The organism is Streptomyces sp. NBC_01549 (assembly GCF_026339955.1).
Classification (GTDB): domain Bacteria; phylum Actinomycetota; class Actinomycetes; order Streptomycetales; family Streptomycetaceae; genus Streptomyces.
This window is the reverse complement of the sequence record NZ_JAPEPW010000005.1, coordinates 57320-113691: the sequence shown is the minus strand read 5'-3', so window position 1 is coordinate 113691 and position 56372 is coordinate 57320. Positions and strand designations below refer to the sequence as shown.

The following is a 56372-nucleotide window of genomic DNA, read 5'->3' as shown; positions in this document are numbered from 1 at the left end:
GGTAGCCCGGTGATCCCCGGCGAGCTGCACGTTCCCGACGAGTCGTCCCCGCACTCGCGGGGGGTGCTCGCTGCACGAGATGCTCCTCGATCGCATTGGGGCGTCGTCCCCGCACCCGCCGGGGGCAACCCCTCGGGGGTGGCTCACCCCGAGGCCTGGGACCTCGTCGTCCCCGCACAGGGGTAGCTCGGGCAGACCGTTGTTCAGCAGGGCCGCACTGGCATCGTCCCCGCGCCTAGGGGGTAGCTCGCTCGAAAAGGCCATGAACAGCCTCGCGAAGGTGTCGTCCCCGCGCCTGCGGGGGTAGCTCACCGAAGTTCGGGCGGCCCGAACGCGACGCGAAGTCGTCCCTACGCCTGCGGGGTTGTCCCGTGGAGCACCCGCAGCGCAGACCGGTAAGGCGCTCATCTCCGCCGTCACGGGGGTCGTTCCGTTGGTCCCTTCTGCGCAGTCAAAACGGCTTCGTTCCCGCCTGCCGGTGCGTCCACGCCAGGGCCATGGAAGCGACTCCGGCTTTCTTAATGAGACTCCTTGGATTCGACCAGAGCTGCTCCTCTTCCTCAGCCGCTCCGGTTTTGGGCTATTGGGCGAGGGTGGGGAGTATGCATGTCTAAGAGGCTGCCGTGACGTCTCCGGTCGCCGCCTCGGGCAGAGAAGTAGACGAGTTGGGGGATCTCGTGGATGTGACCACGCTTGCCGTCGCGCTCATCAGCGTCGGAGGAACGCTGGGTGGGACTCTGGGTGGGGCAGTGCTCAGTCAGCGCGCCAGCCGGGCCGAGGCGTTGGAGCAGAACCAGCGCGCCGAACGTGAACGGGAGCAGGAGCGCAAAGAGTATGCGCTGCAAGCCAAGCGCGATCTCTATGCCCATCTGAACACCGCGGCTCGTGCTTACCGGGTCGCCGCTCGAGACGCCGTCCTGGCCGCCGAACGCGGTGAAAGCGTCAACCCGGCAGACCTCGACGCAGCCAAGGACGCCTGGGCCGACCAGTACTCCCAGGCGCAGATGGCACTGGTGAAGGATGTCCTGGAAGTAGCCTCCAGCCTCAACAGGGCGCTCGGAATCGGCTACTCAGTCGTCAAGCAGTTGCCGAGCAGCCCCGACTTCGACGAGGCGTACCAGCGGGCGAACACATGGTTCAGCGGTCCGCTGTCCGACGGCGTGTACCTGCTGCGGGTCACGCTGCGACACGACCTCGGCGTCGAGGCCGGCCCTCACTTCGAGCAGACCCGTATGCATATGCTCACCGCACTTGATAGCGCGCGCAACAACCTCGCGCGCCTACTCGACAGAGAGCGATTCCAGGCCGCCGGACCAGCTGCCCGGACGTAGTAGACAGGCAGCGCAGATGGGAGCAGGTTTGGGGGTCCCACTGAGTACGGAAGGGGTAATTTAACAAAGGGCCTGATCATTCTGTCGTCCCCGCACCTGCTGGGGTAGTTCGGTCCTCGGCCTGCCCCCTCGACTTGTCCAGGGGCCGTCCCCGCACCCGCGGGGGTAGGTCGGACCAGAACGTCGGGAGCTTCTTCGCGGCGGTGTCGTCCCCGCGCTCGCGGGGGTAGTCCGGTCTTGACCTTGTCAATCTTCATCTCGAAGAGGTCGTCCCTGCTTCCGCAGGGGTATTTCGGAGGTACCCCATGGCCGTGACCGCGACCGAGACGCTGTCCCTGCGCCTGAGGGGCCTCGACTCGACTGCTCGTCCTCTACCACCCGCCCTCCCGACGCCCTTGCCTAGAGTTGAGCCGCGTGACGGACTTCTGGCAACTCCCCTGAAAGCGGCCCCCGTAATCGCCAAGCAGGTGAAGGGAAACGGGCACCCTTGCTAGCATCACCGCACGTCAAGAAGTGTCGTCCCCGCGCCCGCGGGGGTAGCTCCCTGGCGATGAACTCGGCGGTGACCTTGGCGTGGTCGTCCCCGCGCCCGCGGGGGTAGCTCGGACTGCAACGCCCAGGCGACCCCGTTCGTATCGTCGTCCCCGCGCCCGCGGGGGTAGCTCCAGGTTCGCGGCGGTCTCGGAGTCGACCTGGATGTCGTCCCCGCGCCCGCGGGGGTAGCTCGACCTACTACACGGTCAACGCCCACGCCCGAAAGTCGTCCCCGCGCCCGCGGGGGTAGCTCCGAGACCCCAATGAAGATCTTCGGCAGAGAACCGTCGTCCCCGCGCCCGCGGGGGTAGCTCCCGGGTCAAGGTCGACACCGTGGATCCCGTGACGTAGTCCCCGAACCCGCGGGGGTAGCTCGAGGAAACGCACCTGGTCGGGGCCGTTTTGCTCGTCGTCCTCGCACCCGCGGGGGTAGCTCGTTGGTGTTCGTGAAGTCGACCGCGGCCGTGGTGTGTCGTCCCCGCGCTTGCGGGGGTAGCTCGGCGAGGATCGACGCGTCCACGCTGACCGGGAAGTCGGCCCCGCGCCTGCGGGGGTTGTCCGGCCCAGCCGGTCTGGTTGATGTCCCACCGGTAATCGTCCCCGCCTGCGCGGGGGTAGCTCCTCTCGCCAGGGGATCGGCCGTTCCCCGCCGCCGTCGTCCCCGTGCCCGCGGGGGTAGCTCCACAGACGACGCGGTACACAACACCCCCGAGCAGTCGTCCCCGCGCCCGCGAGGGGAGTTCGTACAAGAACGGGAATCTCATCTGGGTCGGCGAGTCGCCCCCGCGCCTGCGGGGGTAGCTCGCTTCTTGACCCGGACACCGAGGACACCCTCCAGGCGTGCCCGTACCCGCGGGGGCAGCTCGGAGCAGCACATGGCACACACGATCCCGCTCGCGTCGTCCCCGCGCGCGGGGGTTGCTCGGCGCGGACCCCGAGCCATACCGCGAAGAGGTTGTGGTCCCCGCGTCCGCGGGGGTAGCTCTAGACCTGGGGGTGGCATGCGCCGCACCTTCGCGTCGTCCCCGCGCCCGCGGGGGTGGTTCGGTGTAGCAGCCTGCCACCAGCCCCGGCTGTGGACGGCCGGTTCTGCTGGGCACGGCAACAGCCAGGCCAGCGGCCGGAATCAAGGCCCCGGCGCCCCTCAGCCCACCCGCCAGGGCGCCCGGCCAGCTACCACCCGCACACGCAGAACCTGCAGCTGTCCGAGCTTGCGCTCCAGCACGTACTGAGCTGTGCGTCCGCGGGCCTCGTCTGCTGCCGCCCGGGCCGCCTCGTGCCCGCCGGGACGGCGGCGCAGAACCGTGTCGTACACCGCCTCGGCCTCAGCCTCGGCTTCCTCACACGTTCGCAGTCGCTGGTAAGCGCTCGCCCGGCGATCGTCCCGGATCCCCTCAGCCACTTCCCGGGCCGCAAAACCCACTAGCGCCTCATCACCACCGGACCGGGCCAAGTCGGCGACCAGCGCCCGGGTGTCGGCCTCGCAGCGCTCTGTGAGCGCTGCAACCTGCTCCGGGTCACACAGATCCGCCCGGACCACGACCACCAGATCGACCGCTTCCCGCACCAGAACGTCGACACGGCGCCGGAACGTGCAGTCCGGGCACAGACCGGCCGAATCCGGCAGCCCACAGCCCGAACACACAGCCGACCGCCGCGCCCGCTCAGCAGCGTCCTCTGCCTTGCGGCGCCGTGCCACAGCGGCCCGCCGCGTCTCCACCTCGGCAGCGGCGCGGCTGTGCCGCGCCCTCGCCCGGCCGGCCTCGAGCGCGGTGTGTTCCCGCAGCCGCTCCTCGTACACAGCCCGCAGCCCAGCGGCACCGGCACCGGCCAGATCAGCCTCAACTTCGGCTCGCAGCCGAGACCGCACAGCACGCCGGTCCGCCGTCACGGCTCCACAGTTCAGGCAGTCACCGCGGGTGTCGAGCCGGATCCCGTCATCACAACGCTCATCCGTGCAGGCCTGCCGCTGGACCAGGCCGCGACCAATGAGCCAACCCATTGGCTCGCGCACGAGGGCCTCACCACCGGTTTCCTCCAGCCGGTCGGCAAGACGGTCGGCCAGCAGCTGCGATGCGACCCGCTCGTCGACGATCCCAGACAGCGCCTCCAGCGCTTGAAGGGCTGCTCGGCGGGCGACGGCCTGCTGGCCGCGGCTGAGCTGAGACCACAACCACGACACCGGCGCCAACGCCACCCGCAGCCGCAAATCGGGCAGGTCAGCGACTCCCCGCCCCTGCTGCTGCCTGCCACTGTTCACGACGGTCAGACGAGCCCGGCTAGCAGCAGCGACCTCAGCCTGTACTCCCACCTCAGCAGCCGGGGACTTCTTCGGCTGTTCCCCGCGAAGCGGGCCACCCTCGCCACTGCTGGCGGGCAACTGGTCACCGGCAACGGAGTCCGGGGCCTGGTCCTCGCCCGTACACGCGCGCTCCGGCCGACGACGGTTCCCCCCACGGCCTTCGCCGGAAAACCCACCAGCAACAGCAACTCCACCGCTTTCACTAGCCACAGAAGTGTGATCAGTGTGAAGGGCTATCGGAACGTCGGGCTCTGCCATCTCCGCCCCGACCTCCTCCTGCACCTCACTGACCTGGGCATCCGCGGCCGCGCCAGGAGCGTCAATACGCCCTGCCGCAACATCGGGCTCTGAAAGATAGGGATCCACAGCCGTCGCGCGATCCTCCTCGCCGTTGGCAACACCGCCACGACCGTGCGCAGCGGTCACCGCTGGCACCGTCAACCGCGAGCGATGCGCCAGACCTGACGCCGTCCGCAGACGGATCCGCCGGACCAGACCCCGCTCCTCCAGCCGCTCCAGCACCCGCTCCCCCGCCGACGCCCGGCAACCCAGCAGCCGTGCCACCGTCGCGGCCGCACGACCGCGCTTGGTGTCGACCAGGCCGCCGCACTGCCGCACCCGGCCCGTCTTCGTCGCCTCCAGCACCAGCAGTAGCAGTGCCAGCCGGTCGGTCGCGGCCCCGCGCCCCGTACGCGACCCGAGCAGTCCGGCCGGCGTCACCGACCCGTCCCGGTGCACCCAGCCCGGCGCCATGACGGCCTCCAGCAGCCGCAGCAGCGTCGCGAACTCCTTCTTCTCCAAGGCGAGGGGGTGCCCGGTCCTGCCTCGCGCCCCCCACAACGGCAGCACCTTGCATTCCAGGCCGCGGTCTTCCCCGGCCTCACCCTGCACCGTGACGATCTCCACGACGCCCGAGCGGCGCAGCCCTGGCACGACCACAGAGGCCACATAGGACGACGACATCCCCAGCCACCGGCCCAGCTCGCCTGACCGGATTTCCACCCGGCCCGTCGTCGATGGCGTCCGTGCCGTCAGCACGACCGTTGCCAGCCGTACCGCGTCGATTGCACCGTCCAAGCCTGGGGCCTCCAGCAGCGCGCGCACCGCACTACCTAGCCGGGCACGGGCATCACGGCCCAACGCCAATGAACGACCTGGAGCACGCACGGGCACCGGACCGGCCTGTTCCGGCATCGATCGCAGTGCACCGCGCCGCGGCTTCGGCGCCCGAGTTCCTGCTATGGCGGCTGCCATCACGGCGCTCACCGTGTTACCCGAACGCGCGACACGAGAACGACTGCTCGTGCGCTTGTGAGCAGTCGCTGATGGTGGGGGTGACCGGGGAACAGAGAAGAGTGTGACCGGATAGACGGCACATTCTCCGCCATTCGGGCATGTGTGGGCTGACAAAGGGCAGCACGATGCTGCAACATGAGTCGTGCCTCTTTCTTGAAGGGAAGAGGGCATGACGAAGCGCCTTTATGGCGCTTCGTGGTTCGGGGAGAACCGAAGATCGAACTGTTCGGCCGGCTGCTAACCGGACGGACAGATCCTTCGGGCGGGCCTGCTAAGCCCACCCGGTGGCAGATGGGACGCCATTAGCCAAGGTGACTGCTAATCACTTGGGTGGCCGGGCGTCCCGGCGGCTCGAAGACCCGTTCAACGGGCGCCGCCGCAAGCGACTACGACATCTCGCCCCCCTCGGGGGCAGAGGTGCACCCGAAGCCGGACCGGCGCGGGAAGACAAAGAAGACACCCAGCCGGAGCGACGTATGAGCCATCGCTGCCACGGCGGGTGCCTGGGTGTGTGCCTGTCGGAGGGTACGGGTACCCTGCATCATGTCGAGACCATCCCTAGATTGGTCTGCGGCCGTGCCCCGGAGTGCAGCCTCGCGGGGCTTAACCATGTCCATTTTGATCTTATCCGCAGACACAGTACTCCCCTCACGGCACGCAACGACACCCCGCCCCACCACGTGTCGGCCTTGCATAATTGCCTCTTGACGCACCGCCAGCTCGGTCGCCGTCCGCCCCTCTGCGCACGCCCAGGAGATCACACCTGCATGATGAGCAGCATGCACGCACCGCCTATCGACGCCCTGGACCTGGACGTGGAGTCCTTCGCCACACCGCTGCAGCAGCGGCGCTTCGCCGCAGCCATGCAGAGGCTCGCCGCCAGCCGCGTTCCAGGAACTCCGGTGCGTGTGTACGTGAGCGCCGCCCCCAGAACCATGAACAACCCCAAGTGGGAAAACTGGCTGGCGCAAATCACGCACGAGTTGCCCGATGGTGCCGAAGTCCTGCACTACCGCGGCGTCTTCAACGGTGACCGGCCCTACGACTGGGACACATTCGCCCAGGAAATCGACGGTCTGGTAGTAGTGGGGAAGCAAAAACGTGCGGGAAGCAGGGTCTACCGCTTCGGCCCGGTGGCCCGACTCGAACTCCGCTCGCTCATCGCCCGACAACCTGTACTGCTCTACGCTCACAGCCAGGGCCTCATCCCGGTCGTCGACTGCCAGAGCCAGGTTCTTACGCCAGAGGGGACGCCGCGGCTGAAGCTCATTGCGCCCAAGCGGTGGAAGCAGGAGAGCTCGACGCTCCAGGCCGCGTTGCACGCGCTTACGCCGGACAGCCCGGATCATGAGTCGTCCAGCGAAGCGCCAGGCCACCTCGCTCATCCCTTCGCTGCACCTCCCCGGTGAGATCTTCTAGTGGCTGTCGGCAACATTCGCTTGGGGCTTCCCGCCTGACGGGACGACGGGGCGCCTGGTGTCATCCGAGGCAGCGCTCGGGATCGCCCTCTCTACGCTGTGCACGCGTTGTGTTGCCACTAAGGCCCCTCGTCAAGAGAGATCGGTCGAGGGCTGGCTTGTCCGGCCCGCCAGAGCTTCCAGTTGTGCCCAGGAAGGTTGTATCCCGCTAAAGCAGAAGGAAGAGGTCCTTCGTAGCCAAGGCAGAGGCAGGCGTCGCCACCCCCGCCTTGGACCCAGAATTCCTCACCGCAGGGATGCGGAAGTATAGGCGTATGAGTGCCGATCTGATGTCCACACCAGCAGCGAGGGAAGCTCGCCCGCTCATCGGGGCGCTCCTCGAAGTACGGCACATCGTCGCGGGTTCGGGGCCACTCTTTGATTCGGCGACTGAGAGGGTCCAGCTGGAACTGACGCTCGGGAGGCAGGTCAGGAAGAGCCGGATGTACTTGGAGATAACTGACCATCCGGGTGGCGTTCTGATCCGGCCTCTGCGGGCGAGTTCGTTCGATGAGTGATACGGCTGCTTCAGTCGCCACGATCGGGTCGGTGTCCCCGAAATCGAACCATTCGCCGTGGGTCCGGGAGCCCTGGAAGTGGCGATGAAGCGCCGACTCTAACTCGGCACCGCCGCTATAGGTACACAGGACGGTAAGAGGAAGCGGCGACATTCGCTGGAGCTCGGCAAGCCGCTTACCCAGATTCCGGCTTCTGCCGATCTTTACTCGGGTAGAGCCGACAGCCCCGATCACGTACACCTTCTGGGTCATCTCCGGAGGGCCCTTCCGCGATCACGCGTTGCTGGTGTGCCACATGCCTGGCCGAAGGATGTCTTCCCAGACCTCCAGTGGCCCGTCGTCGTCGGAGTAGACGGAGCGCAAGACCAGTACCGGTACCGGCACGTCGGACGGCACCTCGATGCCGAACTCCGCGAGTTCGTTGTCGGACGCGAGGCGCGCGGTGCTCTGTTCGGGACCGGCAGTGATGATCTTCCCCGTGCGCTCGGCATACAAGTCGTGCCGGAACTTTTCCATCGGACCCTCGTGGAGCAACTCGGGGAGAGAGGTCAGCGCCCGCATGTGGATGAAGTTCAGGGCAAGCACAGTGGGCTTGTCGTCGCGTACGAAGGTCCGGCTTCTAACCACGATCTCGTCGTACAGGTCGATACCGAGGAGACTCGCGACCTGCGGGTCTGCGCACGAGCGAAGTACGGAGCGCGAGTTCACGTAGGTCTCCCGGAAGGCGAGAGGTCTGCCGGTGCGTCGCAGACGATCGAGGCGGGCGGCGCCGGTCAGGATGCTCGAGGGCATGCTGTCGGGCCCCAAGACAGTCGTGCCGCTCCCTTGAGTCGTGCGGACGAATCCTTCCGCTTCCAGCGCCTGATAGGCGCGATGGACGGTCGCTGTCGCCCCCTTTCCCTGCTTGACCAGGGCTTGCACAGAGGGAAGCCGGCTATCGGGTGCGTACACGCCTTCGACGATCTGAGCCGCGATCTCGTCTGCGAGTTGACGCCACTTTGGTGGTCGCTTGGGAGCTTGGGGAGGCACGGCGGCGGCTCCTTCCTGATCGGACTCTGTTCAGTCAACGGCATTCTAGAAGGGTTGACAAGTCTTCTAGAAGACTTCATCGTCTTACCTGTCACCACCCCAGCAGGGACGGGCCGCCGGATGGCTCTCATATGGCCTGCCCGAGTGCACCTGGTCGTCGTGTCCCGCCTCCGAGGCGGACTCCACCGAGAGGAGCAGTACCCGATGAACGTCATCCGCCGCCCTACCGTCGGTCTCGCCACTGAGTTCTTCGACAAGGAGACGCTCGCCCTCTTGCACGCGATGGAGGTGGAACTCCCGGAGTTTGCTGGCTTGGACCTGGACGTTGCGTTCGGGACCCCGCTCGAGATGTACGCCGCTGGTCCGCTCCTGCACGAGCAACTGGACGGCCTGGACATTCACGCCGCGATTGAGGCGATCGAGGCTCGTGAGAACCGGATGCTTGCCGCGCGTGACATTGCCGCCGGCCCGGTTGCCACGGAGCTACTACGCGAGCGCTTGGTCGATGTGGTTCTCCCCTACGCCGCACAGCTCGCCCTCGCCGACACCGAGGTGTCGGCTTCCGAGGACATCGGGGTCAACACCCCGCTAGCCGCCTGATCTCCGCCGATCGCACCTCAAGCCGAGAGGAACGACCACGATGCAGAACGACTTCACTCCGGGTGGTCTCCGTGCCAAGCGTGACGACGTCACCACCTGGTCCACCGCCGACATCGAGGGCTTCGAGTACACGTTGGAGGCCGCGAGCCCGGCCTACCAGGAGGCCGTGGCGACCGGCCGGTTCGTTCTCGGCCGTCACGCGGCCGGCGGCGAGGTGGTCGTCGAGATTGGTACCGCCGAGGACCTGGCCCGGCACAACAAGGCTGGCACGCTCCATGCGCTTACCGGCGGCACCTCGCGCAGCGGCAAGACCAGCTACGCCGCGGTCCTGGAGCAGCTGCAGGGCACGGCCGGCTGATTCCGCGTCCCTTCGATCAGGACCGCCCCTGGGTGATTGCGGTCCTGGTGGTGGGGAGCCGGAGACGGCCTCCCAGTTCGCACGATCGCAGTAGTCGCCACCTTCGGTGGTACCCGGAGTTTGCGAGAGGCAGCTTCAACTCCTCTCCGAGGCACCTTCAACTCCTTCGGGCCCGTGGCTGCTGTGTGCATGTCGCAGCGCAGATGCGCTGTCCGTCCGTCGGGGCGCCGGTTCGCCGTGCGGCCTGACGGGCGGAGAGAGCACCCGCGACGCACCCCCTCGTCACTCCGTACCTGAGGAGTCCCATGTCTGTTACGTCTGAGACGCCTGTCGCCCGCAAGCGGGTCAAAAGGATCCGTACCCGGCGCGTCAACGACCAGCCCGCTCTCAAGATTTCGACGCTGCACCCCAACGACATCGACTTGATGCCCGGCACAGAGAGCCTGATCTGCCCGGACTGCGGCACCTGGTGCCCTATCACCAACTTCGGGTGCAGGCGTCCCAGGCTCGTTCCTCATCACACCGAGCCGGCTGGCAGCCCGAATGCGCAGCGCTGCGAGGACGGCAGTCTCCGACTGGTTGAGGTGGATCTGACTCTGGGCGAGTGGCAGCACCGGTTAGGCGAGGCGATTACGGCCAACGCGTCCCGGCGCCGCACCCCGGTGCGGCGTAAGCCCACGACGCCGCCGGTTCCGGCGACCACGCAGGTGGTGCCCACGCCGATCAGCGCGGACATGGTGCGCCGGGCTTTTCGAGCACACCAGGCCGAGTGCAAGGCCTGCCAGGGCACGGCCGCCGACCGCGACGGCAACGTCCTGGCCTGCCCTGACGGTCTTCGGCTGGCCGGCACCTACCTCCGTTTGCTGCGGCAGGAGCCGGAACGCCGCGCTCTGCGGGCGTTCTTCGAGCAGGAGCGGGAGCGGTTCGATCGCGACTACGAGAAGCGGTCCGCGCGTGGACGGGCTGCCGACTGGGCGGCGCAGCAGAAGGCCACCACCGGCTCGGGGCAGCTCGCCAAGCGCTCCGGTACGGCGGTTGAAGAGCAGAACAACCAGGCCAGGCGGCGGCAGCCGGGCACGGTGTCCGAATTTCGCGGCGCCGGCCTCCCGCTGAAGAAGCCCGCCGCCTGACTCGCACCCCGCGACGAACGACCACGGCCGCCGCCCTCCCGACAAGGAGGGCGGCGGCCGTGGCTGCTCGTACGGCAGCCGCCTCTTGGGGCCCGATGCCCACCAGTTCGTCCAGCACTTGCCTCAGCCACCGCCTGCGAAGGAGAGCACTATGCCGCTCGGCGACAGCTTCACGATCAGCCCGGAGGAGCTGAAGGAGATCTTCGCCCGCCTTCAGCCGTACCTCCCGAAGTACCTGAAGAAGATCGACGCCCGGTCCTACGGGCTCCGCTTCGAGTTCGAGCCGTTCACGGGGCGGGAGGAGGAGCCGTCCAAGCCCTCCACTCACAACGACCCGAAGCTCAGTTACGTCAGGGAGCCGGAGAACGAGGCCGAACACCTGCTGCGGGAGAAGGCCGGCGAGGTCCTGTTCAACCTGTACGACGCGGCGCGGGAAGAGTGGAAGGACGCCGTGTATGTCGCGGACCTGAAGGCGGCGGTCAAGGACGCGCCCGCTCTCTGGAGGACGTACCAGCACGAACTCAAGGCGCTGGGTGCGGCGTTCGACTACCTGCGCACCCCGGAGGCCGCCACGGAGTGGCCGTCCGCGATCTCCCGGCTGGTCGACGCGCAGGACCGCACCAAAGCCTCCGCCGTCGCCTTCGACAGGCGGGCGGAGGAGATCGCCGAGGTCCACGGCAAGCACCTTTACGCCGACCTGGGCCGCGACGCCGCCCTGAAGGCCGCTGGCTACCCGGAGGCGAAGGACTGGAACATCGCGGAGGCTGACCACTACGGCCGCAACCACTACAGCAGCTGGGACACCAACCTGCCGCTGGAGGAGCAGACCCGCCGCCTCATCGAGCAGCAGGACGCCCACGTCGCCAAGGTGGGCCGCCTGTCCGGCGCGGCCGCCAGCAACTGACCCGCAGCGAGTGATCACGGTCGCCCCCACCTGCCCGATCCGGGTGGGGGCGGCCGTGGCTGCTCGTACGACAGCCGACCGAAAAAGCGAACGCCCCCGGTGGCCGCCGGGGGCGTTTCGAACGGACCTATCTGGAGGCCCTGTTGCTCACCATCAGCATGCCACACCAGCCCACCGCGCCCGCTCCCGCGGGGGACCTGAAGAATCTCGAAGGCCTGCGCAGGGTTGTCGAGGACCAGATCGGCCCCCGCGCCAAGGGCACGATCTACCAGAACATCGACGGCGCCTTCGAGGTGCTCGCGGTGATCCGCGACCCGCAGCAGGCCCGTGAACTGCTGAAGCGCCGCTGCGCCCAGTGGGCGGTGATCGTCCGCGACGTGCTGCGCGCGGATGGTGAGCCGTTCCCGGTCGGCAGCGTCTGGACGGATTCGGACCACCTGGTCCTCCGTGAGGCCGGCGCGGACGGAGGCGCGAAGTAATGGACTGGCGCCACAACTCAGTCTGCCGCGAAGAGGACCCCGAGCTCTTCTTCCCGATCGGCGACACCGGTCCGGCCCTCCTGCAGATCGACGAAGCCAAGGCCGTCTGCCGCCGCTGCCCCGTGATGGAGCACTGCCTCCAGTGGGCGCTGGAGTCCGGGCAGGTCCACGGCGTGTGGGGCGGCCTGAGCGAGGCTGAGCGGCGCTCGATGAAGCGGCGCGCCGCCCGTAAGAGCGCCCGCAACGCCCTCTGATCCGTTACGCCCATCACCACGAACGACCACGGTCGCCCCCACCTGCCCGATCCGGGTGGGGGCGGCCGTGGCTGCTCGTACGACAGCCGAGAAGGCGACAGCCCCAGGGGCGCAATCCCTGGGGCCGTCAAAGGACCTGATAGGAGGCCCTGTGATGACCATGATGGCATCCGTTGCGCCGTTAGTCGGCGGAATCATCGAGGACTGGGAGCGCGAGGACGACGACCTCGGCCCCGAGCCCGACGAGAGCGAGCACCAGTTCCTCCGCGTGCTCCTGCCGTACACGCCCCACGCCGCGGGCACCGTACCTGCCCGCCTCGCGCCGCACGGCAACGGACAGTTGCAGTGCGCCGTCTGCAGCGGCTGGTTCGGCGTCACGCTCTGGACGTGCTCGGCATGCCAGAAGCTCGGGTACCGCCTGACGGACAGCGACTGGAGGGCCGGGGCGCGGCGACGGAACGCGGTGATGACGCAGCCGCAGCTGCCGATGCGGCCGACCCCGCACGAGCGGGACGGCCAGGGCCAAGAGCCCCCGGAGCCGGTCCGCCCGCACCCGCCCGCGCCGCACTAGCGCGGCTCGCCCCGATGACCAGCAAAGACGACCTGTACCAGCGGTACATGGCCGCCGACCGGGCGCGCCGCGAACACACCGTCACCTGCACTCCCGAGACCGTGTGCGAGACGGGGGCCCGGCTGAACGAGACGTTCAGCCGACTCCAGGACGCCTATCTCGCCAGGCAGCGCACGAAGCAACGCTGATCCTGTCTGCCGGGCGTGGCAGTGGACCTCGCGTCTGCCGCTCGGCTTCCTTCACGGTCGGCGGCTCGAATGACGAGCCGCCGACCATGCCCTACGGCCTGGGAGGTCGCCGACCTTGCGGGCGGCCGCGACACGGTTCACGAAGTGACCTGACACGCCGACCTTTGGGCTGCTGCCGGCCGCCCGCCCCCGAGTTGCCTGTCGCCCCCCCCGCGCATTCGGCGGGGACGGCGGGGAGCGCTGGGACTTCCCCCGATCCCTTGCTCCACGGCCGGCCTCCACTCCACTGGGAGGCCGGCCGCCATACTGCCCGGTCCGGCGCGCCCCCGCGCCCCGGGCCCGGCACATCGTTCCTCCCCACCCTTCCCTCTGCATTGAAGGAGCTGATGATGACCAGCCCAAGCCCCCCGCAGGCCGACGAGCGTGCCGCCCCTCTGGAGAAGCCCCCGGCGATCCCCAGCCCGCACGAGTCCTCGCCAGCCGCGCCCCACCGCGATGACGCAGACCCGCGCACCATGAGGGCGCTCGCGGTTGTTGCCGGGACCGGCGGCGCGATCCTGGCGGCGATCGGTTTCACCGGTTCGTATAACACGCTGCGGCACCTGGCCGAGTCCAAGGGCTTCGGCCAGTTCTCGTACGCGTTCCCGATCGGCATCGACGCCGGAATCCTGGTCCTGCTTGCTATGGACCTGTACCTGACCCGCAAGAGGGCCTCGCTGCCGCTGCTGCGGTGGATGGCTCACGGGCTGACCGCCGCGACGGTCGCGTTCAACGCGGCCGCCCCTGAGGGCCCGCTGGCCGCAGATCCGCTTGCCGCTTCGATGCACGGCATCATCCCGATCTTGTTCATCGTCGCGGTGGAAGCGGCCCGCCACTACATCGGCCGGATGGCCGACCTGGTTGCCGGAGTACACACCGGCAACCCGCCACTGAGCCGGTGGCTGCTGGCCCCGGTCCCCACGTGGCTCATCTGGCGGCGGCTGAAGATGTGGAGCCTCTCGTCGTATCAGATCGTGGTGACTCGGCAGAAGGAGATCACGATCTACCGGCAGATGCTCAAGAAGAGGTACGGCCGGCTCAGGTGGCGGTTCAAGGCGCCGGCGGATGAGCTTCTTCCGATCAAGATGGCCCGTTTCGGGCTGAGCGTGGACGAGGCGCTGGAGATTCCGGCTCGCGAAGCCGAGGCCGCGCGGCGCCGGGCCGAGGAGGCCGAGCTTCGGGAACGCGAAGGCGAGGCGGCCCGGGTCCTTCGGGAGGCAGAGGCGGAGCTTCGGCGAGTCGAAACGGAGTCTCGGATCGAGGCGGCGAAGATCGCCGCACAGGCCGAGAAGGCTGCTGCCGAGGGCCGATTGAAGGCCGCTCAGGCGGAGGCCGAGAATGCCGCCCAGAACGAGGTTCGCAAGTCCGAAGAGCGTCTTCGGGTGCAACAGGCCGAGGCGGAAGCCGAGGTTCAGCGGTTGCGGGACCAGACCGAGGCCAACCGTAATCGGGCCCAGCGCCAGCAGGCCGAAGAGCAGGTGCAGTGGGAGGCCCGTCAGCGGCAGCTGCTGCAGGAGACCGAGGCGGTCGAGTCCGCTGAGGCGGCCGAGGCCCGTGCACGCAAGACGCGCGCCGAGCAGCAGACCATGGAGGCCGAAAGGGCCACAGCGAAGGCTGACCGTGAGGCTGCCGACGAGCGGCTGCGGGTCGCCGAAATCGCCCAGCAGGCAGCCGAAGCCGAGCGGAACACCGCCGAAGCGGAATCGGCGCGTGCCGCTGCCGATCGCCGTAGGGCGGAAGACGAGCGCGAGGCCGCCGAAGCCCGCCGCCAGGCCGCCGAAGCCGAGCGGGCCGCTGCCGAGGCGGAGGCCGAAGCCCGGCTCACGCTCACCGAAAGGGATGCCCGCAGGGTCGCCCGAATGATCGTCAAGGCGGGCAACCCGAAGGCCGTGACCCTCCCCATGATCCAGGACGAGCTGGGTGTCTCCCAGACCACGGCCCACGAACGCAAGGCGCGGGCGCTGGAGTACCTCGCGCAGCAGCAGGAGGACAAGGGCAGCGAGCAGGCCGCCTGACCTGCGCCACGATCCGCTTCGACGGTTCCACCGGCCCCCGAGACACCGGAAATGCCTCGGGGACGCGGTGAAGGCGCCGAAGCGCCGGTTCCCACCCTTCACCCATCCGGGCCCGCATCACAAGAACGGGCCCTGGCCTGCGTATTCACCGACCGCGAGGAGCTCACCGTGAACACCCTGCTGTACGTGCTCAGCACGATGACCCTGGGCGTGGTCGTCCTGGGTATCCCGGCGGGCTGGGCCTTCCTGGCCCATGCCCGTACCGAGTACGACCACGGGCCGGGCTGCTGGTGGTGCCATCCGCACCTTCCGCACCGGCGAAACACCCGCTGACCAGCACGAACCTGCTTCGTCGGTTCCACCGGCCCCCGAGCTGCTGCTGACAACTCGGGGACACGGTGAAGGCGCCGAAGCGCGCCGGCACCAACCCTGCCTCAAGTCACCCCGGAAGGAGGCACATCCGCAGGTGAACGACACCACCACAGCCGCCCCGTGGAACAACCCGCCGCAACGGCAGAAGACGCTGCGGCGCAAGCGGGCCGAGAAGCAGGCGCGGCGTGCGGAGCACTGGGGCCGGCGCCTGGAAGAGGCCCGCCAGGAGGGTCCGGACATGGTCGCCGCGGTCACCTTCGACCGCCTGAGGGGCGTCCTCGACAAGCTGCCCGCGGACGCCCGTGACCGCGCGTACGAGGCTGTCGTGCAGGCACTCGAGCACCTCCGCGAGACGCACGCACAGTGACCGCCCCGCTGTGACGGCAGCTGTGACAAGGCCTGTGACAGCGGGCTGTTACAGCCGGAACAGACCCCACCCGTACGGCTGCGCGCACCCGTGCGCACAGGCGCGCGAGGGCGCGCGCGAGAGTACGACGCTCCGTAACACCTCGTCAAACCCCAACCCGAGTCCCGGAAGGACAAGACTTCCATGATCGAAGCCGCTGTGAGCACCGCCGCTGGCGGGGCCTGCGCCGGGTCCGCCGCTGTCCTGTACTACGCGGAGAAGCTGCCCGGACTGAAAAAGGTCACGAACAAGCTCCACACCGACCGGGCGCAGGCGATTCTGATCGCCACCGCGTCCACGGCGATGGTCGCCACCCCCGCGGGACGCTGGTGGAACGAGTCGGTCAACTCCATCAACACCTGGGCAGAGAGCCGGGTCGGCGAGTGGACCGGCCTGATCATCACCGGCGTGCCCGCACTGTTCGTGACCATCGTCTTCGTCAACGACCTGGTCACGCGCAAGGTGGAGATGCGCACCCGCATCCTGGGCGCGATCCTGCCGGTACTCGCCTCCACCATGCCCGGCCCCGTCGGCGCGGGCATCCAGTCCGTTCTGGCCTGGGTCGTCACGACGGTGGGCACGCTGGTCGCCGGCGCCTTCGGCATGGCCTGAGCAGGGGGAGCTGAGTCGTGTTCGAACTGCTCGTGCTGCTCGCCGTCGCCTACGCCGGAGCCCGCGGCGTGGAGAAGGTGACCGGCGCTGACGACCGCCGCTACGACACTGCTGAGTCCCGCAAGACCGTCGAAAGGGTTGCGAGTAGCGGCCCGAAGGACGGCACCACCACGGTGGTGAAAGGGCCGGGTACGACCGAGCCGGGCGGCACCACCACGGTGGTGAAGGCGCCCGGCCCGACCGAGCCAGGCGGCACGTTCAGTGCCGCGGCCCCGCGCAGCGCGAAGGCCGGCGGCAAGGTCGCCTATCCGTTCGCGGTCATCACGGAGACCGGCTCCACGATGTGGAAGGCCACCGTGGAGGGCTACCGCGAGCAGTGGCCACAGATCCGCGAAGAGCACCGCCGCAAGATGGAGGTGAAGGCCACAGAACGCCGGCGGAAGAAGGAAGAGGCGGAGGCGAAGAAGAAGGCGGAGGAGGCGAAGGCCAAGGCCGGGCCTCCGCCGCCGTACCCGCCGATGCCGGCCGAGCCGCCGAAGTCCGACGCCCCGGACGCGAAGTCCGACGCCCCGGACGCGAAGACCGAGCCGGAGAAGCCGAAAGCATCCGGCACGGACCCGAAAGTCGCCGAACCACAGGCCGAGGAACCGCAGAGTTGGCCTTGGGGTGACAGCGACGGAAGCGACTGGCTCACGTCAGCGGACGAGACGGAGGCGCGGCCGAAGACCGAGGCCGAACTCGAACGCGAGCGCGCCGAGCGCGAGAGGTGGCGGGCCGACCGGGCCGAGGCCGCACGCGCGAAGGCGCAGAAGGAAGCCGAAGCGGCCCGCGACCGCGCAGCGCGGGACAAGGTGCTCGCCGCGCAGAAAGCCGAACGCGAGGCGAAAGAGCGGGAGGCCGCGGCAGAGAGGCGGGCCCGCGACGCCGAAGCCAAGGCCTCCGAGCCGAAGCCTTCCGCTGCTGACCCCGAAACGGATTCCCCCGCGGGGCGCCGCCACCTGAGCGTGGTGCCCGACGCCGAACAGAACGGAGATCTCATGTCCTCACCTGCCTCGGTCATCCCCGAGATCCGCACCCTGGACGGGCTGATGAACGCGCTCACCCTCACGAAGGCGATGTGCGAGATGCGCTCAGAGGAGGCCATCGCGATCGCCGCCGACGACAAGGCCCTCTCCGACCGGCTCGACCAGATCGAGGCGGAGATGGCTGAGATGGAGGTCGACGACAAGACTCGCCTGGAGGTCGACACGCTGCGCGAGGACATCCACACCCAGTCGGCGGCCGCCGCCCGGTACGGAGCCGCCGCCAAGGACGCCGGCGACTTCGCCGTGGCGGCCGCGGCCGCCGCCTACAAGTCCCACGGGGGCATCGCCGAAGCGGTCCAGTCCTCCCCGATCGAGCGGGCCGCCCAGGCCGGCTACTACGACCGGTGACCGAGCCACGGCGGGTCGAACCGTACGTGTGGACATGGGAGGAAGACGGCGTCTCTCGCCAGGTCAACGTCCACTACACGCGGATCGGTACGACCGTCATCTACGACCCCCGCCACCCCGGCGACCAACTGCCGTGGTTCGACGCGGACTACGAGCGCGAGAGCGACCGCGGCCGCTGGGAGGACAGCGACATCGTCACTCTCGGCCCCCCCGACGCCCCCGGCTACGGGCTGATCGAACCGGATGACGACATCGACGCCGGAGAGGACTTCAGCGGCGTCATTGACGAGGTCGTCTCCGACTCCAGCCCCGAACAGGAAGGAACTCGCCCTATGGCGATCACGAAAATCCCGGACGTCGTCAACCACCGCGCCCTGCTCAACGCTCTGAACACCATCCGCGCGGAGGTGGAGTCCCGCCAGGAGGACGTCGACAACCTCGCCAACTGGTCCGCAGAGATGGCCGAGCGGATGCGCGGCATCGGCGAGGAGCTGAAGGCGCTCAAGCTCGACACCTACACCATCGGCAACGTGAACATGCTCGGTGACCTGATCGACGGGTCGAAGAAGGCCGCCGACGTGTACAAGAACGCGACCGACAAGTCCGTCACCCAGGCCGAGACCGCCGCGCGAACCGCGCACCGCAACCACGGCCGCATCCAGGACGCCGTCGACGACGCCGACGTCCCGATGGCGCAGAACACCTTCTACGACGCCGAATAGGCGCCGACGAGCCGCACCACACCAGGCCTTCCGGGCCCGCCAATCTGGCGGGCCCGGCCCCTGTGTTGCCCAGACGCCCCCGACCCGCGCCTTTGCCGGCGCGGTTCGGAGGCGGTGGGGAGCACTGGGCCCCCGACCCCGTCCTCCCACGCCCCGAGCATGAAGGGATCCCCGCCGTGCGCGCCCCGAAGAACCCCAGCCGCGAGTATCTGAAAGGTGCGGTCGACCTCGCCACCTTCGTCGCCGCGCAGACCGACCCGAACGTTGCCAAGGCGGCACTCGGAAAGAAGAAGTCCCGCACCTTGCAGGAGTGGGCGATCGACAACCGCGGCCGCCTCACCCTCGCCTCCATGGCCGCCAACATGGGCCCGGCCGGCGAAGTGCTGTCCGCCACCCCTGATGGCTGGAAGACCGCCCTCACCCTCGGATTTGCCGGGGCCGCGGCCGCCGGCGCCTGGGGCTGGGTGCCCGGCCTCATCAAGTGGAAGGGCGTGTGGCGGCCCGCCCGCATCCTGCCCTCCGACACCGACCGCTACATCGGCCTGTCCATGCCGGTCACCGGCTTCGGCCTGCTCACCACCATGGCGAGCGTGGGCGGACCCGAGTGGGGCGACAACCCCTGGTGGGGCGTCTCCCTCGCGTGGTCGCTCGGCTACGGCGCCTGGACTTGGCGCCGCTGGGGCCGCCCCCCGACGGCGAAGAGCCCCAAACTCACCCAGCAAATGCTGGACTGGATGGACTACGCCGCCGTTCCCGACGGCCCGTACCCCAAGAGCAAGCTCGTCTCGCCGATCGGCCTGCCCAAGGGCGGCTGGTCGGCCGAGGTCCTCGTGCCACGCGGCAAGAAGTTCGAGATGCGGCTGGTAGAGACCGCCTCGGCCCTCGACATCGACGACCTCGACCTGATCGCGATGGAGCCGCTCGGCCCCCGCCGCGGCCGCATCAGCGTGTTCACCGAGAACCCGCTGAAGAAGGGCACCCTCTTCGGCCCCCAGCACGTCCTGGACCCGGAGACCGGACTCGCCCCGATCGGCATCTACTACGACGGTGAAGAAGCCCACTACCGGTTCTTCCTGCCAGGCTCCGGCGCCGTGCACTCCTTCGTCACCGGCACCACCGGCTCCGGCAAGTCCCGCCTGCTCGACGGACTGCTCGGCATCGAACGGCGCAGCCCGCTGGTGTGCTCGATCGTCATCGACCCGCAGGCCGGTCTCTCGCTGCCGGACTGGCCCGACGGCGTCTGCGTGTTCGCCCCCGGCAACGCGTTCGGCATCGTCGTCCTGCGCGCCGTCCACGCTCTGATGAAGGAGCGCGGCCAGCGCTACAACCGCATGAAGTGGGTCGACGAGCAGGGCCGAACCCGCGTCGGCCGCGCCTTCTTCGTGCCCGGCGACCCCGACCCGCTGGTCTCCATCACCCTCGACGAGGCGCACGACCTGCTCAACGACCCCGAGTTCGGCGAGGAAGCCGTAAAGATCATCGGGGATCTCGCGAAGGAAGCCCGGAAGGTCGGCATCAAGTTCCGCCTCGCCAACCAGTCGCCCAACGCGAGCGAGCTGGGCGGCGAAACCCTGATCCGCGACCTGCTGCAAGGCGGCAACAACGCCGTCCTGCGCTCCGGTTCGTCCGCGACCGGCAAGCGGGCCGCTGGCACCGCGCTGGCCGGCGTCGACCCGGGCGCCATCCCGAAGGAGTTCAACGACGGCACCGGCACCGGCGGCCTCGGCTACCTCGCCGGACCCGACAACAGGGCCGCGATGTGGCGCGCCCCGTACGTCGAGGACCCCTTCGGCCTGGCCCACGAGGGCGAGACCACCGGCATCGAGCAGGCCAGCATCGACGCCCTGCCGATCATCCGGCACATCCTCGAGGAGCACGCCCTGATGCTCGCCCTGCGCAACGCCGGCCAGCAGTACACCTACGACCCCGAGCGGTTCACCGGCACGGCTCCGTCCCCGGCGAAGAAGCCCGCCAGGACGCCGGTGCCCGCCGTGGCCATGGAGAAGGTGCCGGACGCCGTGGAGCCCGACGGCCCGACGATGTCCGACACCACCCGGCAGATCGTCGCCTTCCTCCACAAGCACGGCAAGCCCGCAGCCCCGGCGATCATCTCCAAGTCGCTGGGCGTGCCCGGCCCCCGGGTGCGCACCGCGCTGAACCGAATGAAGGACGACCCGAAGGTGCCCGTCACCAACCTCGGTCACGGCGCCTGGGTCCACACCGACCACGCCGACTACATGGCCGCCGCCTGACCCCTCTCGCGAAGGAGATAGCTCATGTCCAGCACCGACCTCACCCCGGTGACGATCCTGACCGCGGCCACCGACCTGGTCCGCCAACGGGCCGCCCACCTCGGTAGCGAGCCCGCCCCGGCCGGGCCGGTCACCGTCGTCCTGGACGATGCCGCCGACCTCCTCACCGACCCGGCCGACCGCGACCTGCTGACCGAACTCGCGACCAGCGGCCGCGCCGTCGGCATCCGCGTCCAGCTCCGCTCCCGGCTGCACCGCCAGTACGCCACGCTCGCGGAGCTCAACGACGCCGCAAACCGCGGCGAGTGGTAGCCACCACCCGCCCGCTGTCACCGAGGCCGGCCCTCTCTCCGAGGCGCGGGCCTCGGCCATACCCGGCTCCCCTGGAGCGCCCGGTAACCGGATCCCCGCCTGAGAGGGGCGGAGTCTTCAGCCTGTGCGGCTGAGGGCCCGTGTGTTACCAGACCGAGCCAACTGCATTGGAGGTGACCCAAGTTGGCTACGTTCCGCGTAGGACAGAAGACCGACCGAGCTGTTCTTCCTCAGCAGCTTGCTCTCGAATTCGAGCCAGTAGACAACCCCGGGATCAGGGACGAAACGGGGTTCGAAGACCACCAGCTGGTGGTATCCGGCGCGGAACATGGTCGAGGGGAGATCCTCGACGGTTCACCTGCCGCCGAGGGCGTCACCGCCGTGCCCTCCGGGGCCGGTGCGAAGCCGCTTGAGCGGCCCCCCGCCGTGTTCGTCCTCGACCAGCACGGCCGCCCCTTGCAACCCACCACGCCCGCGAGGGCCAGGAGGCTGCTGAAGTCCGGCCGGGCGGTCGTCGCCCGGCTCACCCCGTTCGTCATCCGCTTGAAGGACCGCATTGCCGCGTCTTCGGAGGTGAACGGTGTCGAGCTGGGCATCGACCCCGGCTCCAAGCACACCGGTATAGCCGTGTTCACCGCTGTTGCGGGCGAGCGCCGGGGCCGGTACTCAGTGCAGCTCGAGACCGAGGATCCGCCATCCGCAAGAAGCTGGAACTGCGGGCCGCCTACCGGCGAGGGCGCCGCACGCGGAACCTGCGCTACCGTGCCCCCCGCTTCCTCAATCGCAGCCGCTCAGAGAACTGGCTGGCGCCGTCTCTTCGGCACCGAGTTGAGACCACCGTGTCGTGGGCGGACCGGCTGTCGCGTTGGGCTCCGGTGCATGCAGTGCATGTGGAGCGGGTAGCGTTCGACACCCACGCCATCGCCGTCGGCCGCCCCCTGGAAGCCACCGAGTATCAGCGTGGCACCTTGCACAGTACGGAGGCGCGCGAATACCTGCTCGCCAAGTTCGGCCGAGCGTGTGTGTACTGCGGCGTGACCAGGGTGCCGCTGAACATCGACCACGTCCACCCCCGCTCCAAGGGCGGCTCCGACCGCATCTCCAACCTCGTTATCGCTTGCATCCCGTGTAACCAGGCCAAGGGCAACCTGCCGGTGGAGGAGTTCGCCACCCCAGCTGTAGCCGCGCGGGTGAAGGCCGCGGCGAAGGCGCCACTCCGCGACGCTGCCGCCGTGAACGCCACCCGATGGGCCCTGTGGCGTGCCCTCGACCGACGCTTGCCCACGCACGTGGGCAGCGGCGGCCGGACGAAATGGAACCGTGCCCGCTGCGCACTCCCGAAGTCTCACACCCTCGACGCGCTCGCAGTCGGCCATCTCGACACGATCACCGAGACCGTCACCATGGTGCTGGTCGTCGGGTGCGCCGGGCGAGGCAGTTACAGCCGCACCCGCACCGACAAGCACGGCTTCCCTCGCCTGCGCCTGCCCCGGCACAAGCAGTTCTTCGGCTTCGCCACCGGCGACCTCGTCCGCGTTGCCATCCCAACAGGCAAGTACGCGGGGACCCGCACCGGCCGCGTCGCCGTCCGCTCTTCAGGCAGCTTCGCCGTCCGCACCACACACGGCCTGGTTACCGCCCGGCACACCTATTTCACCCTCTTGCAGCGGGCCGATGGCTACGCCTACACCGCCCGCCGCGAGCAGCCTTCCCGCCCGCCGCTGCCCCGCTCCGCGCCGCTGGACCGGGACCCTCCCCCCGCCTGAACGCGCGGGCTTCCACGCAAGGAGCTCCCGATGAACACCGAGCAGTACCTGGTCGACCAGGAAGTCGGCCCCCACACCCCCGCCGTGCCCACCGCAATCTGGCAGCCCGCGCCCCAGCAGTACCCGATCGTCCAGCAGGCGGCCGCCCCAGCTCTGACGCTGTACCAGGTGCCCGTTCCCGGCGCCATCCAGGTGCAGCTCCCCGACGGTCGCATAGCGTGGGGCCGCCCCGTGGAACACAGCCTGGACCCGGTCCCCGCAGGCCCGCCGCACGATCCGATGCCGGGCTGGGCCAAGGCGATCGGCATGGTCGCCGGAAGCCTCACCGCGCTCGCCCTCGGAGGCGCGATCGCGCTCCGTATCGCCGCACCGGCCCTGGGAGGCCTCGTGGACGTGCTCGACATGCTGTGGAAGGTGGCCCTGGTCCTCGCCGTCATCCTGTTCGGCGCTGCGGCCGTCGTCCGCTCCCTGTACGCCAAGGCCGCCGCCCACGTCGGCGGTGACACCGGCTCCGGTACGGACAGCGGACAGACGGTCATCTTCGCCCCGCAGATCGACACCGGCGGCAATCGGATCGTCGGCCGCGGCGGCGACGTGAACATCCAGTGGGGCGACCGCAACCGCAACAAGCAGTAGCGGCCGCCGAGTTCGTCCTGCCGACCTGCCTGGTTCTCGGCCAGCCCAAACGGGCGTTCCCGAGGGCCGGCCAGGCCGACCGGCCTGCCCGCACCCCCTTCCCCACTTCCTTCCTCGCCAAGGAGCGATTCCTCATGCCCAAGCAGCAGTCCGGCCCCGTTTTCACCCTGCAGCCGGCCGCTCCCGCCCAGCCCGGCCGGTGGCTGGCCCATCGCCACAAGGTCCTCGCCATCGCCGGACTCGTCATCGGCTTCCTGATCGGCCAGCACGCCGACGCCCCGGCCGCCACCAACACGCCGCCCGCGCACACCACACCGGCCGTCAGCTCCACCCCGTCCACACCGTGATCCGGACCACCCGCCCGGTCCCACCCCCTCAATCCGCCCGTAAGGAGTCCTCTTTGACCACCGTCCCCGCCCCCGCCGAGATCCGGTACTGCCAGCACGCCGCCAGGGTCGTCCGCGTCGAAGCCCCCGTCGTCACCGAGATGGTCGCGGCCATGGCCCACCTGGACCAGGCGCTCGAAGCCGACCCTCACGACAGCACCGCGTACTATGCGCCCCGCGGCCAGGAGCACCTGGTGGGTGACTGGATCATCGCCAACGCCAAACGGATCCGCGCGCAGCTGGACGCCCTCGTCACCCGCTACACCGACCCCGGAAGCGGCCTGATCAGTCAGGTCACGGAAGGGCTCAGCAAGTGGAGTGACCCGGTCAGCGGCCGCACCTTCGACCTGGACGCGGACTACGTGCCCGCCGGTGACATCCGCCGCCACCCCGGGATCGTGTGGCGCTACCGCGGCATGCACGCTGCCAGTGGCGCCCCGATCCTCCACCCCCACCAGCTGCCCGACCGCACCCAGTGCGCCGGCCCCTGCTGGCCCCTGAACGCCGTACCGACCCTCCCCGCCCTGGAGGCGCTGGAGGCCGACGGCGACCCGAAGACCGCCTGATCCGGCCCACTCGCCCGGTCTCCGGCGGCGCCCCGCCCCGTGCGGCGGCCCCGGGGACCGGACAGGCCGGCCGGCCTCCAGCAAACACCCGAGCCCGTCCCGCAGACCCGAGAGGCGACACGATATGACCGTCACCCCATTCCCCGACACCCACGCCGACCGCGAGCAGGAGCCCACCGCCCAGGCCCGGGCCTACACCTGGTGGAAACGGTTCGGCGGCGAACACGGCTGGCTCGGCCGCCGTCTCCACGACATTCGGATGGCGCCCACCTACGGCTGGCGGCTCACGGCCGGATGGATCAAGACCGTCATCGTCATCGCCGGATGCGTCCTGCTGTACGGCTTCGGGACCACTGTGATCGACGCGGCGCGCGCCCTCCCCTGGTCCACCCCGACGGGCGGCGACCACACCGGCTTGCTCGCCACCATCGACCAGCCGATCCGCGCCTACCTCACGACGCACACCCGGGCGCTGCCCATCACCGCCGCCACCGCGTACAGCACCTGGCAGGTCGTCGGCGTGGTCGCGTTCCTCCTCGGCTACCTCCGCATCACCCCGGCCCGCCTCACCTGGACCGCATGGGGCGCGGCCACCGTGACCATGGTGTGGATCGGCACCCCCGAGCCGGGCCGCCAGGTCGCCGCCGGCATCGCTTTGCTCGCCTGGACGGCCCTGTCCGTCCTCGCCCTACGCGGCATCAGCTTCACCCGGCCTGTGTTCGTCGACGTCAACGTCGACGTCCCGGCCCCCGAGGTTCACGCCGAGATCCACCTGCCGCCTCAGCTCTCCCCGTACAAGCCGTACGACCCGAACCCGACACAGCAGCCGCCGTCGCTGAACTGACCCTGACCGCTGCCTGTCCGGCCCGCGCCCCGCGCGTGGACCGGGCGGAGAACGGCCAGAGACGAAGCGACGGGGACCCGGCGTTGAACACCAGCGAGACGAGCAGGACCGGCCCTCGCTGCGGGCACCTTCCCCACATCCTGTCCAACTGGCCCAGGCCCGACGGGAACGCGTGCAGGCGTGGTTGGGCCGACCACGAACCCGACCACGGCCCTTGTGTCCTCATCGTGATGCTGGTCGGGCCCTCATGGTCGGTGGTCGGGTCGGGGCCGCCGGGTTTTCTCAGGTCAAGCGACATCACTTCTGACCTGGGAGTTTGGAATGCCTCCTGCTGAAAGGACATCTGAACGCGAGGCCGTTGCCCGATGGCTGGGGGCGGTGACGGCGTATGGACCGGCGCAGGGCGCCGTCGCGCTGGAGGCGAAAGTGCGCGGCACGGAGCCACAGTCTGTGCGGCACAGCCGCCTACGCGTACGCCCTGCTTCTCCTCGGGAAGCCACGGGGCCTGTTGCTATTCCTGGGGGGCCTTCTGCGGTGGCCGGCCGCCGACGTTCGTGCGGTCCCACCCCTTCTCCCACTTCTCCACGGCCGCCCGTTCCCAGACGCGGCCGGCTTTGGTCTGCGCGACGGGGGCCGGGAAGTCGGCCCTGGCCACGAGTTTGTTGGCCCGCTGGCGGCTCACGTTCAGCATCTCGCCGATCTCCGTGACGCCGACGTGCGGGCTGGGGGCTGTGTTCGTCATGCCTTCGATGATCAAGCCACTGGCCTGAACTGTCAACGCCTTTCGAACTGCAACCCATTGACAGAAGAAACCTGTTTACAGCATGGTGGTTGTGCACCGCCCGAGAGCACCAACTCAGCTGGAGGGGGACACCCGTGCGTGCAGACGACTTCGACCCGCACACGAACGACGACCTGGTCGACGTCGACCCGTACGCCCCCACCAAGCCGCAGACCACCATCCCCGTCTACAAGCGCAACCAGGCCCCCGAAGGCCTTGCCACCAAGCGGCAGCTGAGGGACATGGGACTGCGGCCCGGCGGCCAGGAGGTGGTGGCCGAGGTGGAGACCCTCGGCCCGAAGAACGGCTACCTGTACGAGAACGCCCAGGCGAAGCCAGTCCGGCCGATGACCCTCGCCAAGGAGCACGCGCTCGACAAGGCCATGGCCGCCCGCCAGACCTGCCCCGACTGCGGCCGCCGCTTCTACGGCTGCCTGCGTGTCTCGCTCGGGATCTGCCTGGAGTGCCACGACGGCACCCCCGCCGACCCGAGCTCCTACATCAACCTCACGGCCTCGCCAAAAGCCGCATGACTACTTCGACTGCGATCAAGGAGACAGCGATGGGCCTGTTCGGACCCAGCAAGAAGTTCTCGCAGATGCTCACCCCCGAGCAGGAGTACTTCGCATCCGGTACCTACCAGCGCACCGAAGAGGCCACGCGCCACAGCACGGACTCCCGCAACAGGCGCCACCGCCAGGAGCAGCAGCAGGAGGCGGCACGGGTGGAGACGGAGAACAGGCGTAAGCAGGTGACGCGGGCGGGAACCCTGCGCAAGCGGGGCGGCACGCTGATCCTCGACGGGGGGTGGCAGTTCGCCACCGACAAGCTGCCTAAGGGCAACCTCGGCGGGATGACCTTTAAGGGGCACGGTCTCGGCGACCTGACCGCGAAGGACCTGCACGATCTGGCGGAGAACCACGGTCCGAAGTGCCGCTGTGGCATCGCCTGACGGCCCGGTGATGACGATGACTGCGCCCGCCCAGACCCTCTTGCTGTGGAAGCACTTCTGCGAGCTGGGCAACGCCTGGACAAGGAATCCTGCCCCGGCGGCGTGGACCGGCGAGGCCGGTTCCCCGGTGCTGCCGCTGCTCGGACTACCGCAACGCGACGTGCGGATGTGGACCGCCGTCCATGAGGCCGGGCATGCCGTCACCGCCGCGGTCCACTACGCCTACGTCACCGGGGGGCGGCCGCCGATCCGGCTCAACCACGTGTACGTGCAGCACCCCGAGTGGCAGGGCCGCACCCTGCTCCGGGGCGCCAGGCGGACATCACCTACTTCACTGGCACCGACTTCTACGACCTGGCCATCTGGGCTGCCTCTGGCGAGCGTGCCTCTGACCGGTGGCTGCGCGAGGAAGGCCTGTGGACGGCGGACCGCGACTGGGTCAGCGAGGTTTGCTCCCTTGCCGACCGCGACAACATCAGCGGTTTCGACCCGCGCTGGCGGGTGGCCTACACCGACACCGAGCGCCAGCAGTGCCGGACCGACGGTGTGACCCCCGTCGACCTTGCTGCCACGCACGCCGGCACCGACGAGTTCCTCGAGGAGATGTGGCTGGCCGTCCGGCACGTCGCCCGCCTCCTCTACACCCACGCACGCCTGTCCGGGTCCCAGGTCCGCGCCGTCGCCAGCCAGTACCTGACCGGATCCCGCTGAACAGCCACACCCAATTCTGACCACCACCTGGGGGGATCCCTGTGTTCACCGATGAAACCCGTGACAAGGCCGCCGGTCACTTCATGACCGAGTTCGGCGTCAGCGAGTCCACCGCCGGCATGCTCGCTTTCCTGTACCTGACCATCTCGGAGTCCAGGCCGGAGGCCGAGGCGCAGCAGGAGTTCGAGCGGGTCACCCGGCAAGCGCTGCAGCAGGGCGAGTCCTGGGCGACGGAGTTCGTCCAGGCCTCGTTCGGCAAGCTCCTGCCGGAGTACCGCGCCACCTACGAGCGTGCCCTCACCACCGGCCGGGATCCCGCCACCGAACTGGTCCGCGTGCACACGCTGCCCGCCGCCGAGGCATCCGAGGTCGTCGCCCACCTGGTGGGCGAGGCCAGCATCAACACCACCAAGCCCGGCGCCGGCCAGGAGCAGGAGGCGCCCACCGGGCGGCCGTACCTCGCCGACATCACGTGCCCGGACGGCGTCGTCACCGTCACCGTCGACCCGGCCGCCACCGTCGCCAGCGCCACCGTACGCACCAAGGACACCAGCGGCCCGTCAGCCGACGCCGCCCGCAACGCCTCCATCAGCCTGAACGGCGACGTCCTGACCGTCGTCGTCCCGAAGGTGAAGGCCACCGTCATCAACAACACGCACGTGAGGGGCGGCACGGTCTACCAGAACGTCTCCTACGTCGGCCCGGGCACCACGGGGACCGGCGTGACCATCGACGGCAACGGCAACATGACCATCGGCGGCATCAGCGGTGGCGGGCACAACCCCGTCGAGGTCGACGTCATCCTCCCGCCCGGATCCGGCGTGCAGATGGACTCCTACAACGCGCCGCTGACCGTCCGCGGCGCCCTCGCCGCCCTCGACTTCAAGACCCAGAACGGCAACCTGAACGCCGGCGTCCTCGGCCGGGTCAAGGTCCGCGGCTACAACGGCGACAACGTCATCGACGCCGTCCAGGAGTGGGCCGACCTGGAGACCTACAACGGCAACAACGAGATCGACAGCTACTCCGGCGGCGAAGCGAAGCTCGTCACCTACAACGGCGACATCCGCCTGACCGCCTCCCGCACCGCCAACGGCCGCATTGAGGCGCGCACTTACAACGGCGACATCCGCCTGCGCGGCGTATCCGGCCGCAGCGACCTCGCCGTGTCCACCAAGACCCGCAACGGCGACGTCCGCAAGAGCTGACCGGACGGCTTCCGTCGGCCCCGACCACCACACCCGTGGTGCGCCGGGACCGGCGGTGGCCGCTCGGCCCACACCGCCCGGCCCGGGCGTGCCCGCGACCACGACCGGGCCGGGTCACCCACCGATTCACCACCGCTTGGAGGACCACATGAGGCGCTTATGGATGAGCCGCGCCGACCGCGCCCGCTGGCGGGCCGCCCACACCCTGGGCGCCCTCGGCCAGACCACCGCCGACTGGTGGGAAGGCACCGTACGCAGCCTTCCCGGGCACCGCGCCAACCACCGCCCGCACCCCACCCTCACCGGCCACATCACCGTCCTCGCGGCCGCCAACCGCGCCGGATTCCTCATCCCGGCCGCGCAGGCCGGCCTCACCAACGGCGCGGTGCAGCAGCACGCCGCGGTACAGGGCTTCGTCTCCGAAGCGGCCCTTGTCCGCCGCCTCGTCCATGCCGCCGAAGAGGCCGGACTTGAGATCGTCCTCAACGACTGGCTCGACTTCGAGCACGACGGGCCCGGCACCGGGATCACCGTCACCACCGGCGACGGCGACGACGTCGTCTTCGGCCAGGCGCTCGGCCGGGCGGACCTGCAGGCGATGTGGCCCAAGCTCCCCGCCGTTCACGCGCTCATGCCCGCCACGCAGATCACCCTCGTCGACCCGTTGCCCGGCCCCAGCACCCTCCTGTGGGCCACGCTCGCCGCCGCGACCGGACCGGCCGTTCCCGCACCCGCCCCCGCGATCCTGTGCCGGGAGTGCGGCTGCACCGCGATCAGCTGGCAGGTCTGCAACGACGGCTGTTCCGGCGTCCGGCCAGACCGACGGGCGTTGCCAGGCCTGCATCGACCCCAGCGTGATCACCGACTGGTCGAAGAACTGCGACGGCGAGGAGAAGGAATGCGCTCTGTGCGGCGCCCCCTTCTTCCACGCCGGGTCGTACTGCTCCCTGGGCTGTGAGGCCGCCGACGGCTACGGCGACGAGGACAACGACGAGGGCGAACAGCCGTCCCCCGCAGTCGCCCGCCCGTCCGGCAGCGACCCCGACGACCCCTGGGCCACCAGCCCGTTCTGAGCCCGGAGGCCACTCCCATGGACATCCGCATCACCTCGTTCGGGCACTTGCACGGTCCCCGGCCCGCCGACGCGCACATCGTGCTCGACCTGCGCCAGCACTTCCGCGACCCGCACTTCGACCCGCGCCTGCGCACCCTGACCGCCCGCCACCGCAAGGTCATCCGGGCCGTGAAGCGCACCCCGGGCATCGAGCCGCTGCTCGCCGCCACCGTCGCCCAGGCCCAGGCCTATGCCCGCGGCCCCGCCGCCGGACAGCATCCGCTGCACATCGCTGTCGGCTGCGCGGGAGGCAGGCACCGCGCCGGCGTCACGGCCTACCTGCTGGCCCGGCGCCTGCGCCGCCGCGGCCATCAGGTCGACCTCCACCACCGCGACCTGCACCAGCCCGTCGTCGACCGCGCCGCAGCCTGACGGCTCCCCGTGCCGCCCCAACCCGCCCGCAGGGGTGGGGCGTTCCGGAGGACCGGACAGTCCGGCTCCACACCGCAGACACCCTCTCGGAGGCCACTCGTGACCAAGGCGCCGACCCACTACATGGTGAGCATGCCCGACGGCACCGTCCCGCCCACCAGCGGCTCCACCGCATCCTTCACGACCATCAACCTCGCCGAGCATGTCGGCCAAGCCGTCGACCATCCCACCCCCGGACGCCCCTGGTACGACGAAGGACCCTTCTCCTACTTCCGCACCTACAGCCAGCGCGGCGTCGGCGAGGTCTTGGACCGCCGCGGTGAGTGGCCCGTCCAGTGGCCGGTCCGGCTTTGGATCGTCGAACCGCTCGGGGAGACGGGCAACTGGGACACCAAGTACCACCCGTACTGGGTTCTGTGCCACCAGATGCGCGTCGTAGAGGAGACCGAGATCTGGAGGGCTTTCGGCCACCGCGGCCAGCGGGTCCTGGACCTCATCGACCGCCAGCTCCCCGACTTGGCCCGGCAGTGGGCCGAAGAGTGGCAGACCGACCCGGACGGCACGCGCCAGCGCTACGACGCCTGGACCGCACGGGTCGACGACACCCGGGCCATGAGCAACTGGGTGTTCTGGCGGGCGTGCTACTCCCGGCGGGAGGCGGCAAAGGAGGTGGCGCTGCAGCTCGCCCGGGCTGCCGCCGAGCAGGTCGCGACCGCCGCCGGTGTCACCGAGGACGCCGTCGTCGCGATCAGCCGCCGTGGCGAGTGCACGACCGCCGCAGAGCTGCTCTACGACCGCCTCCGCCGCTGCGACTACGAGAAAGGGCTCCGTGCGCTCCTGGGCGGGGCCGGCCTCGAAGCCCGCCAGCTGGCCGCCGTCTGACGGCCCCCTGTGCCGCCCCACCCGGCACCACGGGTGGGGCGGTGCGGAGGACCGGACAAACCCCGGCCCCCTACCCCGCAAGGAGTGTTCGTGAATATCTCCTCCTCCACTGCGCGCACCTTCGGCGCGAACCTGCTCGACGGCATGGGCGTGATCGGCGGCGTGGTCGTCGGCGCCACGGTCGGGCGCATCGCACACGCTCGCACCACCGACCGGCACGGCCCCGCAAGCCGCCTCGCCGTCGGCGTGGCCGCCGGCCTGGCGGCTGCGATCGTCACCGATAGCGTGCTGAACACCGCCACCGGAACCTGGCGCAGCACCTTGAACGGCACCGTGCCCGAAGCCCCGGCCGCAAGCTACGACCAGGCCCGGCCCCGAATCGCGGCGCAGGCCGCCACCGACGCCGCGCGCAAGGCCAAGTCCCGCTGGTACTGGAGCGACTTGCGTAACCCCGCCCGGCACGACGCCCTCTGGCACGGCTACGAGGACGGCACCGCCACCTACTACCTGGCCCCCGGCCAGTACCTGCGATACCAGCCCGACCACAGCGATCTCGGCACCACGCTGTCGGCGGGCTGGACCGAGCAGTACACGCTGGAGACCGGCGACGGCACCACCGTCCTGACCGGACCGGCCCACCTCCTGCAGCTGCTCGACTCCCGCCACACCATGCCCATCCCGGCCGATGAGCGTGCCGAGCAGCTTGCCCGCATCGTCGACCGGGCTCTCGCTGAACAGTCCGAGGACGACCTGACGTGCGCGAGCATCACCAGCGACGTCATCCAGCGGCGGGCGGCCGCTCAAGGCATCGTCGACGTCACGCACACCGAGGCCGTCGACGTCATCAACGAGCGCCTCAACCAGCGCAGGCTCCGTCTCGCGTCCGACCCCACCGCCCCCGAAGTGCAGGAGACGAGCGGGGACGCATCGCCGACGGACGCCCACCCGAGCCCCGCCACGACGGCGGCCTGAGACCACGGTCGCCTCGGACACCGACGCGGCCCTCTCCACCGCGTGGTCGGCCCGACCACAGCCCCGACCACAGCCCCGACCACAGCCCCGACCAGCCAACGCGTTGCCTGATCGTGACCCATGGTCGGGGCTGGTGGACGCCGGCCTGGTCGGGGGCACGGGGTGAGCTGCCCGAAGGACACCTGAGGCTTCCACACCCTCAACCCGCCACCGGCACGGCGCCCCCCAGACCGCAGAACCATCCCGACAGCCGCCACCAACTCCGGCTCCACCACGAGGTGTTCACCTCACCCGACACCCGAAGGACCACTCCATGGCCCCCACCGCACGCAGCCAGACCACACGCCGCCGCACCAAGGTCGTGACGTTCTTAGCCAACAGCTTCAGCGTGCTCTTCACCCTGACCGCTGCTGCTGCCGGCGGCTGGATCACCTACGCCGCCACCGTCGGCGCCGACACCACCTGGCGTGCGGCCGCCGCCGGAATCGGCGGCCTCGCCGCAGGCGCCGGACACGCCGTGACCAGCGCCGCCGCCACCCACCACGAGGACGAAGCCCCCACCCCGCTCAGCCCGGCGGACGTCTTCGACCGTCTTGCCGACGCCATCTGCGCGGACGCCGCGCAGCGGGCAGCAACCGACTCCTGGACCCTCGACCGCGGCAGCGAACTGCTGGGCTCCGCCGTCGAGTGGGAGGGCGAGAAGGACGGCACCGCCCGCTACGAACTCGCCTTCGACGCGTACGTCCTCTACCAGCCCGGCCCTGTCCCCGAGACCGCGTTCCGGTTCGTGGCCCCGGACTCCGACGAGCCGATCGTGCTCACGTCCCTCCTCCAGCTCCAGGAGCTCCTCCAGCAACTCGCCGATGGCGACGCAATTCAGACGGCGGCCTGACGCTGCCCCACCTCCGTGCTGCCCCAACCCCGCCCACTGGGCTGGGGCGGTGCGGAGGACCGGGCAGATGGGCCCGATCCCCGAAACGCACCAAGGAGACCCTGTGACCGACATTCTCGAATCGCCCGTCACCGCCGCGCTGGACGACGACTCCCCGCTGGCCCGCCTGTTCGCGATGGTCGGCGACGACTACACCGACGCCGAGCAGCGCGACGACGCCCAGACTGCCGCCGCCCACCACGTCTACAACGCCTACGGCTCCACCATCGGCCAGGTCCTGGAGGACATGGACTGGGCCGGCCAGACCTCGGTGAAAGACAACCGGCTGGAGGCCAGCGCCATCGCCTGGCTGGAGGGCGGCCTGTGGCTGCACCACACCCTCCACATCAGCGAGGCCGACGGCGCCCGCGACGTCCTCACGCTGATCGTGCCCTGCGCCTGCGGCCGTGGCTACGTCGACTTCCAGCTGGAGGGCGAGGAGGACCTGATGGAGATCCTCGCCGACCTGCGCCGCACCGGCGGCCGCGTCGCGCACCAGCACGACGAGGACTGCGCCAGCGTCCCGGACCCGCACGCCCCCACCACGAAGTAACTGCCCGGGGGCGGCCGCCGCATCCGACCAAGAACGCCCGCGGCCGCCCCCTGGCAACTCCCGCAGCCCACACCGGAGAAGAGGAGCACCTCCAGCATGACCGAGAACAGCACCCAAGCCACCCGTTTCGCCGCCGCCTACGCCCTGCTGCGTATGGCCGCGGACCTCGGCGACCACTGGATCCAGTCCGACCACCAGGCCGTCACCAAAGGCCAGCACGACCAAAACGAAGGACAGACCGGCCGGGCCGGACGCATCGCGTGCACCGCGCACGTCGCCACCTACACCGCGACCCAGGCCGCCGTCCTGTACGCCGGATCCCGCGTGCTGGGCCTGCGCCTGAAGCCCGGCCGGGTCGCCGCCGCGCTCGCCCTGTCCGCCGGCACCCACTGGTGGGCCGACCGGCGTATCCACCTCAAGGCCATCGCGGACGCCACGGGCAAGGGCAACTTCTACACCCTGGGCGGTCCGCTGGGCGGCGCCTACGCCCTCGACCAGGCGTTCCACCACGCCATGGAGACCGCCGCCGCTCTCATCGCGGCCTCCAAGTGAGCCCCTCCACAGCCCTCCGTCCCGCAGGGAGCCCCACCGTGACACCACTCCTCGACACCGACTTCCCTGACCCGGCCGTCATCGTCCTCATCGGCCCGGCCGGCTCGGGCAAGTCCACCCTGGCCAGCACCTGGGAACCCACCCAGGTCCTCAGCCTCGACCACTACAGGGCCCTGGTTTCCGATTCGCCCGGCGACCAGTCCGCCACCGGCGACGCCGTCTTCGCCCTACTCCGCGTCCTCGAGGCCCGCCTGCGCCGCGGGCTGACCTCCGTCATCGACGCCACCTCCACCAACCCCGAGGACCGGGCCACCCTCCTGAACACGGCCCGCCGCTACGGCATCCCCACCGTCGCACTGATCGTGCCCACACCCCTGGAGGTGTGCCTGGCCCGCAACGCCACCCGCACCGGCGACCGCCACGTCCCCGAGGACACCGTCCGCGCCCAACACCAGGCCATGGCCGCCGCCTCCCCCGCCCACCTGCGCCACGAAGGCTTCGACTACGCCGAGTTCACCCCCGCCATCCAGCGGCTGGGCCGGCTCGGCGCGCTGCTGCAGCGGGCCAGCGACACCCGACGCCGCGAGCTGGGCCTGGACGGCAGCGACGGCCTGGGCGACGAAGTCCTCCTGCGCCGCTTCTTCGGCCCCGAGATCGCCCGCCTGGCGACCTGGAAGGACCACTCCGAACTCGTCACCGGCGAGGACCGCGTCGTCGTTCTCGAAGTCGCCGGCGACTACCGCACCCTGGCCTTCCGCCGCGACGCGGACGGCGAAGGCAACTACGGCTTCGACGTCCTGGTGCCCTGCCCCACCGAGGCCGGCCGTGACGACGACGAGAAGTGCGGCCCGGCCTGGCTGCCCGCCTACAGCGCCACCGACCTGCTGCGCGCCTACCAGGGCCAGCACGAGATCGGCGACGGCCTGATCTGTCAGGGCTGCGGCTACGAGAGCGAGATCGACCACGAGGTGGCCGACTGGGAGGCAGGAGCCGACCCGGACAGCGACGACACCCAGGACCACGACCAGCTGCCCACGCCGTACGCGGAGGCGACCCGGTCGTGAACGCACCCCTCATCGAACCGAACGGGGACCCGGTCGAACGGCTCGGCGACGCACTGCGCGCCGGGCTCGGGGAGACCTGGGAGCCGACCATGGGCCCCGGCGCTCCGGCCGCGATCCTCGCCAACGCCGGCACACGCCGGTCGGTCGGCGCCGACCCCGACCCCGAGACCTGCCGCATCACCCTGCAGGCGTGGATCGACGGCGGCGACGGACGCACGCCGACCGCGATCTACACCGCGGACATCACCGGGCACCGCGACCTCGCCCACTGGCTGTCCTGCGGCAACCTCACCGAACCCGCCGTGGTGATGGCACAGACCCTCCGCCTGCTGCTCGCCCAACTCCCCTCCCCCGTCGCCTCGCAGGACGGAGGCGACCAGTGAGTGCGCCTTCCCCCACGACAGAGCAGGGATGGGACCAGGCGACCTTTAGCTGCGGCCGGTGCGGCGCCAAACGCACCGTCACCACCGAGGCCGACTACCTGAAGGCCGTCGGCGTCCACCGCGACGCCCACGCGGTGTTCGACCGCCTCAACCAGATCGAACGTGACGGCTTCGCCTCGATCCTGCGCGTGATCCTCGCCGATGCCGAACTCGGCCGGGAGTTCCTGGCCCTCATGGACCTGCAGCAGCCGACCAGCCCGAACCCCAACACCCAGGAAGGAACCGCACCGTGAGCCTGATCGGTAACGAAGAAGGCATCGAGCACGGGACCCTGCGCGGCCACCGCCAGCACACCCGCAGGAAGGTCCCCGCGACCGAAGCATGCGGCTGCCTGCAGGCCAAGCGGGACGACGAACAAGCGAAGTCCGAGGCGCGGCAGTCCGGTCGCTCGCCCCGGGCCACCGGACAGCACAAGTGGAACGGCGGGCAGTTCGCCGCCGGCACCTCCCGCCCGGAGGCGAACACCGCCGTACGGGAGGCCTGCACCACCGACGGCTGCGGCCAAGAAGCCGTCGGCCGCTTCGCCAAGCAGCGCGGCTGGGTCCGCGTCCACGTGGCCGGATCGACCGAGCCCGCCCGCGACTACTGCTCCGGCTCCTGCGCCACCTACGGAATCGCGCTCGCCGAACTCCGCATGGACAACGCCGCCGCCTGAGCTGACGGCCGCCCGTGCCGCCCCAACCCCGCCTGCGGGTTGGGGCGGTGCGGAGGACCGGACAGACCGACCGGCCCCGCAGGAACCCCCGAAAGGAGGACCACCCTCATGACCGTTCTTCAATTCGCCCCCGCCTCCAAGGACGACCGTCCTCACGACGACACCGGCCCTGAGCCGATCGTCGCCCTGCACCAGCGGGTACAGGCCTTCGACCTGTCCCAGCGCGAGCAGCAGCGCGACGAAGAGGCCGCCTTCCAGGCCGTCCTGAACGCCGACGCCGTCCTCACCGGCACCATGCCCGACACCCTCGACACCGTGGTGCAGCCCATGTCCTGGACCGGCCACCCGCCCGTCCCGGAACGGCAGTTGATGGCCTCCGCCGTCACCTACCTCGGCTCCGCCGACGGACAGCGCGGCTGGTGGCTCCACTACACCCGCCGCGACGAAGGCGCCGACGAGGACGGCGGCCTGGCCCACGTCCTCACCCTCATCGCCCCCTGCTCCTGCGGCACCTACCTCAGCGTGGAACTGGCCGACGAGGACCACCTGATCGTCCTGCTGGACGAACTCGACACCGACCCCGGCGCCCCCGTCGACTGCGACTACCGGCTGCGGATCCGCGCCAGCAGCTACGCCGACCCCGCCCACAGCAGCGTCGAGCCGCCCCTCTAGGCCCGCTCGCCACCGCCCCGTGCACGGACGACAGCGATGTACTCCGACCCGTGGCTGGTGACCTTCCGCCTGCTGGATGAGGCCGGCACCCGCCACAGCTACGTCATCAAAGACGCCACCGACGCGGTCACCGCCCGCGCCGCCGCCCGCAAGATCGCCGACACCCCGACCGAGCAGGCCGCCCGCCACGGCGCAGCGATCGACCCCCGCTACGACGACGTCCTCGCCCTCAACCCGATCGTCCTGGCCCACACCCTCCACTTCGAGTCCGAGCCCAGGACACCCACCTGAATCCACCCCGGGACGGCCGCCTTCGGCCTGAGAAACCAGCTGGCCGTCCCGGGCCACACCACCCCGCCCTCAGGCGAGAGGAGCACCCTCATCATGCCGTCCCAGCACGCCACCGCCCACTCCCCCAACCCGGCCGCCGCCGCCCGCATGCGCGCCATCGGCCTCAACCGCCGCCGCCCCACACCCCGCCGCGGCCCCAGCTTCAACTGCTCCCGCTGCTCCACCAGCTGGGCCGGCGCGGAAGCCGACTGCTTCTGGTGCGGGCTGCCCGCCACCCAGGAGCACAGCCACCCCGGCGCCGCCCTCCAGCTGCTGCTGATCGCCGTCGGCCGCACCCCCGTCTTCAAGACGGAGCCCGGACAGCAGGAGGAATCCCGGTGACCGTCACGCTCGCGGACGCCCACGACGCTGCGCTGTACGCCCGGGCCCGCCACGAAGCCGTCCCCACCGGCGCCCTCTTCACCGCCCCCCAACGACCGGCACCGATCACACCCGAGCAGCGGCGCCTCAACTTCGAGGCGCTCGGGCAGGCCATCAGCTCCCCCCACCAGGCCGCCCCCGCCGAGCCGAACCCCACCAAGATCCGCGCCCTGACGATCCAGCCGCCCTGGTCGGACCTGATCGCCCTCACCGACGAGGAGATCGCCAAACGCATCGAGAACCGGGTGTGGAGCACCGGCTGGCGCGGAACCCTCCTCATCCACGGCGGCCAAACCATCGACAAGCAGGCCCTGGCCCTGCCCGCCGTACGCGACGCTCTGCCTGACGACTACCAGCCGGTCCAGGGGCACGTCGTCGCCGTCGCCGACCTCGCCGGCGTCCACGCCGACGACGGCGCATGCACCCGCTGGTCCGAACACGGCTGCTTCCACTGGAAGCTCGCCCACGTCCAGCCTCTCGCCGAGCCGGTCCACGCCACCGGATCGCAGCGCCTGTGGAAGCCCAGCCGCACCCTCCTGGACGACATCACCGCCGCCAACCCGCACCTCACCGCACGCCTTGAGGCCGCGGAGTCCCGGTGACCGCCCCGGCCGAACCCACCGTCGTCCGCCACGCCACCGTCCACGGCAGCCGCGGCGACGAAGTCCAGCGGATCGAAGAACTCCTCCGCCTCTCCCACTAACCCCCGGCCGGTCGCCCGCACGCGACCGCCCCCCCCACGGACCACCATCAACACCACAGACAGGAACCGTTCCGTGAAGCTCATCCTGGACCACGCCGACCTCGCCTCCGCCGGCGGCTACGCCGCCCGCAGCCTCCCCGCCCGGCCGGTCGCCCCCGTCCTCGCCGGGCTCCTCTTGGACGCCCGCGACGGCACCCTGCGCGTCAGCAGCTTCGACTACGACATCTCCGCCGACACCGTCGTCCCCGCCACCGTCGCCGACGACGGACGCGCCGTCGTCTCCGGACGGCTGCTGGCCGACATCGTCGCTCGCGTCCGCGGCAACGTGGACCTCGAACTCACCGGCCCCCGCCTGGTACTGCGCGCCGGATCCGCCCGCTTCACCCTGCCCACCCTGCCCCTGGAGGAATACCCGGCGCTGCCCGAAGCCGGCGCAACCTCCGGCACTCTGCCCGGCCCGGGCCTCGCCGAAGCCGTCGCCCAGGTCGCCTGCGCGGTCGGCAAGGACGACACCCTCCCCGTCCTCACCGGCATCCAGCTCCGCCACGACCAGGAAGACGGCACCCTCACGCTGGCCGCCACCGACCGCTACCGGTTCGCCGTGCGCACCATCGGCTGGAAGAACTGCGACCTCACCGCCGACCGCACCGCGCTCGCGCCCGGAAAGCCGTTCCTCGACGCTGTGAAGGCCGCCGCCGACGACACCACCATCGACCTCGCCCTCCCGGACTCCTCCGGATCCAACGGCCTGTTCACGCTGCGCACAGACCACCGCACCACCACCCTGCGCGCCCTGGAAGGCGACCTGCCCAAGTACCAGAGCCTCTTCCCCACCGAGTTCCACCACACCGCCACCGTGGAGATCGCCGCACTCAAGGCCGCCGTCCAGCGCGTCGCCCTGGTCGCCACCAAGGAATCCCCGCTCCGGCTCACCTTCGCCGCCGACAACACGCTCGTCCTGGAGGCAGGCACCAGCGACGAAGCCCAAGCCGTGGACAACGTCGACACCAACCTCGACGGCGACGAACTCACCGTGGCCTTCAACCCCGCCTTCCTCCTCGACGGCCTGGACGCCCTCACCGCCGAATCCGTCGACTTCAACTTCACCACCAGCACGAAACCCGCCGTCCTGCGCGGGCACGGCAGCGACGAGCAAGCGCTGCGCTACCTCCTCATGCCGATCCGGATCAGCTGAACACCCGGCCCCATGTCCGCGGGGAGGCCGGCGACACGTCTGGCTCCCCGCCCACACACCCTGCGGAGACTTGGTGACCCCCACTGCCCTGTACGAGATCGAAACCAACGAGGCCGACGACGGCACGCTCTACCCGACCGAGCACCTGTGGACCCCCGCCGGAGAAGACGCCGAGAAGTGCGGATTCCTCACCCACGCCGACCTGCAGATCAGCGGCCTGGAGGGGCCGTACGGCGACCCGTACCCGGTCGCATTTGTCGCCCTCGGGCACCACGCGTGGTCCGCCATCATCGAAGCCGCCACCGCCTACATGGAGCGCTTTCACGACTGGCGACACCTCCACTGCTACCCGGGTGATGATTCCGGCGAGGCCATCGACCGACTCCCGCGCGCCGTACACACGCACGCGGTGTACCTCCGCCACCCGCACCCCGACCACCCCTGCGGGTGCGAGTGGGAGGACACCTGGCGTCTGATCTACGCCCCGCCCGACGAACCCGGCGCCGTCCCGGTGACCGTCATGCGCCACCCGGCATCCAGGCCAGCCGACACCGCCCTCCCCACCCCGGACCACGGACCCGTGCCCGCGAGCTGGGCGCACTGACCCATATCCCGCCCACTCCGCGTGCGCGGCAACCGCGCACGCGGACACCGCCGACAGAACTACCTCAGTCGACGGATGCGGCCGCGACCGCCGCCCTCACCTCGCACGCCACCCAGCCCACGGCATCAGCCACCAGCCCAGCAAAGGAGTGTTCCGGTGACCGACCGTCCCACCCACCTCAAGCGGCTCCGCTTATGACTGCTCTCCACCGCCTACTGCAACGCCGACTTCTGGACCCAACGCACCGCCTTCCTCACCGACCAGGCCGTGGCCGCACTCGCCCGCCGCGATCCCACCGAAGCCGAGACGCTCACCGAGCGACTGCTCGCACCGGAATTCCTCCACGACATGCAGATCCTCGGCGCCGCGGTAGAAGCCGGCATCGACACGAGCACGTGGGAGCAGCGCCGCGAAAGCGTCCAGCGGTACGCCCGAGAGGCCGACCAACTCCCGCCGCACGTCGACCCGGCCACCGAGGCCCATCGCCTGTGGGCCTCCCTCCTCGGCCATTACCCGCTCATCGCGGCCGCCCTCGCCGAGTACCTCAGCGACTTGCCGGACACCTGGCGCGAGGACCTGTTCACCACCAGCGAGAACAGCCCTGTCCGACAGGCGCCCAAAGAACTCCCCGGCCCGGAGACGGCACCGTACGACCCCACCTCCTGGGAGGACTGCGAGGCCTGCGCCGAAGCCCAGGACCAGTGCCGCTTCCACAAGGGGGTCTTCGCCGGCATGGAGTACCAGGCCGACCTGATCAAGACCGCCTTGACCGACGGCACCACGATCGAGCGCCTTCAAGAGCGCCACGCCGAGCTGGAATCCCTGAGCCGCCGGCCGACGCCCGACGCGGACGCGACCGCCGCCCTCACCTGATCCACCCAGGGGCGGCCGACCCGATCCCGGCCGCCCCGCCCCCGCCTCGTACGGCGGGCCCAGGCCGCTCCCCGGCCCTCACCGAGACGAGCGGACCCGAACCCCGCAGTTGCCCAACCGATGACATCGACCACCAGGAGCCACCCCGATGGCGATCCCCACCCCCTCCAGCGCGCTCACCGTGTCCCAGGCCGTCGCCCTGGACCTCCTCGCCGACGGCATGCCCGCCGACGAGATCGAGAAGCGCACCGAGATCACCCCCGACACCCTCTACCACCTCGCCGTCCAGCAGAACGTCCCCGCACCACACGGCACGATCGAGGGCTACGGCGTCCATCAGGCACGCACCGAAAAGCCCTGCAAGGAATGCGCACCCCTCCAGCCGCGCGTCGAAGCCCGTGCCCGCGCCCAGCAGCGGAAGGCCGAAGCCGCACTGGCCTTCCAGCATCAGGCCCCGCACCGCCGCGGCCGCCGCGCCCTCGCCCGCACCTGACCCCCGGATCGGCCCGGGGCGGCCGTAGACCTCCGAGCCCGGCCGCCCCGGCTGCCTCACTCCCCCTCAACCCCGGTCCGCCCGCCGACCCGGCCCGCGGCGGCAGCCGAACCAGGAGTAAGGAACCCCATGCCCAGCCATCAGCAGGCGAAGCCGACACGCATCCGACGCATGCGCACCAGGGGCTGGCGCGCCGGAACCGCGAGGATCGTCGACCGCAGCAGCCGCTACGGCAACCCCTGGCGCATCGAAGGCAGCGTCCTCATCTGCCCGGACGGCACCACCCAGCAACTGGACTTCCCCACCGCGGCCCGCAAAGAGGCCAGCGCCCGCTACCGCGCCTGGCTGGACGGCGACGGCCCCGACACCTACACCGTCGGCTGCAAGACCTTCGACCGACGCCGTGTCCTCGCCGGCCTCCCCCGGCTCCAAAGCCGCGACCTGGCCTGCACCTGCTCACTGCCCACCAAGGGCGAGCCCGACTACTGCCACGCGACCGTGCTGCTGGAGCTGGCCGCCCTTCCCGAGAGGACCAGCACGTGACAGGCCCGATCCCGATCCCGGTGCCGTCGCCATGCGGCTACCCTGCCGGGACCCTGCACCTGACCATCGACCACGCTGAGCACGCGCGCCGCCAGCAGGCCGGCTCGGGCACATCCGCGACTCGCAGCGCGCCCTGCTCGACACACTGATGGCCCTCCCCGCCGGCATCCCCGTCCCCGTCGACGGCCTCACCGAGCGGCAGCAGAACGACGTACGCCGCGCACCCGACGGCATCCTGGACCTCACCCTCACCCTCGGCCTCGTTACCCGGCACGCCATCCGGCCCTGCCGCGTCGACCTCGCCACCGTCCACGCCACCTGCACCCGCGCCAGCATCGGCGGGGCCAGCTCCTACGCCCCGATGTGCGCCCGCGCCGTCGTCAACCCCACACCACCCCGCCGCGACTACCTGCTGTCCGAGGCGAACTACTGGGGCATCGGCGTCCTTCTCGACCACGGCAAGGGCGAACTCGGAACCCTCGTCGCCCCCGCCCCCTGGCGGCCCAAACGGCACACCCCAGCCGCGTGGCGATTCGCGGAAAACGCGTACGCCTCCTACCTCAACCACGCCCCCACCCCTGAGACGACCACCACCCCCAGCCACACAGGAGACGAAGCCCGTGGGTGACCACACCGGAATCGAGTGGACCGACAAGACCTTCAACCCCTGGTGGGGCTGCGCGAGAATCTCGCCCGGCTGCAGGAACTGCTACGCCGATGCCACCGCCCGCCGCTGGGGCCACGACGTCTTCAACCGCGGCGGCCAGCGCCGGATGCTCTCCGACGCCTACTGGCGCAAGCCCCACGCCTGGAACCGCGAGGCACAGCGCAGCGGCACGCCGGTGCGCGTGTTCACGGCCTCCATGGCCGACGTCTTCGAAGACCACCCCCAGGTCACCGACGCCCGCAAGCGGCTCTGGCAGCTCATTGAGCAGACCCCGTGGCTGCGCTGGCAACTGCTGACCAAGCGCCCCGAGAACATCGCCGCCATGGCGCCCTGGAGCGGCGTGTGGCCCGACCACGTGTGGATCGGCACTTCCGTCGAAGACCAACGCCGCGCCGACGAAAGGATCCCCCTCCTCCTGCAGGTCAACGCCCGAGTGCGTTTCCTGAGCTGCGAACCGCTGGTGCAGCAGCTCGACCTGGAGCCGTACCTTGCCCAGCGGCACCACGTCACTGACCCCTACCAGGACACTCCCGAAGGGGCCGTGGTCGACGGGATGCAGCGCACCGGAGACCAGTGGACCCGCGTCGCCCGAATCAACTGGGTCATTGTCGGCGGCGAATCCGGCCCGAAGGCCCGCACGATGGACCCACAGTGGGCTCGTCACGTGGTCCGGCAGTGCTCTGACGCTGGTGTGCCCGCATTCGTCAAGCAGATGGGATCGACTTTCGGCGAGAGTAAGGGTGCTGACATGGCTACTTGGCCGCTCGACCTGAGAGTCCGTGAGTTCCCCACAGACGGAACGGTGTCGGCGTGACGGAACCCGTGTCGCTCGCAGAGCAGGTCGAGAGCCTTGTCGGCCTTGTTGCGCTTCACCCCCACCGGTAGGGGGCCGATCTCGCGCAGGAAGTGCAGGACGTCGACCTGCCGGGCGATATCCCACGTACCGAGGGGGTTCGGGCAGCCTTTACGGGGCTTAACCCAGTGAACCCGCCCTCCGAACTGGGCGAGCCATCCAATGATGTCTCGGTCCGTGTTGACGATCCGCACCACAGGATCTCCGTTGCTACGGAAGACGATGCTGCCCTCACCGAGAAGCAGCCCGGCGATGACGCCGCGGTCGCGATCAGATTCAACATGAAACGTCCGCCCGCTTAGCGATCGAGACCGACGGATCCCAAGGCGAGCGACGCACTCTCCGACAGTGTCTCGGTTGACCCCGAGCAGGGCTGCGATCTCCCGAGTGCTCAGGCCATCCTCTCGCCAGCCGTAGGTGCGGGGACTTGAGCTGGCGGTCCCGAGAAATGGGGCTTTGTGGCTGAGCACGGTGCTTGTCGTGCGGTGGACACCCCGACCTGCGGGTTTCCACCGGGCGTTGCACGACATCTGTCGCGAGGTTCGCGCAGTACTTGTCGCTTCCCTCTCCACCGATCTGGTCGGCAGGCCGCTGACCAGCAGGTTCGGCATGGGCACCGCCGGTTACGACAGTTGCCCTGCAAATTCGACAGATGCCGCTCAGCCACAGGCTTGTGGGCTCGACTCCCCAATTGTGGAGTCGAGCCCACAGCTCGAGGTGGCTCGATTCACAGAATGTGAATCACCTCAGGCGGGCAGAATCGAGGGCATGGCACGTCCCGCTCGGAGTCGGAAGCCGACTGTCCCCACAAAGCCGCTACTCAAGCAACCCGTCCGGGTCGGCGGTCTCGATACCGCAGCTCTCATCGGAGAGTTGCGCCAGCTACACGAAGAGGCCGAGGACAAGGAGGTCGGCCGGATGCCTGCGGACGAGGAGCTGTTTCGGGCTCTGCTGCACCTTGAGGCCCGCGCTGGAGCTTTGAAGAGCGGGGAGGCGCGCCGCAAGGCCGCGATCACGCGGGTGAAGTTGTGGGAGTACCTCCGCGAACAGGCCGACGTTCACCAGGCGAAGGCCATCGAGGACGCCCGGGCCGCGAACGCAGAGTGGGCCGAACTGGTGCCGGCGCTCGCCGTAAATACCCCGAGCGCTGCCTACAACAAGGCGACGCGTCTACGTGCCGCCGCCCTCACCGACCTTTCCCACGGGGACCGGCCCGTACGTCGCACACCGGAAGCTGTGCTTGAGGTCGAACGGCAGGCCGCACTCCGCGCCGCCGAGGAGCGTCGCGCGCAGAAACACGCTGCGCGCCGCCACGGGCTGGTGGCTCCGGTCGCGCAGCGTCTGATCGAGCACCGGGCAGGCCTGGACGACGACGGGGAGGTCACCTTCTGGTTGGACCAGATCGCCGCAGTACTTCCCCGCTGCAAGACGCCGACCCAACTCGTCAGCGTCGAGACCTACGTGGAAGCCGTGGTCCGCGAACTGAGGAAGGTCGAGCGCGCGACGGCGCGTCCGGCTGCCTCCACCGCGGACGCGCAGCTCGCGTACGAGGCCGCGGCCGACCTCGTCGCCAGATGACGCCACGCACGAGAGCAACCTACGTGAAGGCCGCGGTCCGCGAGATAGCCAAGGCCGAGCGTGGCAACCCACGCTCGGCCTGCATGACGGAGGCAGCAGCGCTCGCCTACGCGGCGGCGGCTGAGCTCGTTTCGCGGAGCTGATGGTTGAGGACTATCAGGACTGCCCCGTCGGTACCTTCGCGGTCCCTTCCCAACTGCGGCAACGAACTGCGCCCTTCAACCGGACCGACCTTGAACTCGGCCCGGCTGAAGGCAACGACGTTGTGCCTGGAGATGACGGGTACGCGACCGCGTCTGAACTCGGGTTCCACTACAACCCGCTTGGGCCGTGCTGCATTATCTGCACATCGGCTCACTGCAGGAACCGATCCGAGCTCACAAGAGGCCGAGCAGCCACCGGGCGATACCGGCGCCGACCACCGTGGCCACGCCCTTCACGAGCCCCTCGACCACGGGATGGCCGCGGCTCTCATGCCCCCCTCGAGACTCGGGGCCGGTCCGGATGACGCGCTCCTGGTCACCAGCATCCTGCGCGCTGACTGCTTCAGTGCCGCCTGCCTCTTCGTCGGCGCTCACGACGGCGTGTTTGTCGACAGTGGGCCGTTTCTCCTGATCAGCGCACCCACAGTCCTTGTCATTCATCACGGGTCTCCTCGCTTCTGCCTCCGGCCCCTGCGGCCGACTGCCGAGAACGACTTTCCTGCGATCCGCCCGTGCTGTTTCCAACTACCGGGCACAGCGGGCAATACGCCCGTACCCTCCTGCTCACAGGCCTGCCCGCACCGCCCGGAGCGGGCAGCGGGCACCACCGCGAGGGATCCGTGACAGCAAGCACATCCGTGTTCCACCAACAGTTCGAATCACTGCACGACCGAGCCGTTGAGAAGCGAAAACGGCAGGCAAAGGTGAGCTCGAAGAGGGAGCTCGCCGACGAGGCCAGCAAGTTCATGGGCGGAACCATCCACAATCAACTCGTCGGCAAGTGGTTGAAGGGCGTGGCTCCGAGCCCAGCAAAGAGTGATGCAGTGGTAGCCGTGGTGCAGACGCTGTTCAGGTGGGCGGAGGAGCCCTGGAACCATTCTCGTGAACGCTGTTGGCGAGACTGGATTGAAGGCGCCACCCAGCCCCGCGCGGAGAGCGCGGTTGCGAAAGCTGTACAACGCCGCTGCGTTAGGGATCTTGAGGTGGTGGCAACCCCCGCCTGAACAGTGGAAACGGGACCCCTGGTAGATCAGCTTGTGTCGAGCAAGGTGATCATCAAGACCAGGAGTCCCGTTGCTGGAGAAGTCTGTCATCACGCGCACGATCGAGACTGCCCGGGGCGTGTTCGCGCCGGGGCATCTGGGCGAGTTGACGCAGATCGTGGACTTCGCGCTGGTGGACGCGGTACTGGAGGAGACCCGCGCGCTGCAGCGGCGGGTGCGTCTGCTGCCGGCGAGGGTGGTGGTGTACTTCGTCCTCGCGCTCGCTCTGTTTGAGGACTGCTCCTATCGGGCGGTGTGGGGCAAGCTCACCGCCGGGCTGGTCGGACTTCCGCTGGTCAGCCCGCATGCCTCCTCGCTCTCGCGGGCCCGGCGCCGGCTGGGCGCAGAGCCGCTGCGGGTGCTGTTCGAGACGCTGGCCGGGGCCGTGGCGGCCAGGAGTGCTCCGGGCGTGTGGTGGTGCGGGATGCGTACGGTCGCCTTCGACGGCACCGGCCTGCAGCTGCCCGACCGCGCCCCGGTCACCGGCCGTTTCCCCAAGCGCAGCGGCGCGGTGCGCGAGTTCGGCTACCCGCTGATGCGTCTGGTCACTCTGGTCGAGACCGGCACCCGCGCGATCATAGCCGCCGCGTTCGGACCCGAGAGCGACGGCGAACTCCCTTATGCCATACGCCTGTTGGACCGCCTGGAGGCGAACATGCTGGTGCTGGCGGACGCCGGGTTCGACGCGATCGGTTTCCTGCGCGGCATCCACGCCACCGGCGCGCAGTTCCTGGTGCGCTCCTCGGCCACCCGCCGCCCGCTCGTCCAGGACCGCCTGCCGGACGGCTCGTATCTGACCCGCCTGTCCGCGCCCTACCGGACCGGACACGGCTACGGCCTGCTGACCGTCCGCGTGATCGAGGCATGGATCACGGTGAAACTGGCGGACGGGACCGTGCGCCGGGAACAGTGGCGGCTGATCACCAGCCTCACCGACCCCGCCCTGCACCCCGCCAGACGCCTGGTGACGCTCTACCACGAAAGGTGGCAGGCGGAAACCTGCTACGCAAGCGTGAAGGCGACCCTGCTGGACGGCCGCGTCCTGCGCTCCGGACACCCCGCCGACCTGGACCAGGAGGTCTGGGGCATCCTCACCGTCTACCAGGCCCTGATCCACACCGCCGCGGACGCCGCCACCCACCGTCCGGGCCTGGACATGGACCGGCTCAGCTTCACCGTCGCCCTGAACGCCGCCCGCGACCAGGTCACCACCGCCTCCGGCATCCTTCCCTCCGGCACTGCCCAGCTGGTCGGCACCATCGGCCGCGCACTGCTCGACAACCTCCTGCCGACGCACCGCCGCCAGCGCCTGAAAGCCCGCAGCCTCAAGAGCCACAGCAAGTACGCCCCGAACACCGCCCAACACCCCGCCACCGCCCAGACCTACACCTTCCACACCGAGATCGCGATCATGGAGAAGGGGCTTGCGCCCCGCTCACATCGGTAAACGCAACGGCGTTGGAAAGCTGTAGGCAGACTGATCACCGAGTTGGACAACCCGTTCGAGCTGGGCGTACGCCCTCCTGTGGTGTTGTCGCGAATGCCCAGTGACGACGCCCAACCGCAGCTGACGACCTACGTCCCCCGCCAGCACGATGAACAACTCCGCAGCGCTGTCACCGACGCATCGAGCGACAGAAACCGCCTCGTTCTGCTGATTGGTGAGGTTTCCACCGGAAAGACGCGCGCACTGTGGGAAGCCCTCCCCCACCTGCCAGCCGACTGGCGACTCTGGCACCCCATCGACGCTGATGAGCTCCTCGAAGGTCTCGACACCGTCAGCCCGCGGACCGTCGTCTGGTTGAACGACGCTCATCTCTACCTGGACCCGCGCGACGGGCAGAACTGCAAGCAGGTCGCCGTAGGACTACACAAGCTTTTGCGACGGCAAGGGCCCTTCCTACTGCTGGCGACACTCTGGACCGTCTACGCGCACCAGCTCGCGCAGCCGGCCACGACCACCAGTCTTGCCCCCCACCCCCACGCGGGCGCACTGCTCGAGGACAGCCGCGTCGTCCGGATCCCCGTGCCCCCGGCCTTCAACGAACAGCAACTACAGGCAGTCCGAGCGGCTTCCAAGACAGACCGTCTCCTGCGTCATGCCTTCGAGCGTGCCGAGAATGGCAGAGTAGGCCAGACGATCGGCGGTATCCCCGTCCTCATCGAACGGTGCGATCAAGCACCGGACGGAGCCAGGGCGGTCATCGACGCCGCCGTCGACCTATACCGCTACGGCCACCGGCAGGATCTCTCCCCCGAGCTGCTGAAGTCAGCCGCCACCAGCTACCTGGGCGCTGGCCAGCTGGCGATGCTCCCCCGCCGATGGTTTGAGGAAGCGCTGGAGTACACCACGGAGCCGTGCCGAGGCGTGCCGGGACCTGTCCATCGCACGCATCCCGATGCAACCACGTACCGGCTGGTCCACTTTCTCCAGCACCTGGCGCTGTGGTTGCCCGAGCGCGACCTCCCGGGCACGGACTTCTGGACCGCCGTAACCACGCATGCAGCCACTCCAGCGGATCGGGTGGAACTTGGCCGGGAAGCGGAACTCCGAGGGCGGTACCGACATGCCGTTGCCCTGTACGAGGCGGCCGCGCAGGCTGGCTACGACGACGCTTGGCGTCCCCTTGTTGAGCTTCGCGAGATCCTCGGGCACAAGGCACAAGGCACAAGGCAGAAGCCAGAGCCGCTGCTCGCCGCAGCGGTAACCCCGACATCATCCGTGAGCATGACGAGCTTCGTGCGCTCTTCAAGACAGGGATTGCCTGGGCAGAAGGCCTGCCCGCCCCTGCTTTTCCTCCCGCTCTCTCCCGTCTCCAGGAGGAGATCCGACACGAGGAAGCGCAGGGCGACCTGAATGCAGCGCTTGAACTCGCGTCGGTCGGCATGAGGCAGGGGGAGGTGGAGGCCCATGAAGAATACCTGCGGCTCCTGGAGGCCACAGGGGCCCACGATCGGGCCAGCAGCATTGCTGTGAACGACTACAGCCTGCCGTATCTGCTTGGGGAGCTCGTTGCGATGCGGTCGGGGCAAGATCCGGAAAGTCTGGAGAAGCTCATCCGGCGTGCGGTTGATGGTGGTCATCCCAACGCACTCAGTGAACTCGCCACACACTGGCGGCGCATCGGGCGGCACGACGATGCTGACGCAGTCTGCCGGTTCGGGTTGACCGCGGAGGGCGTACCTGCCGCAGCCTGGTGAGATCGGGCGCCCACCGGCGCCGCGTTGTCACCGACAAGGCCAGACCAGACCGCAATGAGATCAGGGCCCCGCTGTCCGGCATTGCCGAGACGTGCAGGGCCCTGAAGCAGCTAAGGCATAGGCGTTGATTGCGCCGCAATCAGCAGTCACCGGCGGGTGAAGCCGAGCGCCTGAGTGACAAGGTAGTAGTCGTCGGTCGCCGAGAGGGCAGTCTCAGGTGTGAGCTTCGACGGGTTCTCGGTCACCGGGTCGTAGAAGCGAAGCACCTTCTGAGCGGCGTAGGCCTCCGGGATCCGAGGACTCCGGCGCACCGTGGGCAGGACCATCTCCTCGTACGCATCCTTCGCCTGCTGTTGGCTGTCGTCGTACACCGCTCCCTGGTTCCGAGTCGTCGGACAGTCCACGATGAGGATGTTGCTCAGTTCAGCCTGGGCACCCATGGGCGAGAAGGTTTCACGAAGCGTGTCAATCTTCGTCTCCATGCGCGTGAGGGCTCGGAGCTCCTTCCATCCCGGCTTGACGCAGGCGACGACTTCATCCGCAGCGACGATCGCGTTCACCACGATGAGTCCGAGATTGCCGGGGCAGTCGACAAGGATCAAGTCGTAGGAATCGCGGATCCGCTCGATCTGGGTCCGCAGCCAGAATTCGCGTCCGGTCTTGGGCGCGAGGAGCTGCTCGGCTTCCTCCAGCTCGCTGGACCCCAGCACTACGGACATGTTGAGGATCGGCGTCGACCCCTCTTCCCCCAAGGGGCCAGCCAGAGCGGGGACGATCGCATCCTCGATCTTGGCGGCGCCGGTAAGGGCGTCGTACAGGTTCGCCTGGTCGGGGATGTCGTCCGGTGCGTCGTAGCCACAGGCAGCCGAGGCGTCGCACTGGGCATCCGCGTCGATGACGAGAGTCCGGTAGCCCAGATCAGCGGCGCATGCCGCAATGTTGACCGCCGAGGTCGTTTTGCCGGCCCCGCCACTCTGGTTGGTCAGGGCGATGATGCGGGCGAGCTGGCGTGTCTCGAGCGCATCGCGGACGGTGCGGCGATTGGTTGATGAAGTCATGGGTGCCTCCACGGATGATTGCGGCGCAATCGCATCTGGCGGCAGATTGCGCGATTCAGAAGCGCCCAGTCAGCAGGATGTGCGATGGGTCAGCCGGCGTTGCTCGGAGCCGGGCACCGGTTCCACTCGGATCCAGGTGGAGGTGATTGCGCCGCAATCACACATCAGGTTCGACGCCTACACAAGAGAAGTCGGTGCGGACGACGGTGCGATTCTGCGCGGCACGTTACAGGGCCGCCTTTCCCAAAACCAGTCGCCCCACCGGGTCGTACCCGGTGGGGCGACGAGGGTGTCCGATTCAGGATGAAAGGAGCCTCTTCAAGTCCTCGACCTCGCTCGGGCTCAGCAGCTCCTGGATGCCGCTCGCCAGTTCCTCAACACTCCGCACAACCAGAACCCCGCGGGGTTCGACCTGCTCGGCGACAGCGGTTGTCGCCTTCGCAGTCGTGTCCGTCTGGGACGAAGACTCCTGCGCAGTGTCTCGACCGGCCGGCTTCGGAGCGTCCTGCCGCCCTGTCGCAGACACTGTCCCCGGCTGCCCGTCGGCCGCCGGGGATTCCGGGATCGGGACCTCACTCCCCCGTGGCACCGGCAGGGCAGCCTTAGGCGCATCCTCGGTATTGATTGCGGGGCAATCAGCTTCGGCCTCGCCCGAAGGCAGCGCCTGCTGGTCCACCGGCAACTTGCTGACCACGGCCGCGTCCATAGCCGTGAGCTCACCACGGATGAACGCTTCCTGTAGATCCGTGCGCAGTCGTGCGTAGACCGTGGCAGCCTCGCGAACCGGCAATAGCAGGGCCGACGTGGCCTCGTCATCCGAGCCCGACTCGGCGTCCGGGAGTTGCTGCTCCTTCATCCAGTGCCTGATGACGGCCTGCCGGAGGTCGGGGACCAAGCGCAGAAGGGCAACACGGTGGGACACGTAGGTTTGGGAGCAGCCCGCTCGCTTGGCCAGCTCACGCTGCGAGAGGCTCTTGCCGTCGTCGTCCTTCTCCGCCAATGCCTCCTGGAACTCCACGCCTTCCTCGATCGGGTTCAAGCCCATCCGCTGAAGGTTCTCTTGGATGGCGGCGATGCGAAGGCTTGGCATGTCGTGACGCACCAGGATCGGCACAGCGTCCAGAGGGGCCTGGATTGCGGCGGCCAGGCGCCGGTGCCCGTGGTGAACAACGAAGAGCACACCAGCGGCCACCCCGGCCTCGACAGCTTCCCGATGCTGTGGATACGCCTTGATGTAGACGTCCGGAGGGATGACCGTCATCGCGGTGTTCATACCGTCACTGCGCAGCGACTCCGCCAGCTCGGCAATCTTCAGCAGCTTCTTGCGACCGTTCTCCGGGCTCGCCATCAACTGATCCGGGCGCACCGTCGGCAACCCCTGCGGCACGAGGCGCGCCTGCTGAGTCTGCGCCTTCCGGGCCATCCTCTCCGCGGAAAGGTTCCGATTGAGGCCGGGTTTCTGAGGCATGGACGTCTCCGAAGGGGGTGGTTGAAACAGATGCGCGGGCGTGAGCCTATCCGCCGAGGCGAGCCTCTCGGGCACACGGCCTGTGATTGCGCCGCAATCACAGGCACCAGAATGGGGACTTGAAGCATCTTCCAGCCCATTCATCCGGAAAGTTCACTCTGATGTCAGGCCAGTCGCGCTACCCCGGCCCCAGCCGCGCAGGTGCGATGTGGCTTCCCTGAACCCGCTCGGGTCGTTGAAGACACGCAGGCAGCCCTCGAGCGCCTCAAGGCATCCGTTCAACTCCACAGGCGAGCCGCAAATATTCCGACGGAATACGGCTACGGCGCCCACCCGATGAACAGGGGTAGGTGCCGTTGGCTCTAGTCGAAGGGCAGCTCGAAGATGTCCACGCCGGCCTGACGGAGCAGACCCGCCAGCACGTCACCCCGTACGAATCGTGAGATCACCCCGGCTGCCGCGTCACTGCGCGGCTCGATGTGTCCCGCATTCACGCCAGCCAGCACCGCCCTCAAGCTCGATCCTCCTGACCCAAAGTCGTCCCACGTCGTGGGCCTGGGCACCATGCACAGCACGGGGGAGCCGGACATTCCATTCCAGCTGAAGGCATGACACAGGACCTCGTCGGGATACTCGTCTGCTCCGACAGCGGCAGGGAACCGAGGGTCCGTAGCGATGACTCCCCCAACCAAGATCGGGCGCTTCGCCACCGTTTCGTTGATCCCGGGATAGCCCGGCATCAGAACTTGCCGCCCCACCGTGACTTCGCCTCTGCTGAAGTCTTGCCTGTTGGCGAGAATCTGCACCGGTAGAGAGTTGAATCGGCCGCTCCCCGCGACGACCTCCAGCCCGTCACCTGTCCCGAGAGGCAGCACCGCCAGGTCTACGTGCCAAGCGGGCGAGGTATGAACGACGGGAGCCCGCAGAACCGCCTCCTGCCATACAGGAGAGGACTGCGGCTCTCGCGTCTTCTGGAAGTAGCCGTGGATCCGGACTTCGCTCAGCTCCCAGCCACGCTTCTTCGTGTAGTTGGGGTCGACCACATGACGGTTCGTGACGAGGTACTGGGCATCATCGCGACCGTCGCCGGCCCGGACGATGAACCCGGTTCCGATCCCAGCACCAGGACGGGTCGCTCCGTACTCGGAGAAGCGCACCGTCAAGCGGACAGCGCTATACAGCGTCGTGGCGTCAATCTGCTTCAACATGCTGCTGCATCATGCCGCGTTCTGGTCCTCCCCAATGCGGCAATGATCACTTTTCCCTTCCGAAGCCGCCTCCCCGGTGGCCTACGGGCTTACAACCGCGCACCTCCATGGAAGGGTGAGACCTGCTGTGTTGTGAGGCATGAAGAGAGGAGTGAGACGTGGCTGCGGGAAACCGTCCGATGCCCCCGTTGACCCGAGCACATCGAGTCCTCATTGGTGTGGTCGTCGCCGGTGCGCTCGTCATCGCGGGTATCGGCTTCGCGGGTTCGTACGCGGCTGTGCGCGAGCTGGCCCTCAAGAAGGGCTTCGGGAACTTCGCGTACGTCTTCCCGATCGGTATCGACGCGGGCATCTGCGTCCTGCTCGCCCTGGACCTGCTGCTGACGTGGATCCGCATCCCCTTCCCGCTGCTGCGCCAGACGGCGTGGCTGCTGACGGTCGCGACGATCGCCTTCAACGGCGCGGCGGCCTGGCCGGACCCGCTGGGCGTCGGCATGCACGCGGTCATCCCGGTCCTGTTCGTGGTCGCGGTCGAGGCCGCCCGCCATGCGATCGGCCGGATCGCCGACATCACGGCCGACAAGCACATGGAAGGAGTCCGCCTCACTCGCTGGCTCCTCTCGCCGATCCCGACGTTCCTCCTCTGGCGTCGCATGAAGCTGTGGGAACTCCGCTCCTACGAGCAGGTCATCAAGCTCGAACAGGAACGCCTCGTCTACCAGGCCAGCCTCCGCTCCCGCTTCGGCCGCGCCTGGCGGCGCAAGGCCCCGGTGGAGTCGCTGATGCCGCTGCGCCTGGCCCGCTACGGCGTCCCCCTCGCGGAGACGGCCCCGGCCGGACTGGCCGCCGCCGGCATTGACGAGCCGCCGATCCAGTTCACCGTCGAGCGGACCCCGGTTCCGGCACAGCGGCAGAGCCCCGAACTCGAGGCCGCCGTCGACAAAGAGCAGGAACCCGTGAACGCGGACGGCGCGGAGCCCCAGCCGATGCAGCAGACCCGAGCCGCACACCCCGAGCAGACGCACGAACGTGGAGACGCGGGGAACGCCCAACACCTCGCCAACGCCTACCAGGACTGGATGGCCGCCTTCGGATTCGAGCCCACGAGCGCGCAGTTCGCCCTGTGGCTCCAAGACCAGTACGGCATCGCCACCGCGGCCGGTGGGCCACTGTCTGACGAGCAACTCGAACCCCTGCTGAGGCTCCTCAAGGAGCGCCACACGCCCTCAGCCGACACCGGGGCAGATCCTCAAGACCTGAACGGCGACGACGGCTGGGGCGACTACTTCTACAACGCCTGGCTCGCGTACGCGCAGGAGCACGGCGCCTACCCCGATGCCGCCACTCTCGCCACATACGTCTACCAGCGGGACCAGATCACCGGCGGAAACGGCCAGCCCATCACGGGAGAAGACCTGGAGGGCTACGTCGCCGCCTTCCGGCAGCGCGAGTTCGACGAAGCGGAACCGCCCGGCGAGGAAGCCGCCGCTTCCGCCGAACAGCCGCTCTCCGACGAGCCGCTCCCGAACGAGGGCGAGCAGACGCCGGTCGGCGCGGGAGCGCACCCCGCCAAGGAATTGCGCACTCCCAGGGTGAGCGCCGCCATCGACGAATCGACGAATGAGGACGACTCAACGCCGGAGGCCGCCGCACTCACCACCGTCGACCGCTACTACCTTGCCTGGCTGGAATTCCAGAACCAGCAGGGCGGCGAAGAACTGTCCTCGACGCGGGAGGCCGACCAGCTGTCTGCCTACCTTGCAAGCAAGAAGGAGATGTACGGCCGCGGCGGGAAACCGGTCAGCCCGTCCACCCTGCGCCGCTACCTCTTGCCGTTCCGCGTCTACAACCTCTGGGCCGAGCAGCGGGTGCGCAACGAAGCCCCGTCACCGGAAGCCATTGCGCAGGAGTGCGCAGCCCACGGCATCGCCGCGCAGCACAACAAGCCCCTCACCACCGACTACATCGCCGAACAGGCCGTCGACTTCGAGCGCCGCTGGCAGGCCCTGACCCGCCACCATGCGCAGTCACAGGAGTGAGATCCCGCGCCCTGCTCGCCGCTGCGCATCAGCAGTCCAGATAGCACCAACCGGCTGCGCAATCGAATAACCGCAGGTCAGACCAGCATTGCGCAGACTGGACACGCATTGCGCAGCCAGTGCGTGCAGCGGTCTGCGCACTGCGCACCGCCCGGCCCGGCACTGAGATTGGAGGACCCATGCGCGCCCTGCGCATCGCCCCCGACACCACCGTCACGGAACTCGACCTGCCCGAGACCGGTGCGCACTCCGCGATCCAGGACCACATCGGAACGACCGGCGCAGTTGATCAAGGCGTGTACCACCCGCGGGCGCTCTTGCACATCCACGGAGACGGACGCGCGCTCGGGCTCGCGCAGAACATCACCGCATGGGCCCTGGCCAGCGCATGGCGAGGCATGGCCCTGTACCCGATCCACGGGCCGGTCATCGTCACCGGACGCGCTCAGGACGGGGAAGCGGCTGCCCTGGACGACGGCCTGGCCCAGCACACGCACGCGGTGGCGCAGACCGTACGGGAAACGCTGAGGGAGTGGCACACCCGGCCGCCCGCGTCCAACGAGGCGGCCCTGAGCGAACTGCTCGCCTACGCGGCCCGGGACGTTGCCCCCAGCCAGTAGAGTGCGGCGGGCCCGCCTGCGCACCAACCCCTACAGCGCTTTGCGCACCGCCGAGCCTGAGCCGTTGAGGAGCTCGTTGATGAGCTGCTCGGTCTCCAACTCCAGGGAACAGTCCAGCGCCCGGTTGACCTGCTGGAC

Annotated in this window: 65 protein-coding genes, 3 pseudogenes and 1 CRISPR repeat array (1 of these 69 cut by a window edge); of the genes and pseudogenes, 58 read left to right on the top strand and 10 right to left on the bottom strand. The window is 69.3% G+C overall.

Going from position 1 to position 56372, the window contains the following annotated elements; translation table 11 throughout:
• The first annotated feature begins 623 nt into the window (after positions 1 to 623).
• A complete protein-coding gene (locus OG819_RS55420; RefSeq protein WP_266657711.1) occupies positions 624 to 1331 on the top strand; it encodes a hypothetical protein in 708 nt (235 codons plus the stop codon).
• Between the two features lie 515 nt (positions 1332 to 1846).
• Positions 1847 to 2425: direct repeats of the CRISPR family, unit length 28 nt; unit sequence GTCGTCCCCGCGCCCGCGGGGGTAGCTC.
• Between the two features lie 584 nt (positions 2426 to 3009).
• On the opposite strand, the gene OG819_RS55415 is transcribed toward OG819_RS55420, so the two are convergent.
• Complete coding sequence (locus OG819_RS55415) at positions 3010 to 5271, bottom strand: hypothetical protein (protein WP_266657709.1); 2262 nt, start codon at positions 5269 to 5271, stop codon at positions 3010 to 3012.
• Between the two features lie 959 nt (positions 5272 to 6230).
• Between OG819_RS55415 and OG819_RS55410 the strand changes: the two genes are divergently transcribed.
• Positions 6231 to 6872 carry a hypothetical protein gene (locus OG819_RS55410; protein ID WP_266657707.1) on the top strand — a complete coding sequence of 214 codons (642 nt, stop codon included), beginning with the start codon at positions 6231 to 6233 and terminating at the stop codon, positions 6870 to 6872.
• A gap of 128 nt (positions 6873 to 7000) precedes the next feature.
• Here the strand turns inward: OG819_RS55410 and OG819_RS59455 are convergent, their stop codons facing one another.
• The 3 genes and pseudogenes from OG819_RS59455 to OG819_RS55400 form a co-directional block, all read right to left on the bottom strand.
• Positions 7001 to 7690 carry a GIY-YIG nuclease family protein gene (locus OG819_RS59455; protein ID WP_353963279.1) on the bottom strand — a complete coding sequence of 230 codons (690 nt, stop codon included), beginning with the start codon at positions 7688 to 7690 and terminating at the stop codon, positions 7001 to 7003.
• 21 nt (positions 7691 to 7711) lie between these two features.
• Positions 7712 to 8230, bottom strand: coding sequence for a UTRA domain-containing protein (locus OG819_RS55405; protein WP_266657934.1), 519 nt, complete (start codon positions 8228 to 8230; stop codon positions 7712 to 7714).
• 27 nt (positions 8231 to 8257) lie between these two features.
• A pseudogene (locus OG819_RS55400) lies at positions 8258 to 8467 on the bottom strand (winged helix-turn-helix domain-containing protein); the annotation flags it as partial.
• A gap of 204 nt (positions 8468 to 8671) precedes the next feature.
• Between OG819_RS55400 and OG819_RS55395 the strand changes: the two are divergent.
• From OG819_RS55395 to OG819_RS55290, 22 genes and pseudogenes are all read left to right on the top strand, one after another.
• On the top strand, positions 8672 to 9067 hold the full coding sequence (locus OG819_RS55395) for a hypothetical protein (protein WP_266657705.1): 396 nt from the start codon (positions 8672 to 8674) through the stop codon (positions 9065 to 9067).
• A 40-nt stretch (positions 9068 to 9107) separates the two neighbouring features.
• The gene (locus OG819_RS55390; protein ID WP_266657703.1) at positions 9108 to 9425 is read left to right on the top strand and encodes a hypothetical protein; all 318 of its coding nucleotides are present in this window, start codon (positions 9108 to 9110) and stop codon (positions 9423 to 9425) included.
• Between the two features lie 584 nt (positions 9426 to 10009).
• Positions 10010 to 10555, top strand: a complete 546-nt coding sequence (locus tag OG819_RS55385) for a hypothetical protein (protein WP_266657701.1) — start codon at positions 10010 to 10012, stop codon at positions 10553 to 10555.
• 151 nt (positions 10556 to 10706) lie between these two features.
• Positions 10707 to 11459, top strand: coding sequence for a hypothetical protein (locus OG819_RS55380; protein WP_266657699.1), 753 nt, complete (start codon positions 10707 to 10709; stop codon positions 11457 to 11459).
• Between the two features lie 158 nt (positions 11460 to 11617).
• Positions 11618 to 11938, top strand: coding sequence for a hypothetical protein (locus tag OG819_RS55375; RefSeq protein WP_266657697.1), 321 nt, complete (start codon positions 11618 to 11620; stop codon positions 11936 to 11938).
• Complete coding sequence (locus tag OG819_RS55370; protein ID WP_266657695.1) at positions 11938 to 12192, top strand: WhiB family transcriptional regulator; 255 nt, start codon at positions 11938 to 11940, stop codon at positions 12190 to 12192. The genes OG819_RS55375 and OG819_RS55370 overlap by 1 nt, the downstream gene beginning before the upstream one ends.
• A gap of 154 nt (positions 12193 to 12346) precedes the next feature.
• Entirely contained in the window at positions 12347 to 12763 is a 417-nt protein-coding gene (locus OG819_RS55365) for a hypothetical protein (RefSeq protein WP_266657693.1), read from the top strand.
• 14 nt (positions 12764 to 12777) lie between these two features.
• On the top strand, positions 12778 to 12951 hold the full coding sequence (locus tag OG819_RS55360; protein WP_266657691.1) for a hypothetical protein: 174 nt from the start codon (positions 12778 to 12780) through the stop codon (positions 12949 to 12951).
• 389 nt (positions 12952 to 13340) lie between these two features.
• Positions 13341 to 15005, top strand: a complete 1665-nt coding sequence (locus tag OG819_RS55355; protein WP_266657689.1) for a DUF2637 domain-containing protein — start codon at positions 13341 to 13343, stop codon at positions 15003 to 15005.
• Positions 15006 to 15173: 168 nt separating this feature from the next.
• Complete coding sequence (locus OG819_RS55350; protein ID WP_266657687.1) at positions 15174 to 15338, top strand: hypothetical protein; 165 nt, start codon at positions 15174 to 15176, stop codon at positions 15336 to 15338.
• A 133-nt stretch (positions 15339 to 15471) separates the two neighbouring features.
• Positions 15472 to 15744 carry a hypothetical protein gene (locus OG819_RS55345; protein ID WP_266657685.1) on the top strand — a complete coding sequence of 91 codons (273 nt, stop codon included), beginning with the start codon at positions 15472 to 15474 and terminating at the stop codon, positions 15742 to 15744.
• Positions 15745 to 15927: 183 nt separating this feature from the next.
• Positions 15928 to 16395: a hypothetical protein gene (locus OG819_RS55340; protein ID WP_266657683.1), complete on the top strand. Its 468-nt coding sequence runs from the start codon at positions 15928 to 15930 to the stop codon at positions 16393 to 16395.
• A 17-nt stretch (positions 16396 to 16412) separates the two neighbouring features.
• Complete coding sequence (locus tag OG819_RS55335) at positions 16413 to 17828, top strand: hypothetical protein (protein ID WP_266657681.1); 1416 nt, start codon at positions 16413 to 16415, stop codon at positions 17826 to 17828.
• A complete protein-coding gene (locus OG819_RS55330; protein ID WP_266657679.1) occupies positions 17825 to 18550 on the top strand; it encodes a hypothetical protein in 726 nt (241 codons plus the stop codon). The genes OG819_RS55335 and OG819_RS55330 overlap by 4 nt, the downstream gene beginning before the upstream one ends.
• A 176-nt stretch (positions 18551 to 18726) precedes the next feature.
• Entirely contained in the window at positions 18727 to 20802 is a 2076-nt protein-coding gene (locus OG819_RS55325; protein WP_266657677.1) for a hypothetical protein, read from the top strand.
• A gap of 24 nt (positions 20803 to 20826) precedes the next feature.
• Positions 20827 to 21114, top strand: a complete 288-nt coding sequence (locus OG819_RS55320; RefSeq protein ID WP_266657675.1) for a hypothetical protein — start codon at positions 20827 to 20829, stop codon at positions 21112 to 21114.
• 309 nt (positions 21115 to 21423) lie between these two features.
• Positions 21424 to 21696, top strand: a pseudogene (locus OG819_RS59000) (RRXRR domain-containing protein); the annotation flags it as partial.
• Between the two features lie 113 nt (positions 21697 to 21809).
• Complete coding sequence (gene iscB / locus OG819_RS55310; RefSeq protein ID WP_323139495.1) at positions 21810 to 22880, top strand: RNA-guided endonuclease IscB; 1071 nt, start codon at positions 21810 to 21812, stop codon at positions 22878 to 22880.
• A gap of 30 nt (positions 22881 to 22910) precedes the next feature.
• Complete coding sequence (locus tag OG819_RS55305) at positions 22911 to 23516, top strand: hypothetical protein (protein WP_266657673.1); 606 nt, start codon at positions 22911 to 22913, stop codon at positions 23514 to 23516.
• Positions 23486 to 23863, top strand: a complete 378-nt coding sequence (locus OG819_RS55300; RefSeq protein ID WP_266657671.1) for a hypothetical protein — start codon at positions 23486 to 23488, stop codon at positions 23861 to 23863. Before OG819_RS55305 ends, OG819_RS55300 begins: the two co-directional genes overlap by 31 nt.
• A gap of 53 nt (positions 23864 to 23916) precedes the next feature.
• On the top strand, positions 23917 to 24468 hold the full coding sequence (locus OG819_RS55295; RefSeq protein ID WP_266657669.1) for a hypothetical protein: 552 nt from the start codon (positions 23917 to 23919) through the stop codon (positions 24466 to 24468).
• Positions 24469 to 24592: 124 nt separating this feature from the next.
• Positions 24593 to 25312 carry a hypothetical protein gene (locus OG819_RS55290; protein ID WP_266657667.1) on the top strand — a complete coding sequence of 240 codons (720 nt, stop codon included), beginning with the start codon at positions 24593 to 24595 and terminating at the stop codon, positions 25310 to 25312.
• Positions 25313 to 25823: 511 nt separating this feature from the next.
• On the opposite strand, the gene OG819_RS55285 is transcribed toward OG819_RS55290, so the two are convergent.
• Positions 25824 to 26054, bottom strand: coding sequence for a hypothetical protein (locus OG819_RS55285; protein WP_266657665.1), 231 nt, complete (start codon positions 26052 to 26054; stop codon positions 25824 to 25826).
• Between the two features lie 134 nt (positions 26055 to 26188).
• On the opposite strand from OG819_RS55285, the gene OG819_RS55280 reads away from it, so the two are divergent.
• The 28 genes from OG819_RS55280 to OG819_RS55145 all read left to right on the top strand — a co-directional run bounded on the left by OG819_RS55280 (position 26189) and on the right by OG819_RS55145 (position 45394).
• Positions 26189 to 26626, top strand: coding sequence for an RRQRL motif-containing zinc-binding protein (locus OG819_RS55280; protein WP_266657663.1), 438 nt, complete (start codon positions 26189 to 26191; stop codon positions 26624 to 26626).
• Complete coding sequence (locus tag OG819_RS55275) at positions 26623 to 27045, top strand: hypothetical protein (protein WP_266657661.1); 423 nt, start codon at positions 26623 to 26625, stop codon at positions 27043 to 27045. Before OG819_RS55280 ends, OG819_RS55275 begins: the two co-directional genes overlap by 4 nt.
• A 282-nt stretch (positions 27046 to 27327) precedes the next feature.
• Positions 27328 to 27756 (top strand): hypothetical protein, encoded by a 429-nt coding sequence (locus OG819_RS55270; RefSeq protein ID WP_266657659.1) that lies wholly within the window; start codon positions 27328 to 27330, stop codon positions 27754 to 27756.
• 41 nt (positions 27757 to 27797) lie between these two features.
• Positions 27798 to 28964 carry a DUF4097 family beta strand repeat-containing protein gene (locus OG819_RS55265; protein ID WP_266657657.1) on the top strand — a complete coding sequence of 389 codons (1167 nt, stop codon included), beginning with the start codon at positions 27798 to 27800 and terminating at the stop codon, positions 28962 to 28964.
• A 163-nt stretch (positions 28965 to 29127) separates the two neighbouring features.
• Positions 29128 to 29922: a hypothetical protein gene (locus OG819_RS55260; protein WP_266657655.1), complete on the top strand. Its 795-nt coding sequence runs from the start codon at positions 29128 to 29130 to the stop codon at positions 29920 to 29922.
• Positions 29923 to 30054: 132 nt separating this feature from the next.
• A complete protein-coding gene (locus OG819_RS55255) occupies positions 30055 to 30450 on the top strand; it encodes an RNase adapter RapZ (RefSeq protein ID WP_266657653.1) in 396 nt (131 codons plus the stop codon).
• A gap of 99 nt (positions 30451 to 30549) precedes the next feature.
• A complete protein-coding gene (locus OG819_RS55250) occupies positions 30550 to 31332 on the top strand; it encodes a hypothetical protein (protein WP_266657651.1) in 783 nt (260 codons plus the stop codon).
• A gap of 90 nt (positions 31333 to 31422) precedes the next feature.
• The gene (locus tag OG819_RS55245; protein WP_266657649.1) at positions 31423 to 32304 is read left to right on the top strand and encodes a hypothetical protein; all 882 of its coding nucleotides are present in this window, start codon (positions 31423 to 31425) and stop codon (positions 32302 to 32304) included.
• A gap of 313 nt (positions 32305 to 32617) precedes the next feature.
• Positions 32618 to 33196 (top strand): hypothetical protein, encoded by a 579-nt coding sequence (locus tag OG819_RS55240; protein ID WP_266657647.1) that lies wholly within the window; start codon positions 32618 to 32620, stop codon positions 33194 to 33196.
• Positions 33197 to 33299: 103 nt separating this feature from the next.
• Entirely contained in the window at positions 33300 to 33788 is a 489-nt protein-coding gene (locus OG819_RS55235) for a hypothetical protein (protein WP_266657645.1), read from the top strand.
• 96 nt (positions 33789 to 33884) lie between these two features.
• Complete coding sequence (locus OG819_RS55230; protein ID WP_266657643.1) at positions 33885 to 34340, top strand: transcriptional regulator; 456 nt, start codon at positions 33885 to 33887, stop codon at positions 34338 to 34340.
• A 38-nt stretch (positions 34341 to 34378) separates the two neighbouring features.
• Positions 34379 to 35404, top strand: a complete 1026-nt coding sequence (locus OG819_RS55225; protein WP_266657641.1) for an ATP-binding protein — start codon at positions 34379 to 34381, stop codon at positions 35402 to 35404.
• Positions 35401 to 35787: a hypothetical protein gene (locus OG819_RS55220; protein WP_266657639.1), complete on the top strand. Its 387-nt coding sequence runs from the start codon at positions 35401 to 35403 to the stop codon at positions 35785 to 35787. Before OG819_RS55225 ends, OG819_RS55220 begins: the two co-directional genes overlap by 4 nt.
• Positions 35784 to 36080 carry a hypothetical protein gene (locus OG819_RS55215; protein ID WP_266657637.1) on the top strand — a complete coding sequence of 99 codons (297 nt, stop codon included), beginning with the start codon at positions 35784 to 35786 and terminating at the stop codon, positions 36078 to 36080. The genes OG819_RS55220 and OG819_RS55215 overlap by 4 nt, the downstream gene beginning before the upstream one ends.
• On the top strand, positions 36077 to 36502 hold the full coding sequence (locus OG819_RS55210) for a hypothetical protein (protein ID WP_266657635.1): 426 nt from the start codon (positions 36077 to 36079) through the stop codon (positions 36500 to 36502). The genes OG819_RS55215 and OG819_RS55210 overlap by 4 nt, the downstream gene beginning before the upstream one ends.
• Before the next feature lie 108 nt (positions 36503 to 36610).
• Positions 36611 to 37174: a hypothetical protein gene (locus OG819_RS55205; protein WP_266657633.1), complete on the top strand. Its 564-nt coding sequence runs from the start codon at positions 36611 to 36613 to the stop codon at positions 37172 to 37174.
• A 36-nt stretch (positions 37175 to 37210) separates the two neighbouring features.
• Positions 37211 to 37465: a hypothetical protein gene (locus OG819_RS55200; RefSeq protein WP_266657631.1), complete on the top strand. Its 255-nt coding sequence runs from the start codon at positions 37211 to 37213 to the stop codon at positions 37463 to 37465.
• 93 nt (positions 37466 to 37558) lie between these two features.
• Positions 37559 to 37846 (top strand): hypothetical protein, encoded by a 288-nt coding sequence (locus OG819_RS55195; RefSeq protein WP_266657629.1) that lies wholly within the window; start codon positions 37559 to 37561, stop codon positions 37844 to 37846.
• Positions 37843 to 38487, top strand: coding sequence for a hypothetical protein (locus OG819_RS55190; protein ID WP_266657627.1), 645 nt, complete (start codon positions 37843 to 37845; stop codon positions 38485 to 38487). Before OG819_RS55195 ends, OG819_RS55190 begins: the two co-directional genes overlap by 4 nt.
• Positions 38488 to 38661: 174 nt before the next feature.
• The gene (gene dnaN, locus OG819_RS55185; protein WP_266657624.1) at positions 38662 to 39783 is read left to right on the top strand and encodes a DNA polymerase III subunit beta; all 1122 of its coding nucleotides are present in this window, start codon (positions 38662 to 38664) and stop codon (positions 39781 to 39783) included.
• Between the two features lie 73 nt (positions 39784 to 39856).
• On the top strand, positions 39857 to 40387 hold the full coding sequence (locus OG819_RS55180; RefSeq protein WP_266657620.1) for a hypothetical protein: 531 nt from the start codon (positions 39857 to 39859) through the stop codon (positions 40385 to 40387).
• A gap of 267 nt (positions 40388 to 40654) precedes the next feature.
• Complete coding sequence (locus OG819_RS55175) at positions 40655 to 41260, top strand: hypothetical protein (RefSeq protein ID WP_266657618.1); 606 nt, start codon at positions 40655 to 40657, stop codon at positions 41258 to 41260.
• A gap of 148 nt (positions 41261 to 41408) precedes the next feature.
• Positions 41409 to 41753 carry a hypothetical protein gene (locus OG819_RS55170; RefSeq protein WP_266657616.1) on the top strand — a complete coding sequence of 115 codons (345 nt, stop codon included), beginning with the start codon at positions 41409 to 41411 and terminating at the stop codon, positions 41751 to 41753.
• A 129-nt stretch (positions 41754 to 41882) separates the two neighbouring features.
• Positions 41883 to 42296, top strand: a complete 414-nt coding sequence (locus OG819_RS55165; protein WP_266657614.1) for a DUF4326 domain-containing protein — start codon at positions 41883 to 41885, stop codon at positions 42294 to 42296.
• Between the two features lie 148 nt (positions 42297 to 42444).
• Positions 42445 to 42924, top strand: coding sequence for a hypothetical protein (locus OG819_RS55160; protein WP_266657612.1), 480 nt, complete (start codon positions 42445 to 42447; stop codon positions 42922 to 42924).
• Positions 42917 to 43777, top strand: coding sequence for a DUF5131 family protein (locus tag OG819_RS55155; RefSeq protein ID WP_266657610.1), 861 nt, complete (start codon positions 42917 to 42919; stop codon positions 43775 to 43777). The genes OG819_RS55160 and OG819_RS55155 overlap by 8 nt, the downstream gene beginning before the upstream one ends.
• 92 nt (positions 43778 to 43869) lie before the next feature.
• Positions 43870 to 44118 (top strand): hypothetical protein, encoded by a 249-nt coding sequence (locus OG819_RS55150; RefSeq protein ID WP_266657608.1) that lies wholly within the window; start codon positions 43870 to 43872, stop codon positions 44116 to 44118.
• Positions 44119 to 44689: 571 nt separating this feature from the next.
• Positions 44690 to 45394: a hypothetical protein gene (locus tag OG819_RS55145; RefSeq protein WP_266657606.1), complete on the top strand. Its 705-nt coding sequence runs from the start codon at positions 44690 to 44692 to the stop codon at positions 45392 to 45394.
• A gap of 377 nt (positions 45395 to 45771) precedes the next feature.
• Here OG819_RS55145 and OG819_RS55140 read toward each other — a convergent pair whose 3' ends face one another.
• Positions 45772 to 46038, bottom strand: a complete 267-nt coding sequence (locus tag OG819_RS55140) for a hypothetical protein (protein WP_266657604.1) — start codon at positions 46036 to 46038, stop codon at positions 45772 to 45774.
• Positions 46039 to 46217: 179 nt separating this feature from the next.
• Between OG819_RS55140 and OG819_RS55135 the strand changes: the two genes are divergently transcribed.
• From OG819_RS55135 to OG819_RS55120, 4 genes are all read left to right on the top strand, one after another.
• Positions 46218 to 46601 carry a hypothetical protein gene (locus OG819_RS55135; protein ID WP_266657602.1) on the top strand — a complete coding sequence of 128 codons (384 nt, stop codon included), beginning with the start codon at positions 46218 to 46220 and terminating at the stop codon, positions 46599 to 46601.
• 70 nt (positions 46602 to 46671) lie between these two features.
• Positions 46672 to 48087 (top strand): IS4 family transposase, encoded by a 1416-nt coding sequence (locus OG819_RS55130; RefSeq protein WP_240362811.1) that lies wholly within the window; start codon positions 46672 to 46674, stop codon positions 48085 to 48087.
• Positions 48088 to 48180: 93 nt separating this feature from the next.
• Positions 48181 to 49497 (top strand): hypothetical protein, encoded by a 1317-nt coding sequence (locus tag OG819_RS55125; protein WP_266657599.1) that lies wholly within the window; start codon positions 48181 to 48183, stop codon positions 49495 to 49497.
• A 44-nt stretch (positions 49498 to 49541) separates the two neighbouring features.
• Complete coding sequence (locus OG819_RS55120; RefSeq protein WP_266657597.1) at positions 49542 to 49841, top strand: hypothetical protein; 300 nt, start codon at positions 49542 to 49544, stop codon at positions 49839 to 49841.
• Between the two features lie 146 nt (positions 49842 to 49987).
• Here OG819_RS55120 and OG819_RS55115 read toward each other — a convergent pair whose 3' ends face one another.
• The 3 genes from OG819_RS55115 to OG819_RS55105 form a co-directional block, all read right to left on the bottom strand.
• Positions 49988 to 50899 carry an AAA family ATPase gene (locus OG819_RS55115; RefSeq protein WP_266657595.1) on the bottom strand — a complete coding sequence of 304 codons (912 nt, stop codon included), beginning with the start codon at positions 50897 to 50899 and terminating at the stop codon, positions 49988 to 49990.
• Between the two features lie 298 nt (positions 50900 to 51197).
• Positions 51198 to 52367 (bottom strand): ParB/RepB/Spo0J family partition protein, encoded by a 1170-nt coding sequence (locus OG819_RS55110; RefSeq protein WP_266657593.1) that lies wholly within the window; start codon positions 52365 to 52367, stop codon positions 51198 to 51200.
• Between the two features lie 362 nt (positions 52368 to 52729).
• Positions 52730 to 53575, bottom strand: coding sequence for a serine protease (locus OG819_RS55105; RefSeq protein ID WP_266657591.1), 846 nt, complete (start codon positions 53573 to 53575; stop codon positions 52730 to 52732).
• A gap of 179 nt (positions 53576 to 53754) precedes the next feature.
• Here OG819_RS55105 and OG819_RS55100 point away from each other — a divergent pair.
• Positions 53755 to 54435 (top strand): annotated as a pseudogene (locus OG819_RS55100) (DUF2637 domain-containing protein); the annotation flags it as partial.
• Between the two features lie 1358 nt (positions 54436 to 55793).
• The gene (locus tag OG819_RS55095) at positions 55794 to 56234 is read left to right on the top strand and encodes a hypothetical protein (protein WP_266657589.1); all 441 of its coding nucleotides are present in this window, start codon (positions 55794 to 55796) and stop codon (positions 56232 to 56234) included.
• 30 nt (positions 56235 to 56264) lie between these two features.
• On the opposite strand, the gene OG819_RS55090 is transcribed toward OG819_RS55095, so the two are convergent.
• Positions 56265 to 56372: the end of a bacterial transcriptional activator domain-containing protein gene (locus OG819_RS55090; RefSeq protein WP_323139491.1), read on the bottom strand. 1224 nt of this gene lie beyond the right edge of the window; 108 of the gene's 1332 nt are visible here — the last part of the coding sequence; its start codon lies off the right edge, out of view; it ends in the stop codon at positions 56265 to 56267.

Coding starts and splice junctions, on each gene's coding strand:
- OG819_RS55390 (WP_266657703.1), top strand. CDS start 9,108: ATGCAGAACGACTTCACTCCGGGTGGTCTCCGTGCCAAGCGTGACGAC.
- OG819_RS55160 (WP_266657612.1), top strand. CDS start 42,445: ATGGCCCTCCCCGCCGGCATCCCCGTCCCCGTCGACGGCCTCACCGAG.
- OG819_RS55115 (WP_266657595.1), bottom strand. CDS start 50,899: ATGACTTCATCAACCAATCGCCGCACCGTCCGCGATGCGCTCGAGACA.
- OG819_RS55260 (WP_266657655.1), top strand. CDS start 29,128: ATGAGCCGCGCCGACCGCGCCCGCTGGCGGGCCGCCCACACCCTGGGC.
- OG819_RS55240 (WP_266657647.1), top strand. CDS start 32,618: ATGGCCCCCACCGCACGCAGCCAGACCACACGCCGCCGCACCAAGGTC.
- OG819_RS55255 (WP_266657653.1), top strand. CDS start 30,055: ATGGACATCCGCATCACCTCGTTCGGGCACTTGCACGGTCCCCGGCCC.
- OG819_RS59455 (WP_353963279.1), bottom strand. CDS start 7,690: ATGACCCAGAAGGTGTACGTGATCGGGGCTGTCGGCTCTACCCGAGTA.
- OG819_RS55380 (WP_266657699.1), top strand. CDS start 10,707: ATGCCGCTCGGCGACAGCTTCACGATCAGCCCGGAGGAGCTGAAGGAG.
- OG819_RS55205 (WP_266657633.1), top strand. CDS start 36,611: ATGACCGTTCTTCAATTCGCCCCCGCCTCCAAGGACGACCGTCCTCAC.
- OG819_RS55375 (WP_266657697.1), top strand. CDS start 11,618: ATGCCACACCAGCCCACCGCGCCCGCTCCCGCGGGGGACCTGAAGAAT.
- OG819_RS55170 (WP_266657616.1), top strand. CDS start 41,409: ATGGCGATCCCCACCCCCTCCAGCGCGCTCACCGTGTCCCAGGCCGTC.
- OG819_RS55360 (WP_266657691.1), top strand. CDS start 12,778: ATGACCAGCAAAGACGACCTGTACCAGCGGTACATGGCCGCCGACCGG.
- OG819_RS55340 (WP_266657683.1), top strand. CDS start 15,928: ATGATCGAAGCCGCTGTGAGCACCGCCGCTGGCGGGGCCTGCGCCGGG.
- OG819_RS55230 (WP_266657643.1), top strand. CDS start 33,885: ATGACCGAGAACAGCACCCAAGCCACCCGTTTCGCCGCCGCCTACGCC.
- OG819_RS55395 (WP_266657705.1), top strand. CDS start 8,672: ATGAACGTCATCCGCCGCCCTACCGTCGGTCTCGCCACTGAGTTCTTC.
- OG819_RS55305 (WP_266657673.1), top strand. CDS start 22,911: ATGAACACCGAGCAGTACCTGGTCGACCAGGAAGTCGGCCCCCACACC.
- OG819_RS55165 (WP_266657614.1), top strand. CDS start 41,883: ATGCCCAGCCATCAGCAGGCGAAGCCGACACGCATCCGACGCATGCGC.
- OG819_RS55320 (WP_266657675.1), top strand. CDS start 20,827: ATGTCCAGCACCGACCTCACCCCGGTGACGATCCTGACCGCGGCCACC.
- OG819_RS55405 (WP_266657934.1), bottom strand. CDS start 8,230: ATGCCCTCGAGCATCCTGACCGGCGCCGCCCGCCTCGATCGTCTGCGA.
- OG819_RS55125 (WP_266657599.1), top strand. CDS start 48,181: ATGCCCAGTGACGACGCCCAACCGCAGCTGACGACCTACGTCCCCCGC.
- OG819_RS55365 (WP_266657693.1), top strand. CDS start 12,347: ATGACCATGATGGCATCCGTTGCGCCGTTAGTCGGCGGAATCATCGAG.
- OG819_RS55285 (WP_266657665.1), bottom strand. CDS start 26,054: ATGACGAACACAGCCCCCAGCCCGCACGTCGGCGTCACGGAGATCGGC.
- OG819_RS55370 (WP_266657695.1), top strand. CDS start 11,938: ATGGACTGGCGCCACAACTCAGTCTGCCGCGAAGAGGACCCCGAGCTC.
- OG819_RS55355 (WP_266657689.1), top strand. CDS start 13,341: ATGACCAGCCCAAGCCCCCCGCAGGCCGACGAGCGTGCCGCCCCTCTG.
- OG819_RS55140 (WP_266657604.1), bottom strand. CDS start 46,038: ATGAATGACAAGGACTGTGGGTGCGCTGATCAGGAGAAACGGCCCACT.
- OG819_RS55200 (WP_266657631.1), top strand. CDS start 37,211: ATGTACTCCGACCCGTGGCTGGTGACCTTCCGCCTGCTGGATGAGGCC.
- OG819_RS55290 (WP_266657667.1), top strand. CDS start 24,593: ATGACCGTCACCCCATTCCCCGACACCCACGCCGACCGCGAGCAGGAG.
- OG819_RS55275 (WP_266657661.1), top strand. CDS start 26,623: ATGACTACTTCGACTGCGATCAAGGAGACAGCGATGGGCCTGTTCGGA.
- OG819_RS55095 (WP_266657589.1), top strand. CDS start 55,794: ATGCGCGCCCTGCGCATCGCCCCCGACACCACCGTCACGGAACTCGAC.
- OG819_RS55195 (WP_266657629.1), top strand. CDS start 37,559: ATGCCGTCCCAGCACGCCACCGCCCACTCCCCCAACCCGGCCGCCGCC.
- OG819_RS55110 (WP_266657593.1), bottom strand. CDS start 52,367: ATGCCTCAGAAACCCGGCCTCAATCGGAACCTTTCCGCGGAGAGGATG.
- OG819_RS55410 (WP_266657707.1), top strand. CDS start 6,231: ATGATGAGCAGCATGCACGCACCGCCTATCGACGCCCTGGACCTGGAC.
- OG819_RS55105 (WP_266657591.1), bottom strand. CDS start 53,575: ATGTTGAAGCAGATTGACGCCACGACGCTGTATAGCGCTGTCCGCTTG.